This is a genomic window from Pseudomonas sp. AC355 (assembly GCF_979258205.1).
Window position 1 is genome coordinate 1015769 of record NZ_OZ409843.1, and the last position, 54930, is coordinate 1070698.

Consider the following 54930-nt stretch of genomic DNA (forward strand, 5'->3'; position numbering starts at 1 on the left):
CGAAACGTCGCCGTGAACTGCTTAACCACTTTGGTGGTCTGCAAGAGTTGTCCCGTGCCAGTGCTGAAGAGATCGCTAAAGCACCCGGCATTAGTAAAAAGCTGGCAGGGTTGATTTATGCTGCCCTGCACAGCGAGTAGAATGCTGCCTCACCTAACCGCCCAGTCGAGCCGATGAATATCCCCAACCTCCTAACGGTGCTCCGCGTTCTGCTGATCCCGATCTTCATTTTGTTGTTCTACATGCCATTCTCATGGAGCTACTGGGCTGCCAGCGCGGTATTCGCCTTTGCCGCCGTGACCGATTGGCTCGATGGCTACCTGGCGCGTCGCTGGGAGCAGAGCACGCCGTTCGGCGCCTTCCTCGACCCTGTTGCGGACAAGCTGATGGTTGCCACCGCCTTGGTGCTGCTGGTCGCCGAGCACGCCAACCTGTGGCTGACCGTGCCTGCGACCATCATCATTGGTCGTGAAATCGTCGTTTCGGCGTTACGCGAATGGATGGCCGAGCTGGGGGCAAGAGCGCATGTTGCGGTGTCCAACCTGGCCAAGTGGAAGACCGCCGCGCAAATGGTGGCGCTGGTAATCCTGCTCGGTAACCCGCCGCTGTTCGGTTTCTGGGTACTGGTCGGTTATATGCTGCTGATTATCGCGGCTGTGCTCACCTTGTGGTCGATGGTGCAATACCTGCTGGCCGCCTGGCCGCACCTCAGCGTGACCGCAGAAAAGAAATAACTTTTTTGAATCAAGAGCTTGACTGGGCGTTGCGAAGCTATAGAATGGCGCCCGTCGATAAGACAAGCGGGAATAGCTCAGTTGGTAGAGCACGACCTTGCCAAGGTCGGGGTCGCGAGTTCGAGTCTCGTTTCCCGCTCCAATTTAAACGGGCCGTCTAGTACGGCCTGTTCAGTTTAAAGGCTGAGTAGCAGAGTGGTTATGCACCGGATTGCAAATCCGTGAACGCCGGTTCGATTCCGACCTCAGCCTCCAAACAGAAAGCCCCGTAGTTAATAGCTACGGGGCTTTTTTGTGTCTGTTTGGATAGTTGTAGTAGTTCACGCACGCTGTACGTGATATCCAAACTGGTGACTTGTATATCCATCAAGGGGAGGCGCTACCCTGTTGGATACTACTGGGGTGGGGCGCTTGTCGGGGCGTGCCAATCAGCCATTCATCAGTTTGATCCACCGGTAGCAGCAGTACAGTAACGCTGGTGCTATGGAGAGGGAGAGGCTTACGCCAAGAGAGAGCCCGACCACAAAGTGGATCACGACGAAAACCACAACGGCGAACGCAAGCAGCGCCGTGGTGAGCCCATCCACCAAGGCAACATCTTCTGCGGCCTTGTTCCAGGTGTTTTCCGGGCGATTCTTCAGCGAGCGTTTTTTGCGCACGAGCCAGACGTCAGTGACGAAATCCATCACCCACTCGATCAGCCCGCCGATAAATACCAACATACTCACTCCCTGAAACTGTCTTCAATGATCCTGATCGTGAGATATAGCTGAGTCAATGGCGAAAGGCATCGGTATTTATGGGGCGCGTCGCAGAAAATGAAAGGCCAGTCTTTGGCGTAAGCGCGTCAAGCCGCAGCGTTTAATAGGGGCGATGCAATGAGAGCCATCGCATCGCGCCTACGACAGGCTCCTGCATTGATAGCCGATCATCATCAACCCTTAGCTCTTACGATCCGGCCAGCCTTTACCTCGCCAGCATATTTGTTGAGCCGATCCTCGCCGTTGATCAGCACGCCGACCATGCGAAGAATGGCCCAGGCATCTGCTTCGTTCTCTGTGCCTCTGAGGCGTTCTGCAATTTTGACCAGGTCGACGGATGCCCATTTCAGGTCTTCTGCGACTGCTTTGAGGTCTTGTTTCAATATCTGAGTTTGACGCTGTCCCATGTTGCCTCTTTCGTATTTGTTGATTCTTTAGTTGCCCATAATGATCCGGCACCACTTCTTATCCGGCATGAGGCAAGTTTGGAGCTGCTCAGCCTCGACCTATCCTGGATTGCCAAGTATTGTACTTATGGCCTGCGGTAACCGTTATGCCCCTGATCGCGACTCCCAATGCCTCCGAAACTGAAACATCCGCCAGCGATTACATGATGTTCGGCACGCCGATGGAGCGCCTGGATTTCTACCGCCGGGAAGTTCATCACGAGACGGGCCAGTTATCGAGCCGTACCAACGTCTGTAGGCACGGTCGTTTCTGATGATCGTCAGTTCGCTGAGCGCATGGCCTTGCATCAGGGCCTCTGCGGCGATCATCGGGCACTGGCAATTTAAGTAGGACACGCTGCTGCGCAGTGAGCCGCGGTTCGGGCATGTCTATGATGATTCGCCGCTATTCTGCGAAACCGAGGCGTGTGAAGAGCGTTATCGCAAGTCGCTGTTGTTCTCGCTGCGCTCGCCATGGATGTTCAGCAGGTTCTGGGGGATTCTGGGCGCGTTCTCGGTGGTGCAGTTCGCCACAGCCCACATCTGAAATGGCCGAATGATAGAGCGAGGCGGGCGCGTCGCATTCACTTCACCGGCTCGGGCCCCGCGTGGGCGGGGCCGCATCTCGTTAACCAGACAGGCTTAGCGTGTGCCTGTCTTGAGGCCATCGAGATAGTCGATATTGGGCTCCTGCGCCTTCTTGCCAGGCTTGGCAGTGGTCTGCAGTTCGCTTTTGAGCTTCGCTTGCAGTGCGTCGATCAGCAGAGACTGACGCGCTTGGCCTTCGAGATGGGCTTCGATGGCCTGGATTATCTCGGTGTTCATGCTGGTGTAATTCTCGTTGGCCAGGTCTTCAATACGCTTACGCATTCCGTCCGGCAAACGAACCACGAACTTATCAGCAGTACGAGCGTTGAATACTGGTTTGGTCACGGTAGGCTGCTCCATGTTGGGTGGTAATAGCTATTTGATGCCATGCAGCACAATAGTTCATATCCCTGGACGATCGGCTGTTTATTCATGTTGCTGTGGGACGTATCACGCCGGAAAAGCGAATGGCGTAACATCAGGGCAGTCATCAATGGTTGGAGGTAAGGATGTTCAGCGCAATTGACTGGATCTATCTTGTGGTACTGGCCGTGCTAGCCATCAGCGTGCTCTATGCCTACTTCAGGCCTGCCGCGAAAAAGCGCAAGGCCGAAAGCGACTCCAGCAGCTCCAGTGGCGGCTCTGGCGGTACCATGATTACCGACAACGATGTCTCGGCGGATTCTGGCGGCGGCGACGGCAACGGCGGCGGGGGCGGGGGCGGGGGCGATTGAGCAGGGTGCATTCGCTCTCGTGTTCTGCGGCAAATATTTCGCTCCGACGCTTGATGATCGAATGATTCGAATTACGGCATAGTGATATTGCATGCCAACCTGGCTGGGCGTCCGGTGCTTGTTCCAAGAATGACGCCCACCAACATACTTATCGTACTGGCCACGTGATCGGCAGGCGCTAGCCCTACGGCGAGATAGGGTCACTGGCCGGGAAGGTTTCCTTGAGCGCGTTATCCATCTTCGCCTTCCTACCTTGCGCCTGGCGGCTGATAGTCACTTCATCGTGGTCTGCGGCGGGGGCGTGTCGCTCTCATGGCGCTCCCTTTTTTCAGCGCAGCTCAGAAAGTCCTTGAGCTGACAATTACCGGTAATGCCACGCTGGGCGATCAGCGCCGCGATCTTGATCAGCCCGACGACTCCATCCTGCCTGATACCACTGAATGCACTCACCATGCCTACGGCTAGTGAGAGCAAGCGCTCGGTACCTTCAACATTCTTGTACGCGTGCATGTGACACCTCATCTGGATGTACCTCCGCATGGAGGTAACGCAACAGTGAAGAGTGTCGCAGGGGCAATGTCCCGGGTGGCTTACCAACGGTTGAATTGCGTGGCGCCGCGGGATTTCGATCGACCATGCCGACTAGCCGACAGGCGGGACAGAATGTCCTCCTGACAGTCTATTTGCGCGAACTAAACTTCGAGGGTCATCACAGTGAGGAAGGAGTTTCCAAGATGATGTCCATTCTCGAGCAGCGCCGCATCGTCGAATGCGCATTTCTACCATTGGTTTGTAGTTGCACCATCGATGCCAATGAGTCGGTGACTATCCAGATCCAGGATCCTGTCACCGCGCAGATTTATCTGAATGTCACCGGAATATCGCGTGCAGAGCTCTCGACATCACGGCAAATATCCCAATTGGTGATACAGCTGCGTCAGGATCTGCGCACGCTGAATTCAGGGAGTGATCGCAAGGAGGCCTGATGCCGTCAGCCGCGCTCCCGATCAGGCAGAGTGAACTGCCTCCACATCCCGCAGCCTCAGTTAGCAGTACTGACTATTGAAGAGGATGACGATATGGACGGTGGAAAATTCGATGGCCTCGATCTCGAGCGCTTCCATTCGCTGCTGGCGCAAGAGCTGGGGCTGACGGAGGATGAGCTGGAAACCTGGATGGTGGAAGAGCGCGAGCGGGTCGACGAGGACGGCCAGTTGATCGGCCACGCCGTCACCTTCAAGCACGATATGCCCTTCGATCTGCGTGCTCGCGTGCGCGGCATGGCCGGCGATCATGTCGCCCATACCGGGCTCATCGAGCTGGACTCCTGAGTGCTTGATAGTGCTGATCGGCAAAAAACCTGAACTCTGGCGACTGGCGGCGCCTCCAAAATAGCGTCAATCACTTTATGGAGTATTCGCTAATGGCTCGTAAAACTTCGCTGGAAAGCGGCCTGGATCAGTTTCAACAGGAAAGCGCCAAGGAATTGAAGAAACTTCTCGACCAGGCCAGCAAAGCGCTGGGCGATGCCGAGTCCTTTTCTGGTGACAAGGCACACGAAGCTCGTGAGAAAGTGATCGCGCTGCTCAATGAAGCCAAAGGTTCGATCACCGACAAAGGTCGTGAGGCCGTCGAGCTGGGTCGTGAAACCATCGATAACGCTCAGGATCGCATCGAAAGCAATCCATGGACTTCCGTTGCCGTCGCCTCGGGCTTCGGTCTGCTGATCGGCCTGCTGGTCGGACGTAGCAGCAAGTAAATCGGTGCCTGCGGGCGCGCAGTCTCAGGCTGCGACCCGCCAGAATCGAGTCGAGCGCAGCTGCATGGTCAGCCTGCGGTCGACTGATATAGCCTCGTAGATCACTGATTTACGGGGCTTTTTATTGCGCCGTTTAACCTTGCAGCGCCGCCTGGGGGTGTATATAGTCCAGCCCTCGCATATTTCGCCGCCCCGATGGTGAAATTGGTAAACACAGCAGACTTAAAATCTGCCGACCGCAAGGTCTTGCCGGTTCGATTCCGGCTCGGGGCACCATCTGCAGCGCAAGGCTGCGATCCCTTCATGCGATCCTCCCTATCTCCCAAATCATTCACGTCACGAGCCAATCAATTGAGCGTGCTTAGTCTTGCCGCCGTTTCAGGGGCAGCAAGACCGACAGTGAACTAGAAGTGAGCCTTGACCAGCAGGCTGATCGCGCTCTGGTTGGTGCCGCCCAAGACTTCGTCACCCAACGGGCTGTTGTTGTCGATGCCGTACTTGTGCTTCCAGTAGTCGTATTCGACGCCCACGTAGAACTTCTTGCCCCAGCCCATGGCCTTGGCCAGATCGTATTTGATCTGCGGGTTGATGTGCAGGTTGGCGTGGTAGCTGTCGTCGTTGTCGACCACCCAGTCGATGAAGCCATCGATCACCAGGTCTGAGTTACCGACCGGCACGGTGTAGCTCCATGCGGGCGTGATCTGCCAGACATTGCGACCGTCGCGCTTGCCGTCCGGGCGGCGCAGGTAGGTGTTGAGCTGAAAGTAGTCGAAACCGGGAATCGCCAAGTCGATGGCCGGGCCTAGCAGGTAGGCGTCGACATCGTCTTCACCGAACTCGTAGGTGGCGGACAGCAGCACATCCTTCACCGGGCCGAACGACAGGTCGCTACCGCTGATCTTGCCGAACGACAGGCGTGGGCTGATTTCGCCGTAGAAGGTGTGCCCGTCGCCCGCGCCATTGGTGGCCTCGGTGTTGTACTTGATGCCGTCGACGAACAGGAACAGGTCACCGAAGCTCCAGCCGCTGGCGTGCTCGAAAGTGAGCGTTTGCTGGCGAGGCGGGTCGATCTTGAAGTCGATGCCGTTGAGGTAGGTCAGGCTGTTGTCCTGCCACAGCAGGAGATCGGCCATGCTCTGGACAGGAGTCAGCAGGCTGCCCGCCAGCAGCAGGGAAGTCGCGGTGTGTTTCATCGGGCGTGTTCCGGAGTGTGTTGAGTGATCGGCCCGCCGGTTTCCAGCGAGCGGCAGCATAAGAGGGGCTAGGTGAGTTCAACGCACCTGCCTCAGAGGCAGGCGAGGGCTCTAAAATGCCTGTCCCAGCTCAGCGCGGCGCGCGAGTGTACAGCATTTGCGAGCGTGGATCGTGTCGATATGGGGAGGGTGGCAGAGACGAGAACGCCGTTTCCTCGTGATGAGAAAACGGCGCTTTTTGCAGCGCTCAATACAGTGCGATGACAGGCTGGGGCCGGATCACGCGTCGAGCTGTTTGGCCGTTTCGACGCCTGAAGCGCTGAGCTTGATGGGGTAGTTCAGGGACAGCTCACCAGCAGTGCCCGAGACGGCACCATCGTGAATCAGCCCGCTGTCCTGCAAGTGCTTGAGCGCATCGGCGACCGCGTGTTCGCCGCGGAAATTATCCAGCACCTCCTTGCCGAGGCCGGCAGGGTGAGCGTGCAGCAGGCGGGTGAGAACCTCTTTCTTCAAATCATTGTCAATGGACATGCGAACCTCGCGTTGCGGTGGGTTTCACAGTTTGTGACTGCCTGGCTGAGCAAACGTTTTAGGTGATTACCGTCCTGCCGTTGTAAGCCGCGGGCGTCCTGATAAACTGCTTCGGCGTCGATAACCCTCTCTCATTCAGGGACTTCCATGATCAAGAAATGCTTGTTTCCCGCCGCTGGCTACGGCACTCGTTTTCTCCCGGCAACCAAGGCCATGCCCAAGGAAATGCTGCCGATCGTGAACAAGCCGTTGATTCAGTACGGCGTGGAGGAAGCGCTGTCGGCTGGCCTCAACGAGATCGCCATGGTGACGGGCCGCGGCAAACGCGCCCTGGAAGACCACTTTGATATCAGCTACGAGCTGGAAGAGCAGATCCGCAATACCGACAAGGAAAAGTACTTGGTCGGTATTCGTCGTCTGATCGACAACTGCACCTTCTCCTACACCCGCCAGGTGGAAATGAAGGGCCTGGGCCACGCTATTCTCAGCGGTCGTCCGCTGATTGGTGATGAGCCGTTCGCCGTGGTACTGGCCGATGACCTGTGTCTGAACCTCGAAGGCGACAGCGTGCTGACCCAGATGGTCAAGCTGTACAACCAGTTCCGCTGCTCGATCGTGGCGGTGCAGGAAGTGCCGATGGAAGAGATCCACAAGTACGGTGTGATCGCCGGCGAGATGATCCGTGACGATATCTTCCGCGTGAACAGCATGGTCGAGAAGCCCAAGCCGGAAGACGCGCCGTCGAACCTGGCGATCATCGGACGTTACATCCTGACTCCGGACATCTTCGAACTGATCGAGAAGACCGAACCGGGCAAGGGCGGTGAAATTCAGATCACCGACGCACTGATGAAGCAGGCTCAGGACGGTTGCGTACTGGCCTATAAATTCAAGGGCCAGCGTTTCGACTGCGGCGGCGCGGAAGGCTATATCGACGCCACCAACTTCTGCTACGAGCACCTCTACAAGACTGGCAGGGGCTAATTGCTCGCTGGCTGACTCGCTGACAGAAAAACCGCCTTCGGGCGGTTTTTTCATGTTCAGCTTTCGTTGATCGGCTTGGCGCCTGGCCCCAGCGGCTGGCCGTAGCTGAACTCGATGTAATGGCCTGCGGGATCCTGCACGCCGCAGTAATAGCCAACCGGGTAGGGCTCGTCGCGTTGCGCCCAGATCAGGCAGCCAGCAGCCTGAGCCTTGGCAGCGATGGCGTCGACTTCCTCGCGGCTCTGCAGGGCGAAGCCGAAGTGGCTGTAATCGTTGGCCGCCAGGCGCCGTGGCTCGCCACCGGGCATGATCACGAAGATGACTTCGCTCTCGCGACCAGGCTCGGCCATCCACACGATCTGCGAACCCTTGCCGGGCCTGCGGTGGATGACGTGCATGCCGCAGAAGTCTTCGTAGAAATCGATACAGGCCTGCAGATCGGGGACGTGCAGGGCCAGGTGTGTGAGGATCGGGCGCATAAATAGCTCCTTGTTCTATCGAGACTAGACTGGCCGCCTTGAGGATAAGTTTGCGCCATGTGCCAGGCGGGCAGGGCGCTTCGTTTACGGTATGCTCTGCATCTGTTCAGGAGGCTGTGATGACCTACGATTTCGATCTCTTTGTAATCGGTGCCGGTTCCGGTGGTGTGCGTGCAGCGCGCTTCTCCGCGGGCTACGGCGCCCGTGTGGCGGTGGCGGAAAGCCGCTATCTGGGCGGCACCTGCGTCAACGTGGGTTGCGTACCGAAAAAGCTGCTGGTGTACGGCGCGCAGTTCGCCGATGACTTCGAGCACGCTCAGGGCTTCGGCTGGACGCCCGGCGAGGCCACGTTCAGCTGGCCGACGCTGATCGCCAACAAGAACCGCGAAATCGAGCGCCTCAATGGTATCTACCGCAAGCTGCTGGTGGGTAGTGGCGTGACCCTGCTCGAGGGCCATGCGCGGCTGCTCGACGAGCACCGCGTCGAAGTCGACGGCAAGACCTACAGCGCCGAACGCATCCTCATCGCCACCGGTGGCTGGCCGCATGTTCCTGATATTCCGGGGCATGAGCACGCGATCAACTCCAACCAGGCGTTCTTCCTGGAAGAGCTGCCCAAGCGCGTGCTGGTGGTCGGCGGTGGCTACATCGCTGTGGAATTCGCCTCGATCTTCAATGGCCTCGGTGCACAGACGTCGCTGTTGTATCGCGGTGAGCTGTTCCTGCGTGGCTTCGACAATTCCCTGCGTACGCACCTGCATGAAGAACTCGGCAAGCGCGGCCTGGATGTGCAGTTCAACACCGATATCGCGCGAATCGACAAGCAGGCCGACGGCAGCCTGCAAGCCACCTTGAAGGATGGCCGCACTCTGCAGGCCGATTGCATCTTCTACGCCACCGGGCGCCGGCCGATGCTCGAGAATCTGGGGCTGGAAAACACCGCCGTCAGCCTGGATGACAAGGGCTATATCGAGGTCGATGACGAGTACCAGACTACGGCGCCGTCGATCCTCGCCATCGGTGATGTGATCGGTCGCGTGCAGTTAACGCCCGTGGCCCTGGCCGAAGGGATGGCCGTTGCGCGTCGTCTGTTCAAGCCGGAGGAGTACCGCAAGGTCGATTATCAGAACATCCCGACTGCGGTGTTTAGCCTGCCGAACATCGGCACGGTGGGGCTGACGGAGGAACAGGCTCGCGAGGCCGGCCACCAGGTGAAGATCTTCGAAAGCCGCTTCCGGCCGATGAAACTGACCCTGACCGAAAGCGATGAGCGCACCTTGATGAAACTGGTGGTCGATGCCGATACCGATCGCGTGCTGGGCTGCCACATGGTCGGCCCGGATGCCGGCGAGATCGTCCAGGGCCTGGCGGTCGCCATCAAGTCTGGGGCGACCAAGCAGGTGTTCGACGAAACCATCGGCGTTCACCCGAGCGCTGCAGAGGAATTCGTCACCCTGCGTACGCCGGTGAACTGACTTGTCGATGAGCCAGCTGTTTTACCTTGCGGATTTGTTCGGGGTGGCGGTATTCGCCATCACCGGCGCGCTGATGGCGGGGCGCAAGTCCATGGATCTGTTCGGTGTGCTGGTGATCGCCATCATCACCGCACTTGGCGGCGGTACGCTGCGCGATGTGATCCTCGACAATCATCCGGTCAGCTGGATTCGCAACGACACCTACATTCTGGTCGCCTGCCTGGCTGCCGTCGGCACGGTGATCTGGGTGCGCCTGACCCGGCCGATCCACGAAAAGGGCCTGCTGATCGCCGATGCCTTCGGCCTGGCAGTGTTCACCGTGATCGGTACCGAAGTCGCCCTGCAGTACGCGATGCCGTCCAGCACGGCGGTGATCATGGGGGTGATGACCGGTGTCGCCGGCGGCGTGATGCGTGACGTGATCTGCAACGAGATCCCGCTGATCTTCAAAAAGGAGATCTACGCCACCGCCTGCCTGGCCGGCGCGGTGACCTTCGTGCTGCTGCGTATGCTGGAAACGCCGCACTGGCTGGATACCGGCATTGCCATGCTGGTGGTGCTGGTGATCCGTCTGGCAGCGATCCGCTGGCACTTCTCGCTACCTCGGTTTCACCTGCTCGACCGCGACTGATACGTTTGCGCGTCAGAGCGCGGCAGGCTTCTCGATAACGCTGTTACCCATTTGTATTCACCAAGGAAGGTCGATGCATCGTTTGCTCCTGTGTCTGTGCGTGCTGAGCCTGGGCGTCTGCGCTGAAGAGGTGGTCAATGACGTCACCGGCCTCAACCCGGTCGTCGTCGAGCAGGTCGTCGTGCCGCTTAGCGAGCAGGATGTCGTCAAGGCGCTGCGCAGTCATGCCGGGCCAGTCAGCATCGGCGGCGGTCGTTACAGCATGGGTGGTCAGACGGCCTCGGACGGCGCGCTGCAACTGGACATGCGCGGGCTCGATCAGGTGCTCGAGTTCTCCGCCGAGCGCCGGGAAATTCGCGTGCAAAGCGGTATCACCTGGCGCGCCATACTCGAATACGTCGACCCGTACGACCTCTCGCCGCAGATCATGCAGTCCTACGCCAACTTCACGGTGGGTGGTTCGCTGTCGGTCAATGTGCATGGCCGTTACGTGGGCGAGGGGCCGATCGCTGGTTCGGTGCGGGGTATCCGCGTGGTGCTCGCCGATGGCCGTGTGGTGGGCGCCAGTCCTAGCCACAACGCTGCGCTGTTCCATGGTGTAATTGGTGGCTATGGTGGCCTTGGGGTGATAGTCGAGGCCACGCTGGGCCTGGTGGAGAACACGCGCATCGCCCGGGAAAGCCAGGTCATGTCACTGCAGGACTATCGGCCCTGGTTCTATCGCGAGGTCGCGGCCCAGGCGGATCTGGTGATGCACAATGGCATTCTCTATCCCGATGACTTCTCCACGGTGCGGGCCGTTTCCTACCGGCGCACCGAGGCTGCCTTGACCGAAGCGCAGCGGCTGAGCCCCAGGCAGCAAGGGAGCCATATACAGCGCGCGGGGATTCGTCTTAGTGGATCATCCTCGGGCATCAAACTGCGTGAAGCGGCGCTCGATCCGCTGCTGTTCCGCAGCCCCAAGGTGCAGTGGCGCAACCATGAGGCCAGCCTCGATGTCAGCGAGTTGGAACCGATATCCGGCCCTGGCTTCAGTTATGTGCTGCAAGAGTATTTCGTACCGCCGGCGCAGCTGGAACGCTTCATCGGCGAGCTGGCGCGCCTGACCCATCAGCATCAGGCCACGCTGATCAACGTCTCCATTCGCCATGCCAAGGCTGACCCGGATACCGTGTTGAGCTGGGCGCCCGAGGAGGTCTTCGCTCTGGTGCTCTACTACCGGCAGGGCAGCTCAGATGGTGAACGGCAGAAAGCCGCAGCCTGGACTCGGGATCTGATCGCCGCCGCCCTGCGCTGCGGAGGGCGGCATTACCTGCCTTATCAGATTCACGCCAGCCGCGAGCAATTCCTCCAGGCGTACCCGCGGGCGCCGGAATACTTCGCGCTCAAACGCCAGCTGGATCCCACCTACCGGTTTCGCAACCGTCTGTGGGACGCCTATTACCCTAAGTAACTATCCAGAGCGAAGCCGCCAGATCACTTCAGCGCATCGCCGAGAAACTTGCTGAGAAACTGCTGGGTGCGTGCCTGTTTGGGCTTGCTGAGCAGTTCGCGGGCATCGCCCTGCTCGACGATTACGCCCTTGTCGATGAAGATGACGCGGTTGGCCACGTCGCGAGCAAACCCCATCTCATGGGTGACGATCACCAAGGTACGCTGCTCTTCGGCCAGGGCGCGGATGGTCGCCAGCACTTCACCGACCAGCTCCGGATCCAGCGCCGAGGTGGGTTCATCGAACAGGATCACGTCCGGTTCCATGGCCAGCGCACGGGCAATCGCCACGCGCTGCTGCTGGCCGCCTGACAAACGCTTCGGGAAGGCGTCTTCCTTACCCGTCAGACCGACCTTCGCCAACAGCTGCCGGCCGCGTTCAATGGCCACGTTGCGCGATTGTTTCTTCACCACCACCGGGCCTTCGATGATGTTTTCCAGCGCGGTGCGGTGCGGGAACAGATTGAAGTTTTGGAACACGAAACCCACGTGCTGACGCAGCTTGCGGATCAGCCCCTGCTGCTGGCTGATCGGCTTGCTGGCGTCGATCTCGATCTCACCCACACGAATGCTGCCACCATCCGGTGTTTCCAGCAGGTTGAGGCAGCGCAGCAGGGTGGTCTTGCCCGAGCCGCTGGGGCCGATAATGGCCACCACTTCGCCGGCTGCGATATTCAGGTCTATGCCGTTGAGAACGGTCTGGCCCTTGAACGCCTTGGTCAGGTTGCGAACGGTGATCATGCTGCTGCTCGTGTCCGGTAGAGCCATCAGTTTTCCGCCTCGTGGCGGTTGACCCGCGCTTCCAATCGGTTCTGCAGATGCGCCAATACGCTGGAGAGTATCCAGTAGATCAGGGTTGCCGCGAGGTACATGGTAAAGACCTCGTACGTGCGGGCAGTGATCAACTGTGCCTGACGGAACAGCTCCGGTACCTGAATGGTGGCCGCCAGCGCGGTGTCCTTGACCAGCGAGATAAAGCTGTTACCCAGCGGTGGCAGGGCAGTGCGTGCGGCCTGAGGCAGGATGGCGCGCAGCATCGTCTGAGTCTTGCTCATGCCAATGCTGGCCGCGGCCTCCCACTGGCCGCGATCGATCGAGGCGATGGCCGCACGCATGATCTCTGCAACGTAGGCCGCCATGTTCAGAGAAAAGCCAATCAGGGCGGCGGTCAGCGGCTCCAGTTGTAATCCCAGTTCAGGCAAGCCGAAGTAGATGATGAACAACTGCACGAGCAGCGGTGTACCCCGGAAGAACGAGATATACACCCTGGCCAACCAGCCCAGCGGCGCGATGGCGTAGAGCCTGAGCAGCGCGAGGCCGAAGCCCAGCAGCGTGCCGAAAAACATACCGCCAAGGCTCAGGACGATCGTCCAGACTGCTCCCTTGAGCAGGAAAGGTAAGGAATCCAGTACCAACTGGAGGCTGTCTTGCATCATTGAGTGACGTCAGCCTTGAACCATTTTTCAGAGAGTTGCTTCAAGGTGCCGTCAGCGCGCAGCTTTTCAATGGCCTTGTTGATGGCCGCGAGCAGCTCGGGATTACCTTTGCGCAGTGCGATCCCTGATTCCTGGCGGGAGAATGCGTCGCCAGCAACGGCCATGCGGTCACCCGTCTTGGCGACCATTTCGAATGCTGCCAGGCGATCAACCAGAACCACATCGATGCGACCAACATTGAGGTCCTGGAACTTGGTCGGATCATCATCGTAAGTGCGGATATCGGCCTGCGGGACGTTTTCCTTCAGCCACTGCTCATAGTTGGTGCCCAGGCCGACACCGACCTTCTTGCCTGCCAGATCCGCAGCGGTCTTCACACCGTCAGCGTCACTTTTCCGGGTCAGAGCCTGAATCCCCGAGACGGTATAAGGTGTGGAGAAATCGTACTTCTTCTTGCGCTCGTCCGAGATGGTGACCTGGTTGACCACGATGTCGATCCGACCCGATTCCAGAGACGCCAGAATGCCGTCCCACTTGGTCGGTTGAAAGCTGACCTTTACGCCTAGCTCTTTGGCCAGCGCTTCGGCGAAGTCCACCTCGAAACCAGCGAGCTTGCCGCTTTCGTCCTGGAAGTTGAAGGGCGGATAGGTACCTTCGAGACCCACCTTGATGCTGCCGTTGTCCTTGATCTTCTGGAGATCGTCGGCGGCGAATGCCTGGCTACCGAGGCCGGCGCAGAGGGCCAGACCAAAGCTGCCGATAAGGAACTGGCGACGCAATATTGCGAATGTCATAGCTGAGCCTCTGGTCTTGTTGTGTGTGGAAGTGCGGCACTCTAATCGTTCTAGGTATATTCGATAAAATAATAAAAAATTATTTGCATATGCCAATTACGGCGTCAGGGATTGATAGGCAAATAAAGCCGGAGCACCGCCGGTATGCAGGAACACAATCGGCTTACCTTCTGCGAATTCCCCTTTCTGTACGCCGTCCAGCAGCCCTGCAAACGCCTTGCCGGTATAAACCGGATCGAGCAGCAGCCCCTGGCTGCTGGCAAGCAGGCGAATTGCATCGAGTGTACCGGTATTCGGCTCGCCGTAGCGGGGGCCGTAGTACTCATCCCACAGCTCGATGGACAAATTATCCGGCACACTGATGCCCAGTAGTTCGGCGGTGCGCTGCACCAAACCCAGCACTTTGGGGCGCTGCAAGTCGGCAGGCCGCGAGACGGTAATACCAAGCACACGCCAATCCGGCAGAACGTGGGCTAACGCCAACGCCATGCCGGCATGAGTCGCACCACTGCCTGAAGCCAGTACTAAAGTGCCGCTATCGAGGCCCATCGTGTTGACTTGCTCGGCGAATTCCAGCCCGGCCTTGACATAGCCCAAGGTACCAAGCGCATTGGAGCCCCCAATGGGGATCACATAAGGGTGCTTGCCGGTGGCACGCAGGCGCTCGGCCTTGGCCATTAGCAGCATATCCGGCTCTTCCAGGTTGTCGACAAGCTCAACTCGTGTGCCAAACAGATCCAATAGCAGGCGATTACCGTTATGCAGGTAATTCTGTTCTTGAGTATCGATTGGGTTTTCCAGCAAGGCGACGCACGCGAGGCCCAGTTTGGCAGCCAGTGCCGCAGTCTGGCGTACGTGATTGGATTGGATCGCACCGGCGGTAATTAGCGTATCGGCTTGCTGCGCCATGGCATCGGCGCCGAGGTACTCCAGTTTGCGCGCTTTGTTGCCGCCGAGGGCAAACAGGGTCAGGTCATCACGTTTGACGTATATGTCCCGGCCGACGTGATGTGACAGGCGCACCAGGTGTTGCAGCGGAGTGACATGGGGAACCAGTTCGAGACGCTCGAATCGGCTCAGAGCTTCACTGATCATGGGATTCACTGCCGGAAGGGAGGATGAATAACACTTTAGAAGTGACAGCCTGAAACACAACAAGTGCGTTAGTCTCTGCTTATTCTTAAAATGAATATGAGAATGAATTAAAAGTATTTTCATCGTATATCCGCGCGCCGTATCTTCAGCGCGCCGTCCTACCCATACGGCTGACCACCCCTATGCCGCTGTCGATCCAGCGGCAACTACCGAGAACAATCATGAAAAAAACGCTTCTCTTGGCTGCATTGGCCTCCGTCCTGGTTACCCAGGCATTCGCCGCTGAAAAACTCACCGTCGCGGCAACGCCGGTTCCCCATGCCGAGATTCTCGAGCTGATCAAGCCGAAGCTGGCCGAGCAGGGCATCGACCTGCAGATCAAGGTGTTCACCGACTACGTGCAGCCCAACCTGCAGGTCGAGCAGAAGCAACTGGATGCCAACTACTTCCAGACCAAGCCGTATCTGGACAGCTTCAATGAAAGCCGCGGCACCCACCTGGTGATCGTCAAGGGTGTGCACGTCGAGCCTTTCGGCGGCTACTCCAGCAAGTACAAGAGCCTCAAGGAACTGCCGGACGGCGCCACCATCGCCATCCCCAACGAGGCCAGCAACAGTGGCCGTGCGCTGCAACTGCTGCAACACGCGGGTCTGCTGACCCTGAAAGATCCGGCCAACATCCAGGCAACGCCGAAGGATCTGGCCAGCAACCCGCACAACTTCAAATTCAAGCAGCTCGAAGCGGCCATGCTGCCGCGCGTGCTGGATCAGGTCGACCTGGCGCTGATCAATACCAACTATGCGCTGGAAGCCAAACTCGATCCTGCCAAAGATGCGCTGGTGCTCGAGAACAAGGATTCGCCGTACGTGAACTACCTGGTAGCACGTCCGGACAACCAGAACAGCGACGCCATCAAGAAACTGGCTGACGCCCTGACCAGCCCGGATGTGAAAGCCTTTATCGAGAAGAAGTACTCGGGCGCTGTAGTCCCGGCCTTCTAAAACGCCGCGAGCTCACCCAAGCAGCCCAACACGCCGACAGAGGCTTTGCCTCTGTCGGCGTTTTTGTTGGTGCTTACGCTTTGTTTACCAAGGCGAAAATAGCCATAAGCAAATGCTAAAAAGGTATTTAAATTAATTTTTTTATACCGATATAGTTTGTCCATGCGTACCCGCTGGCTAACCGGCGCGCCGCACGACTGAATACAGGTGCCGAACACCTGCTTCTGAGACGCGCCTTGCTGGCGCCCTTACGTGTGGAGTTGCGCGAATGTCTGCCGTGTCCTTGAGTTCTGCCAATCATCAGCCAACGCAGAATTTTGAAGTACGCCCCTTTTCCGCCGCAGTCGGTGCCGAGATCGTCGGCCTCGACCTCAGCCGCCCGCTGAACGAGGCCGATTTCGCCCGCGTTCACCGGGCTCACCTAGACCACAACGTCGTGGTGTTCCGCGACCAGCGCATTACCCCGCAGCAGCAGATCGATTTCAGCCGTCGCTTCGGCGTGTTGCAGATCCACGTGCTCAAGCAGTTCCTGCTGGCCAACCACCCGGAAATCTTCATCATTTCCAATATCGTCGAGAACGGTCAGCCGATCGGTCTGGGCGACGCCGGCAAGTTCTGGCACTCGGATCTGTCTTACAAGGAATTCCCCAGCCTGGGTTCCATGCTGCTCGCACAGGAGTTGCCGGAAGAGGGCGGCGATACGCTGTTCGCCAGCCAGCAACTGGCCTACGAGACACTGCCAGCCGAGCTGCGCCAGGCCATCGATGGCAAGCGTGCGGCGCATTCCTACACCGCCCGCTATGCCGATGAAGTGTTCAAGGGCATCCGCCGCCCGACACTGACCGAGGCGCAGTTGGCCGAGGTCAAGGCCGTGATCCATCCGGTGGTGCGTACCCATCCGGAAACCGGGCGCAAGGGCCTGTTCGTCAACGAGAACTTCACCACCCACATTCTCGACGTCCCCGAGGACGAGAGCCGGCAGATCCTTACCGAGCTCTACGCCCACAGCGCGAAGCCCGAATTCATCTACCGCCACCAGTGGCAGCCGAACGACATGGTGTTCTGGGACAACCGCGCGCTGATCCATCTGGCGACCGGCTGCCCGAGCCATCTGCGTCGGCGCATGCACCGCACCACGATCCAGGGCGATGTGCCGTTTTAAGCGGCCCGCCTGCTAGTCCCCATTTTCTGCACCTTTGACTGGAGCCTCGACATGTCGGCAGGTAAGCGCTTTCCCTCTGTTCCCCGTTTTGGCCGCCTCGCCAGCGGCATCGCCCTGAGTCTGAGCCTGCTGGCAGGCAGCCTCGCGGCGCCGCAAGTCGCTCATGCCGAGGGGCAGATCCGTATCGCCGAGCAGTTCGGTATCGTTTACCTGCTGCTCAACGTGGTGCGCGATCAGCAACTGATCGAGAAGCATGGCAAGGCCGAAGGCCTGGACATCAAGGTCGACTGGCAGCAGCTCTCCGGCGGCTCGGCGGTCAACGATGCGCTGTTGTCCGGCGCCATCGATATCGCCGGTGCCGGCATCGGCCCGCTGCTGACGGTCTGGGATCGCACCCACGGTCGCCAGAACGTCAAGGGCGTGGCCTCGCTGGGCAACTTCCCGTACTACCTGCTGAGCAACAACCCCAAGGTCAAGACCATCGCCGACTTCACCGAGAAGGATCGCATCGCCGTTCCTGCGGTGGGCGTGTCGGTGCAGTCGCGCTTCCTGCAGTACGCCGCCGCCAAGCAGTGGGGCGACAAGGAATTCAACCGTCTCGACAAGTACACCGTGGCGCTGCCGCACCCGGATGCCACGGCGTCCCTGAAAGCGGGCGGCACCGAGCTGACCGGGCACTTCTCCAATCCGCCGTTCCAGAACCAGGCGCTGGAAAATCCGGACGTGCACGTGGTGCTCGATACCTACGAGCTGCTTGGCCCGAACTCGCCGACGGTGCTGTATGCCACCGAGAAATTCCGCAGCGATAACCCCAAGACCTACAAAGCCTTTGTCGGTGCATTGGCCGAAGCGGCCGATTTCGCCCAGAAGGACAAGGGCGCGGCAGCGGACACCTACATCCGCGTTACCGGCGCCAAGATCAGCCGCGAGTATCTGCTGAAGATCATCGACAACGATCAGTTCCAGTTCACCGTCACCCCCACCAACACCTATCCGCTGGCCGACTTCCTGCACCGCGTTGGCGCCATCAAAAATAAACCGGCCACCTGGCAGGACTACTTCTTCGAAGACGCCGCCATCGGTCAGGGAAGCTGAAAACCATGAATGCCCCTCTGCAAGGCCACACGGCCAGCACACTGAATCCAGGCGCCTTCGACACCGTTCTACAGGTGGAGAAGGTCAGCCTCGAGTACCGCACCCCGCAGCGCGTCGTACGCGCCACCCACGAAGTCAGCTTCGAGGTGGATCGTGCCGATCGTTTCGTACTGCTCGGCCCATCCGGCTGCGGCAAATCCACGTTGCTCAAGGCGGTCGCCGGGTTCATCGAACCGGTGGGTGGCAGCATTCGCCTCGACGGTGCCCTGGTACGTGAGCCGGGCCCGGATCGCATCGTGGTGTTCCAGGAGTTCGATCAACTGCCGCCCTGGAAGACGGTGAAGCAGAACGTGATGTTCCCGCTGCTGGCCTCGCGCACCCTGGGCCGCAAGGACGCCGAGGAGCGCGCCCTGCATTACCTGGAGAAGGTCGGCCTGGCCGCCTTCGCCGACGCCTATCCGCACACCCTGTCCGGCGGCATGAAGGCCCGTGTGGCCATCGCTCGTGCGCTGGCCATGCAGCCGAAGATCCTGCTGATGGACGAACCCTTCGCCGCGCTCGATGCACTGACCCGTCGCAAGATGCAGGAGGAGTTGCTGGAGCTGTGGGAGGAGGTGCGCTTCACCTTGTTGTTCGTCACCCATTCCATCGAAGAGGCGCTGATCGTCGGTAACCGCATTCTGCTGCTGTCGCCGCATCCCGGCCGAGTGCGGGCGGAGATCAACAGCCATCAGTTCGACCTGCACAGCCTCGGTGGTGTGGGCTTCCAACAGACCGCGCAACGCATCCATCGCCTGCTGTTCGACGAGGAGGTCGACAGCGGCCAAGGCGTCGAGCTGGGCTTCCACGACATCCGCATCGCCTACTGAGGAGATTGAAACCATGAGTCTTTCCCCCGCACGGCGTGAGGAATACGAAATCCCCCTGCAACCGTTGCCTGGCCTCAAGGTCGAGCGCGAGCTGTCTCTGGGGCAGCGCCTCTGGCAACAGGGCTGGCTGCGCAAGTCGGTGATCCTGCTGGGATTGGCGCTGATCTGGGAACTCGCGGCCCGTTACCAGGGCAATGACCTGCTGCTGCCCAGCTTCCTGCAGACCGCACGCGCCTTTATCGAAGGTGTAGGCACCGGCGAGCTGGTAGAGAAAACCGCCATTTCCCTGTCGGTACTGATCAAGGGTTACCTGATCGGTATCGGCATGGCCTTCCTGCTCACCACCCTGGCGGTGTCGACGCAGCTGGGCCGTGATCTGCTTTCCACCCTGACCTCGATGTTCAACCCACTGCCTGCCATCGCGCTGCTGCCGCTGTCGCTGCTGTGGTTCGGCCTGGGTGAGAACAGCCTGATCTTCGTGCTGGTGCACTCGGTGCTGTGGGCGTTGGCGCTCAATACCTACGCGGGTTTTCTCGGTGTCTCGGAAACCCAGCGCATGGCCGGACGCAATTACGGCCTCAAGGGCCTGCGTTTCGTGCTGTTCATTCTGGTGCCCGCTGCGCTGCCGTCGATCCTTGCCGGCCTGAAGATCGGCTGGGCCTTCGCATGGCGCACGCTGATCGCTGCCGAGCTGGTGTTCGGTGCGTCCAGCGGCAAGGGCGGCCTGGGCTGGTACATCTTCCAGAACCGCAACGAGCTGTACACCGACAAGGTGTTCGCAGGGCTGGCCGCCGTGATCCTGATCGGCCTGCTGGTGGAGAACCTGGTGTTCGCCACGCTGGAGCGCGTCACCGTCAAGCGCTGGGGGATGCAGCGCTGATACGCAGGGGGCAAGTCACCGATCTACCTGTGCAGCATGGGTCGTAGGGTGGGCTTGAGCCCACCATTTGGAAGCACTGTTGGTGGGCTCAAGCCCACCCTTGCTACGTAAAACAGCATGCTGCTCGGCAACATTTTTGTCGGGCACACATAACGAGAAGAGATGATGACCAACACTTTCAAACTCGGCCGTCTGGCCACCGCCCTGGGCCTGCTCGGCGCTCTGGCAACTCCGCTTGCCGCTCACGCGGAAGGCAAGATCAGCATCGCCCAGCAGTTCGGCATCGGTTATCTGGTGCTGCACGTTGTCAAAGATCAGCAATTGATCGAGAAGCATGCCAAGGCCCAGGGCCTGGATGACATCGACGTCGAATGGCGAGCCATTTCCGGTGCCACTGCGATGAACGAGGCGTTGCTGGCCGGTGCCATCGACGTGGTATCGGCAGGCGTACCGCCGATGCTCACCGTCTGGGATCGCACCCACGGCAAGCAGAACGTCAAGGCCGTCGCGTCGCTGGGTTCGCTGCCCAACTACCTGCTGAGCAATCGCGCCGAGGTCAAGACGCTGGATGATCTGAGCGACAAGGATCGCATCGCCGTGCCGGCTGCCGGTGTTGGCTTCCAGTCGCGCACCCTGCAGATCGAAACCGCCAAACGCTACGGCAATGCCGACTTCCAGCGTTTCGACAAGATTTCCGTGAGCCTGCCGCACCCGGACGCCACCGTGGCGCTGACCAAGGGCGGCTCGGAAATCACCGCGCATTTCTCCAGCCCGCCATTCCAGTATCAGGCGCTGGAAAACCCGAACGTGCACAAGCTGATCAGCTCCTACGACATCCTTGGCGGCCAGGCCACGTTCAACGTGCTGTACGCCACCGAGAAATTCCACGACGAGAACCCGAAGACCTACAAGGCCTTCTACGACGCACTGGTCGAGGCATCGCAAATTATCAAGGCCGACAAGGCCGCGGCGGCAGAGACCTACATCAAGGTCGAGAACTCCAAGCTGCCTCTGGCGTTCGTGCAGAAGATCATCGAAGACCCGGAGAACGACTTCACCGTCTCGCCGCAACGCACCTTCATCTACGCCGAGAAGCTGCATGAGCTGGGCGTGCTGAAAAACAAGGCCAGCTCCTGGAAGGATTACCTCTTCGAGGAAGCCTACGCCAATCCGGGGAGCTGATTAGCGTTGAACTGGATACTGGGCGCTTCACTTCTGGCAGCGTAGCGACTCGAGGATGGCTGGGGGAACGACGAGCAAGGGCAGTTCCTGCTTGGCTTGCAGGCTCTCCATAGTTCACCAGGGGCGGCAAGTGGATCGACTGGCTCGCCTGCTGACCTCAGTTGCCATCAACAAAGCCCGCCTGGGAAATCAGACGGGCTTTGTTGCATCTGCGCGCAGAGCATCAGACCAACAGGGATTTGCGGCTATGGACGAGGTTCGGGAATAATTTTTCGTTTAGGATGGATTGCGCCACGCCGATGCCGTCCACGCAGTGCGCCATGGAATGCAGCATGAGCGCCGACGGCATGATGATGTGCCGCACCTGCTGATTCGACAGCAGTAGCTCGCGGCGAACAGAAGCCCGGCCTTGCGCCGGGCTTCCGCGTTTTTCAGTCCAGACGTTCCGGGTACTTCATCGCCAGATAGCACGGCGCTTCGCTGTCGGCCGGGTTGCGATAACGGTGTGTCTGGTCGGCGTAGAAAAGAATCGCGTCGCCGGTCGAAAGCAGATAGCGCCCCTCGTTGAAGCAGACCTCCTGCACACCCTGAATCACCAGATTTTCCTGGGCTCCGGGGCATGGCCTTCAGTTTGTTCTTCGCCCAGTGGCGCCAGGCGCGGTTCGTAGAGTTTCGATTGGCGCGTGATATCGAATGGGAACAGCGCTCTGCTGACGAACGCGCCACTGGCGTTGACCAGACGTTTGCTGATGCGCACCGGCATCAGTGCGACGCCTTCTAAGGCTCGACTTCGAGAAAGGCGGCCACCGAGACCTTGAGGTCTTTGGCGATCCTGCACAGTCAGTCCTTGCGATTGCGGCGCAACTCTTCCAGCAACTTGTTCTTGTCGCGCTCGCGCTTGGCAATCACGTCACGCTCGCTGCGGATCTGGGCATGGCTGAGCAGGGCAAAGATAAAGCTGCCGCCGATGATATTGCCGGCCAGGGTAGGCCCCGCAAACACCAGCCAGAAATCGCCCCAGCTCACTTCGCCGGCATACACCAGATAAGACACCTCTACCGAGCCGACCACGATATGGGTGAAGTCACCCAGCGCCATCAGGTAAGTGATCATCACGATAATGGCGATCTTGGCGCTTTCCATCGAGGCGATCATCCACACCATGGTGGCGATCATCCAGCCTGAGATGATGCCTTTGGCAAGCATCTGGGACACGTCGTTTTCCATCACCTTACGGCCGATTTCCAGAAACGCTAGGTCGGTCTGGGCATCGAAAATCGGCAGGCGCAGCATCACCCAAGCCACCAGCAGGGTGCCGGCTAGGTTTCCGCATAGCACCACGCCCCAAAGACGCAATAGTCGCCCGACATTGTTCAGGGTCAGCTTGCTCATCACCGGCAGCACGGCGGTCAGGGTGTTTTCCGTAAACAGTTGCTGACGGGCGAGGATCACCGCCAGAAAGCCTGCCGAATAACCGAGGCTGGCGATCACATGACTTTCATCGCTGGAGCCCAACCGAGAGCGGAACAAACCCATGGCCATCAGCGACAGGCCCATGGTCAGCCCGGCGGCCAGCGCCGACCACCATAATGCTGCGATGCTGCGTTCCAGCTCATGGTCGCCCTGGATCCTGATGGTTTCATGCAACACCGCCGCCCGCGGCGGCAGCTTCTCATCGATCTCGCGCTCTTCTTCGGCTGACAGGCCGGGGGTCTTGCCGTCTGCTTGTTCTTGCATACCAGTTACCTTCATGGGGGGAACAACGGAGGCCCGTCTGTCTGAGGATTCAGACCTGCGGCGCCCGGCTTCGTTCTGCCGTGATAAAGGCGTTCCTTGCCTCGCGGCAAAATGGGCTACGGCGCAGCCGTGCGTGAAACGTCAACAGACCCTAGTGCGTAGTGGAATATGGTTATGATAAAAGGGTTCTTTTAAGGCATAAGGCAATCAGGCAGGCTACCGCCCTTATCTGCCCCCTCGTAAGGAAACCCTGGATCATGCTGAAGAAACTCCTGCTGGCAACTGCCGTCACCACCTCGCTGCTCGGCAGCGCCGTTGCGCTGGCTGCGGACAAGCCGATTCTCAACGCTTCCTACGATGTCGCTCGGGAGCTGTTCGCCGAGATCAACCCCAAGTTCCAGGCTCACTGGAAGGCCGAGACCGGCAAGGATCTGAAGATCGACCAGTCGTTCGCCGGTACCTCGCGTCAGGCGCAGGACATCATTCAGGGCAAGAAGGTCGACACCGTGACCTTCAACCAGGTTACCGACGTGGACATCCTGGCCAAGCGTGGCCTGGTGCGTAAGGATTGGGCCGAGCAGTTCCCCAACCACAGCTCGCCGTACTACAGCACCACCGCGTTTCTGGTGCGCAAGGGTAACCCCAAGAACATCAAGAACTGGGACGATTTGGCCCGTTCCGACGTGAAGCTGGTATTCCCGAACCCGAAAACTTCCGGTAACGCTCGCTACAGCTACCTGGGCGCCTGGCTATACGCCAACGAAGCGTTCAAGGGTGACGAAGCCAAGATCAAGGAATTCGTTGGCAAGGTTCTGCGTAATGTCGAGAACTTCCCCACTGGTGGCCGTGGTGCGACCGTGGCCTTCGCCCAGAATGGTCAGGGTGACGTGCTGCTGAGCTTCGAATCGGAAGTGGTCAATATCGCCAAGGGTGACGAGTTCAAATCCGGCGAGTTCGAAGTGGTCGTGCCGCCGGTCAGCGTGCTGGCCGAATTCCCGGTTGCCGTGGTCGACAAGGTGGTCGACGAGAAAGGCACCCGTGACGTGGCCAAGGCCTATCTGGACTTCCAGTACAGCAAGGACATCCAGAAGCTGCTGACCACCTACCACTACCGCGTACAAGACAAGGAAGTGGCCGCCGAAACCGCGGGCCAGTTCCAGGATCTGCGCCTGATCAACCCGACCGAAGTCCTTGGTACCTGGGACGAGATCACTGCCAAGCACTTCGATGGCAATGCTATTCTTGACCAGCTTTTGGCCGAAGGCCGGTAATTGACTGCAGCGATCTGCTGCGCGTCGCCCCTGCGGCTTCCGAGATCATGATGATCACTGAGGGCTGAACCGCATCAGCTGTATTTCACAAACCGCCGACCTTCCGGCGGTTTGTGCATTGAAGGACTTTCGAGTGAGCAAGACCCCCGTTTTCTTTCTGCAGAATCCATTGCTGCCGGGCTTCGGCCTGAGCTTCGGTTTCAGCGTCTTCTACCTGTCGCTGGTCATCCTGTTTCCGCTGTCCGCTCTGTTGCTTTACGTCAGCGACATGAGCTGGGCGCAATACTGGCAAGCGATCAGTGACCCGCGTGTGGTGCAGAGCTACAAGGTCACCATCAGTGGTGCCTTCTATTCGACGGTGATAGCGCTGCTGGTTGGTCTGCTGATCGCCTGGATCATCACCCGCTACGAATTCCCTGGCCGCCGCCTGGTCGATGCGCTGGTTGACCTGCCGTTCGCGCTGCCGACTTCAGTCGCCGGGTTGACCCTTGCGACCTTGCTGGTGCCCGGTGGCTGGCTTGGCCAGTATTTCGACGCTGCCGGTATCAAGATCGCCTACGCCTACCCAGGCTTGCTGATCGCTATGGTATTCACCAGCCTGCCCTTTGTGGTGCGCACCGTACAGCCCGTGTTGCAGAGCCTGGGTACGGAGTACGAAGAAGCGGCCAGCACGCTGGGGGCCAACAAGGTGCAGAGTTTCACTCATGTGGTGCTGCCCAGCCTGGCGCCGGCATTGATTACCGGGGCTTCGCAATCGTTCGTGCGCAGCCTGGGTGAGTTCGGCGCGGTGATCATGATTGCCGGCAATATCCCATTCAAGACTGAAGTCTCGTCATTGATGATCTTCGTGCGGCTGCAGGAATTCAATTATCCGGCGGCGGCGGCGATCGCTTCGGTGATCCTCCTGGCATCACTGTTCCTGCTCTTCGCCTTGCAGGTAGTGCAGGGGCGCTTGTTCAAATGGCAGAGGCAAAGCCGATGAAAAAGCCTCAGCAGTGGCATCAATGGTTACTCATCATCCTTGGCCTCGGTGCAGTCGCGCTGTTGCTACTGGTTCCTCTGGCGCTGATTTTCACCAAGGCGCTCAGCGGCGGCTGGAGCGCGCTGGTCGACAATCTGTCCCAGGACTACATGCAGCACGCCATCGGCCTGACCCTGCTGGTCGCCGCGCTCACCGTGCCGCTGAACCTGTGCTTCGGCATCCTGCTGGCCTGGTGCGTGACCCATTACGACTTCCGCGGCCGCAAGCTGCTGACCACCCTGGTGGACATTCCCTATGCCGTGTCACCGGTTGTCGCAGGGCTTTGCTACCTGGTCGTCTACGGGCTGGAGACCGCGCTGGGACAATGGTTCTACGATAACGACATGCAATTGATGTTCGCCTGGCCCGGCATCGTCATGGTTACGGTGTTCGTCACCGCGCCTTACGTGGCGCGCATCTTGATTCCAGTCATGCAGTCTCAGGGCAATGACGAGGAAACCTCGGCGCTGTGCCTGGGTGCCAATGGCTGGCAGATCTTCCGCCATATCACGCTGCCCAACATCAAATGGGCGCTGCTCTACGGCGTGGTGGTCACCAATGCGCGGGCAGTGGGCGAGTTCGGTGCGGTGTCGGTGGTGTCCGGCACCATCCTCAACCAGACCCTGACCTTGCCGCTGCTGGTGGATCAGCTGAACAACGACTACAAGCCGGTGGCGGCCTTCACCGCCGCAGCGCTGCTGGCCTGCATGGCGTTGTTCACGCTGTTCCTCAAGACGTACATGGAGTGGCGTCAGCGGGTCAACATGCAGCGCGCCGTCGACAGCTGATTCAGCCCGACACTTGCGTCAGGTGCCGAACCAGTGCCGCCTTGAGCGGCGGCAGGTTCTGCGCCAGGCGTAGCCCGGCATTGCGCAACAGGCGCGTGGGCATTCGATCGTCGGTGTACAGCCGCACCAGCAGGCTGGTGGCCTGATAAAGCGGCCAGCTGGCACGCTGCTGGGCACGGGCGTATTGCTGCAAAACGGCGGGGTCGCCGATGTCGCGATCCTCGCGCGATGCATCGAGCAACACCTGCGCCAGCCGCCTCTGGCTCTGCAAACCGAAGTTGAAGCCATGGGCCGTCACCGGGTGCATGCCCACCGCGGCGTCACCGATCAACGCACAGCGCAGCCCGGCGAAGCGTTGCGCATAGACACCCACCAATGGATAGGCATGGCGCTCGCCGATCAGTTCCATGCGCCCCAGGCGTCGCTCGAAACGGCGCTCCATATCACGGGCGAAGGCGTCCGGCGCCAGCTTCATCACCTCGTTGATTTCCTCCGGTGGCAGGGTCAGCACCGCTGAGGCACAGTTGCCGTTAAGCGGGAGCAGGGCGAGCGTCTGCCCGTAACCGAACCACTCCCAGGCCACCTGTTCATGGCTGCGTTCGTGGCTCATACGGCAAACCAGCATGCTCTTGCCGAAGTCCTCCATGCGCGCACCGATTCCCAGGCGTCGCCGGGTCTCCGAGAGGCGGCTGTCGGCAGCGACCAGCAGGCGCGCATGCAGGAGCTGGCCATCGTTCAGGCGCAGCGTTACTGATTGCCTGGAGCAGTGCAGATCCTCGATTGTGCAGCCGGTCAGCAATTCGACGTCAGGACAGTCGTTTACCGCAGCGAAAGCTGCGCGGCGGATCGCCTGATTGGGCACCAGGCAGCCCAGGCGCTCCTCGCCAGCGGCTGCGGCGAGGATACGCAGTGCATAAAGAGACGGGCCATTGAGTACCTGGGCGTCACGCAAGGGCGAGATTTCGTCGGCCTGCAGGTGCTGCCATATGTTCAGTGACTGCAGCGCCTGTCGTGAGGCATGGGTGAGGGCGATTTCGCGCCCATCCAGCGGCGGATTCGCCACTGCATCGAGGGGCTGGCGTTCGATCAGCCGAATAGAAAGTCCGTGGCCGGACAGGGAACGGGCCAGGCATAGACCCGCTGGCCCGGCTCCGACGATGACGACATCCACTTGCATGGCGATTCCCGTACTTGCTGACAGATCGCTACTGTAGGTCAGCGAGTACCGGGGAACATTGCCCGGGATCAGGCAAACGCTGCGATCACCAGAAACCGATGGGGTGACGCTCGTTGATGTAATCGAGTGGCAGGGCGAAACCCTTGCGGAAGAAGTTGGCCAGACGGGTGTCGATGACCTTTTCGTTGACCGATGCCAGCAACGATTCCTGGCGGTGGATATCGCCGCTGTCGGCGTAGTACTCCTCATGCAGCATGCGTTGCGCAGCGAGGTTGGCGACCAGGCTGTAGCTGCTCACCAGACCTTCATCGGGGCGGCTGACCGCCAGGATCAGGCGCGGATTGTCGTTTTCCAGCACAAGATCGACCACCACGTCGAGATCGTGATTGCGGGCATAACTGGCTGCTTCTTCGAACAGAGGGCGCGCTTTCTCGCTCAATGCCTGGATGAATGCAGTGCGGATCGAGCTATCGCTCACGTCCTGCAGTTCATGGGTGTCTTGCAGCTTGCGCAGAGTATTCACTTCATTGCCCCTTTAGTTCGGCCTGCTGTCTAGCGTGGGAAAAACAGGCGGTGCAAAGAGTTCAGGCTGCTCGATAAATGGTCTCTGTTAATTGTCCGGAACTTGTGTGCCCCATGCACTGCCATAGACACACAGTAACGATTGGCTCGGAGAATTTCGCCAGCATGCAAAACATCGAGCAGGCGGTTCATTTCCTGGAAAAGTACAACCTGGTGCTGAGCACCGCGGAGTCGGCCACGGCCGGGCTGCTGGCTGCCACCGTCGCAGCGGTGCCGGGCTGTGACGGCGTGCTCGAAAGCGGTTTCGTCGCCTATTCCAAGCGCGCGATGCAAGCCAGTCTCGGCGTTAAGCTGGAGACCATCGAGACCTTCGGCATGAACAGCGAGGAAGTCGCCCGGGAAATGGCCATCGGCGTGCTGAAGGTCAGCAGTGCCGACATCATTCTGGCCATCACCGGCGCCCCGACCGCTGACGACAAGAGCGGCCAGCAAGTGATCGACGGCGCCATGTGCTTCGCCTGCGCCACGCGCCTCGCCGAACATGAGGGGGTGACCAGCGAGACCGTCACCTTCCCCGGAGACAATAACGAAAGGCGCGCTGCCGCAGCTCGCCATGCCTTGCTTCGACTGCCCTATTACTACGAACGGTTGCGTCAGACCTCCTGACGGCAGCGGTTCAGCGACTTGTGCAACATCGACCACTCAAGGAAAACACATGATCAAGAAATGCCTGTTCCCAGCCGCCGGTTATGGCACCCGCTTTCTCCCGGCGACCAAGGCCATGCCCAAGGAAATGCTGCCCGTGGTCAACACCCCGCTGATCCAGTACGGCGTGGAGGAAGCCCTCAACGCAGGCCTGACCGAGATCGCCATGGTGACCGGTCGTGGCAAGCGCTCCCTGGAAGACCATTTCGACATCAGCTATGAGCTGGAGCACCAGATCCGCGACACCGAAAAGGAAAAATACCTGGTCGGTATTCGTCGCCTGATCGACAACTGCACCTTCTCCTACACCCGTCAGGTGGAAATGAAGGGCCTCGGCCACGCCATTCTCAGCGGCCGTCCGCTGATCGGTGACGAGCCGTTCGCCGTGGTACTGGCCGATGACCTGTGCCTGAACATCGAAGGCGATGGCGTGCTGACCCAGATGGTCAAGCTGTACAACCAGTTCCGCTGCTCGATCGTCGCGGTGCAGGAAGTACCGATGGAAGAGATCCACAAGTATGGTGTGATCGCTGGCGAGATGATCCGTGACGACATCTTCCGCGTCAGCCACATGGTCGAAAAACCGAAGGCCGAAGATGCGCCGTCGAACCTGGCGATCATCGGTCGCTATATCCTCACTCCGGATATCTTCGACCTGATCAAGGACACCCAGCCGGGCAAGGGCGGTGAAATTCAGATCACCGACGCGTTGATGAAACAGGCTCAGGAAGGCTGCGTACTGGCATACAAATTCAAGGGCCGCCGTTTCGACTGCGGTGGTGCCGAGGGTTACATCGAAGCGACCAACTTCTGCTTCGAGAACCTCTACCGCGAAGGCCGCGGTTAACCGCTGTGAGTGTTAAAGAAACCGGGCTTCGTGCCCGGTTTTTTTGGCTATAGATGGTGTTAACTGCTAGGTACTCGCATAGCCCGATACCTGCTTGAAGTGTTGAACTAAAAGACTTTTGATAAGACGACATGGGGTGGCTGAGTTCAGATGTCCGCTGGTTAGCCATGTGGCGTTTGCTGGAGCGGCGCTTCGCGCCCAGGTCTTGTAGGATGGTGACTTCTCTCATGACTGCAGATAATGATGCACTGCGGATGTTATGCACGGTGCAGCCAAACATTACGAATGCAGCAGGGATCCTGATCAACCATCATCGTCAGAGGGATTACAGCGTGTCACTTACCCACTTCAGCCGCTTTGCGCTTGCCACTTTCAGCTTGCGAGCGCCAGTCGCCCGATGATCGTCAACACTATGGTTTTTCTCGCCACGTTGATTGCGATGGAAGGTGTCGCCTATTACGCGCACAAGTACGTGATGCACGGTTGGGGCTGGGGTTGGCATCGCTCGCACCATGAGCCGCGTGAAGGCTGGTTCGAAAAGAACGATCTGTATGCGGCGGTATTCGCCGGGCTGGCAATTGTGTTGATTGCCTCGGGCACCCAGGGTCTGCACCCACTGGAATGGATTGGTGCGGGAATGACCGCCTATGGCCTGTTGTACTTCGTCGTCCATGACGGGCTGGTGCATCACCGCTGGCCGTTTCGCTTCGTGCCTCGCAGTGGTTACCTCAAGCGCCTGTATCAGGCGCATCTGATGCACCATGCGGTGGAGGGCAAGGAGCGCTGCGTCTCCTTCGGTTTTCTTTACGCACCGACTACGGCGCGTCTGAAGGCACAGTTGCGGGCGATGCATGACGGTCCGCTGCGCAAGACGGATGTGGACGTTGCCACAGGTGAGCGGGGCGAGCCGGCCAGCGAGCGCCACGACTCTTAAGCGCACGCCACAACCCGATAAGCACTGCGCCGACTTTCTCCGCTTTGGAGGTGGAGATGCGTTCGTCCCAGGCGTAGTCGCCAGCGTCCAGAACTTTCATGCCGATCTGCCGGTACACCGCCGCTGCGGTTGCCACCGCCCAGGCAGAGCGCCAGGGCAGGGCGCTAAGGCCGGCCTGAGCGCTGGCATAGTAGGGCTCGGCTAACTCGACCAGGCGCTTGCCAAGCACCGCCACGGCTGGACGATAACGAATATCGGCGACCTGATCGCGCGGTACGCCTAGTTCTTCCAGCCATTGTTCGGGTAAGTAGCAGCGCCCCACGGCGGCGTCTTCGGTGATATCCCGGGCGATATTGGTCAGTTGAAATGCCAGGCCCAAGTCACAGGCGCGATCCAGGGTCGGCTCATCTCGAGTGCCCATCACCCGGGCCATCATCAGACCCACCACGCCGGCCACGTGGTAGCAGTACTGCAGGGTATCGTCGATGCTCCGATAGCGGTGTTCCAGTACATCCATTTCGAAACCTGCTAGGTGCTCCAGGGCATGCTGCTCGGGAATGTCGTGTGCGATCACAACTTGACGAAAGGCTGCGAAAGCGGGGTCGTTCAGCTCGCCACCGGCATATACCGTATGGGTTTGTGCCTGCAGATGAGCCAGGCGTTGCTCGGCTTGTTCGCGGCTGATCGATACGGCGTTGTGCCCGGCTTCCTGGCCGTCGATCACGTCGTCGCAGTGGCGACACCATGCGTAAAGCATCACGGCGCTGCGTCGGGTCGGCTCGTCGAACAGTTTCGAGGCCGCTGCGAAGCTCTTCGAACCTACCGCAATGCTCTGGTTAGCGTGCTCGATCAGCGCCTGATCGTCCGGCGTGGCGGCGCTCATGGCTGTAAGTCTTCGATCATCAGGCCCGCCGTGGCCTTGGCCGAGCCGATCACGCCCGGAACGCCAGCGCCAGGGTGGGTGCCAGCACCAACCAGATAAACATTGCTCAGTTGCGCATCCCGGTTATGCGGGCGGAACCAGGCACTCTGCTGCAGCACGGGTTCCAGCGAAAACGCCGAGCCCTGATAGGCATAGAGCTCATCGCGAAAATCGTTGGGTGTGAAGATTCGGCAGGTCACCAGGTCTTCGCGCAGCCCCGGGATGTAGTGCTCCTCGAGGTAGGCGAGAATGCGATCACGGTAGCGCGGGCCCTCGACCTCCCAGTCGATCGGCGCGTTGCCCAGATGCGGCACTGGCGACAGCACGTAGTGGCTCGAACAGCCGGGCGGCGCCAGGCTGGGGTCGGTCACGCATGGCGCGTGCAGGTAAAGGGAGAAGTCCTCGGCCAGGGTTTGACCGCTGAATATTTCCTCGATCAGCTCGCGATAACGTGGCCCGAAACACACCGTGTGGTGTTGCAACTGTGGCTGCGGGCGCTTGAGGCCGAAGTGGATCACGAACAGCGAGTTGCTGAAGCGTTTGCCTTTCAGGCGACGACCTTCCTGCCGCCCACGCGGGTGCTTGGCGAGCAGGTTGGCGTAGGTGTGTACCACGTCGGCGTTGGAGGCCACGCTGTCGGCCGCGAACTGACGACCGTCCTGCAGCCGCACGGCGGTGGCGCGATTGCCCTCGGTTTCGATGGCGGCCACGTCAGCATTCAGCTCCAGCGTACCGCCGAGATCTTCGAACAACGTGACCATGCCCTGCACCAGTGCACCCGTGCCGCCCTTGGGAAACCATACGCCCCACTCGCGCTCCAAGGCATGGATCAGGGTGTAGATCGATGACGTGGCGAAGGGGTTACCGCCGACCAGCAAGGAGTGGAACGAGAAGGCCTGGCGTAATTTGTCGTGTTCGACGAAATTCGAGACCATTGAGTAGACGCTGCGCCAAGCCTGCAGCCGCGCCAGTTGCGGGCCAACCTGGAGCATGTCGCGGAACGACAGGAAAGGCACCGCACCAAGCTTCAGGTACCCCTCTTTGAACACCGCACGGGAGTAAGCCAGGAAGCGCTGGTAACCCTCCACGTCGCCGGGGTTGAGGGCCTGGATCTGGCGATCCAGCTCGGCCTGATCGTTGGCGTAGTCGAACTGCGTGCCATCCTCCCAGCACAGGCGGTAGAAGGGTTTGACCGCAAGCAACTCAACATAGTCGGCAACCTTCCTGCCGCTGAGGGCGAACAGTTCTTCGATGGCGCTGGGGTCGGTAATCACCGTCTGGACCGGCGTCGAAGGTAAAGCCCTGGTCACGGTAGACGTAGGCGCGGCCGCCTGGTTGGTCACGTTTTTCCAGCAACGTGGTCTGGATGCCTGCGCTCTGCAGGCGAATGGCCAGAGCCAGCCCGCCAAAACCCGCGCCGATGACGATGGCTGTTTTCGCTTGGTTCATGAACGAGTCTCGAAATGCCGAGGGGAATGGCGCACGGCCGCCCGCATGGCTTGATCAACGGGCACCGGCGGCTTGCCGACAAGAATTCGTGCACGGTCGTACCAGGGGTTGCTGCCAGCGTAGAAACGCTCGATCAGCCCTGCGGGCAGTCCGTAGAAACGCTGCATGACCTGCCAGCGATCTTGCGGGCGCCCGGCCAGGAACAGCATGCGGTTGAGCAGACGGTAGAAGTTCTGGTTGCGCCATTCGCTTCGGGCGTGGGCGCGCAGGTCGCGTGCCAACGTGGCTGCGTCTTGCAATGCATAGTCCGCGAGCCAGTCTGCCAGGCGCACCGCATGGGGCAGTGAATAACCGGTGGTGCAGTGGAACAGCCCGGCGCGTAGACCGGACAGCGGCTGGCCGGCGGCTTCGTCCCAGAAAGCGTCGAAGTCGCCGGCCAGGGTGATTGGCAGGATGCCCTGTTCCTCACGCAGGCACTCGGCGACCTGCCAGCCATGCTGACGGGTATAGGCCGCGATGTGTTCGCGCAACTGTTCGGTGGAGGCGCGGTGATTGTCGACGTAGTGGGTGTCTTCGATCAGCAACGTGTCCGCCGAAAAGGGCAGCACGTAGACGAAGCGATAACCGTCGCCCTGTGGCACTCGCGCATCCATGATGATCGGCGTCGTCAGGCCGTGGGGTTGCTCGAGGCGCAGCAGCTGGCCGACGAAGGCCTGCTGGCCAAGTATCAGATTACTGCTCGGTTTGGCGCCGCGGCCGTCGATCACTGCCAGGGCGTTGAGCCGCTCGCCACTCTCCAGTGTCACGTGGGTAGGGCTGATTTCGCTGATGGCGCTGCCCAGGCGAAGCGTCGAACCCAGCGCTGGGGTGATGACCTCGGCGAAACGCTCACTCGTGATGCTCGCGTAGCCACTGTTCATGGCACGCGACAGATAGGGGAAGTGCACCTGATAGCCCGGCCAGCGCTTCACCACCAGAGGCTCCAGCCAGCGATGCTGAGCTTCGCTCAGATCACCGTCGTGAAACGACCAGGTGTGGTTGCCGCCCAGGCTCAGTTGCTCTTCGATGCACAGTACCTTGAGATCCGCCCGCTGCTGCATACGCCAGGCGATCAGGCCATTGGCGAGGCCGCCGCCAGCCAGAATCAGGTCGTAGGTCATTGCTGGGCCGCCTCTGCCGGGGCGTGCTGCACCATGGCTGCTTCGACGATATCGGCGGCCTTCGGTGCGCCGCCTGCCTGCTGCAATTCCAGGTTCAGCGCCTCGAAACCAGGCAACGGCTCTGCCAGCAAGGTACGCAGCGCCGCGGCGATACGTGAGGCGCTGGCCCGACGGCTCAATTGCGTACCCACGCCTCGGTAGGCGACGCGCGCCGCCACGCCAGGCTGGTCGAAAGCAATCGGCATTACCAGCATCGGAGTGCGTGCGGCGATTGCATCCATCACGGTGTTCAGGCCGCCATGGGTGATCACCGCGTCGGCCTGCTCCAGTGCCCATTGCTGCGGTGCGAAGTCGGTGACCCAGGTAGCGCCGCGCTCGATAAGACGTTGTTCCTGCGCCGCATTGAGTTTGCCGCAATGGGCGATCAGCAATTGGCTGTCGATACTGCGGCAAGCCGTAGCAATCCGTTCGAACAGGCCGAGGCGATCACCCTGTAGCGTGCCGAGGCTGGCAAAACAAAATGGCCTCTGCTTATCGATTGGCCATTCGCCCTGCAGCTCGGTCGCCGGGCTACGCAACGGGCCGACCGCGTGAAAGTGCTCGGGCAACTGACTGCGCGGGAAGTCGAACCCGGGCAGCGTCTGGCTGATTTGCGCCAACGGCGACAGGCATTCGTGTAACGCCGTGCGCGGTGCGATATCCAGGCGTTTGGCGGCATCCTGGATGACCTTGCCCAACGGCTTCATCAACCAGTCGTACACCTGGCTGCTACCCCGGTACATGTGCAGGCTGCGCTCGTCGGTGGCGTAGGCGAACGGCATCACCGGCAGTGGCAACCCCGGCTCGCGGTTGACCGGCAGCGCGCAGGCAACGGAAACAAATGGCAGTCCCAGGCTTTCGGCAACCAATCCGCCTGCGGGCTCCATCTGATCGCAGAGCAGGGCGTCCACGTGATTGTCAGCCAGTGCGCTCGGCAGCTCGGCGCAGAGCATGGCTGTGGTAGCCGCCATCTGTTTGATGATGCGGCGTAGCCCCCACGGGGTGTCTGGTCGCGCCGCCTGGCGCAAGGTGTGCTCCAGGCTGCCTGGCGGGTGGCTGTTGGCACCCACTGAGCGAAAGCCGACGCGCGGGTCGCTGAGCCAATGGGCGGCGTCCGACTGATGAAAGAAGGTCACCCGGTGCCCACGGTCTAGTAGCTCGACCGCCAACGCCTGCAATGCCTGAAAGTGGCTGTAATAGGGTGGGGCGATAACGGCGAAATGACTCATGCTTGAACCAGTTGCTGTGTGCCTTGGGGCAGCAATCGGGCCTTGCGCAGCGCGACAAGGTTGGAAGAGCCGGTGCAGAAGCACGCCGTGCGTAGTTGGCGAATAACGATCTGAAAATGCTCGATTACGGCCTCGGTCGAGAGTGTCGCCCCGGGCAGCACGCCAGCGGCCTGGCCAACGATATCGGCGCCCAGGCGAATGGCCTTGGCAGCATCCACGCCGTCACGAACACCGCCGGAGGCGATCAGCGTGACGTCAGGCAAGGCTTCCCGTATCCCCTGCAGCGCCGTGGCGGTCGGAATGCCCCAGCCAGCGAAGGCCATTGCCACGGCTCGATCTGCTTCATTCGCGGCGCGTTCACCTTCCACCGCAGCCCAACTAGTGCCGCCAGCACCTGCCACGTCGATGACCTGGACGCCAGCCTCGACCAACGAGCGAGCCACCGAGGCCGATAGCCCGGCGCCCACTTCCTTGACGATCACCGGCACATGCAGGCTATTCACAACCCGCGCAATCTGCGTGAGCACACCGCGCCAGTCGCGGTCACCTTCAGGCTGAACGGCTTCCTGCAGCGGGTTGAGATGAATGATCAGGCCGTTGGCTTCCAGCGCATCGACGGCACGGCGGGCCAGATCCAGCCCCTGAGGTTCGAGCAGTTGCGCGGCGCCGATATTGGACAGCAGCGGGATACCTGGCGCGCAGCGGCGTAGTTCACGGGTCAGGCCCTGGTCGTTACCTGTCTGCAGGCTGACGCGCTGGGAGCCAACGCCCATGGCAATGCCCAGCTCCTGGGCGGCTTCGGCGAGGTGGCGGTTGATGGCTTCGGAGCGGTTGGCACCGCCGGTCATGGAGCTGATCAGCAGCGGTGCCTGCAGAGCGATACCGAGCAGCGAGCTGCGCAGGTCGATCTGCCCATGATCGAGCTCAGGCAATGCACAATGTTCGAACTGCACGGCCGACCAGCCTGCGCTGACACGTGTAGCCGCCTTGTGTCGATCCAGAACGATATCCAGGTGGTCATCCTTACGCCGACTCAGGTCGTTATTATTCATGCAGGCTCCATTGCGCAGGAATCATTTTGCGGTGCACGCGGTCTGTGCAGAACGGAATGATCGAATAGCATATCGACATCCGCTAGGCTTGAATTGGCCACATTATCAGGCAACTGCACGCACTAGACGTTCCAACATTACAAACCCGCTTCAGTTGTGATCATTTCGGTGTCAGGATCCTTCGTTGCAGTGGCCTGGCAGTACTTGAAAGCGTGTCCAAGTGTTGCGGGAATACAGAAGAAGAGAGGGAACGATGACAGCCTATGCGACTGCAACGATCGACAGCGGATTCACCGAGCACCTGCTGCAATTGCGCGGTGCCATCGAGGGGCGGCTGGATGAACTGCTACCCGCCGTCAGCAATGAACGAGATCTGGTAGCCGCTGCCGTTCGTGACGGTGCGCTGGCCCCTGGCAAACGCATGCGGCCACTGCTGTTGCTACTTGCCGCCAATGGCCTGGGCGCCAATCAGCGTCAGGCACTGGATCTGGCCTGCGCCATCGAGATGGTGCACGCCGCCTCGCTGATTCTCGATGACATGCCGTGCATGGACGACGCCCAGATCCGTCGCGGGCGGCCCACCGTGCACCTGGCGTTCGGCGAAGACATCGCCATTCTCGCCGCCGTCGCCTTGCTGGCACGAGCCTTTGGCGTGGTCGCCGGTATCGAGGGGTTGAAGCCGCTGGTGCGCACTCAACTGGTGGAAATCGTCGCCAATACAGTCGGCTCACAGGGTCTGGTGCAGGGGCAGTTGCAGGATCTGCGCGATGGCAAGAATGCCCGCTCCGAAGAAGAGATCGCCGAAACCAACAAGCTCAAGACCGGGGTGCTGTTCAGCGCGATCATGGACATGGCCTACCTGATCAGCGACGCGCCCAAACCGGTGCGCAGCGTGCTGCAGCGCTTCGCTGTCGAACTCGGCCATGCCGTGCAGCTCTACGATGACCTGCAAGACGCCAACCCCAACAACGCTAAAGATCAGGGCAAGGACGACGGCAAGTCGACCCTGCTGGCACTGCATGGAGAGGAGAGGGTGCGCGAACGCCTCGATGGTCACCTGGCACGTGCGCAGATTTGCCTGGACGAGGCCTATCGAGGTGACGTGTATATAGGCCGCTTCCTCGGCATGCTCTTCGCGTGAGCGTCAGGGACTATTGAGGGAGCGCCTCTAGCGCACTCTGCAGTTCGGCTGCATCGCTGAAACGCTGTTCGCGAATCACGCTGCCGCCTTCCAGCTCCAGCCATTGCACGGTTTCCCGGTCGCCTTCATAGCGGCCTGCGACCCTGCCGGTCTGATCGAGCATGATGCGGTATTTGGCCGAGCGCATGGCCGGCACCGCGACCATCTTCGCCAGTGATGGCATCTTCTCGATATCCGCTACGTAGACCACGTGGCGCGCCTCCAGAAAACCTTCCGGCTTCTCCTCCAGTGCGCCATTGACCAGGCGTGCGGTCGACATGCTGCGTGCCACCAGCACCACGCGGGCGCTGTCATTGAGGGTGTAGGCCTTTTCGAACTGATCCAGCAGCGTCCAGGGCGTGGAAGGGGCGGGCGCATCGGTGGCCCAGGCGCTGGAACACATAACACTGAAAAGCAGGATGGAAATAGACTTCATGGCAGGCCGCTCTGTCGAAAACTCGCAGCACAATAGAGCGCAGTGGCGGTCATTGCCAAATGTTTTGCTGCTCTCTGAGCTTAAATATTCAGCCGGATTTTCGCCTTGTACCGGTCTGATGGCAGCCTTCCAATACGCGCATCATCAGTCTGATGAACAGCAACGGGAGAAGGTAGTAGGCGACGAAATCCATCAGCAAGGCTACCGCTTGGTTCCGTTGTTAATTAGAATCGATCTCGTTATTGACTCTTACAACAGGTGCCCGGCATGTCCGGTTCGGCAGTATCCACTGCACAGGCTTTTCACGATCTCTACCGCGACCACCGCAGTTGGTTGGAGCAGTGGCTGAGTCGCCGTATGGGTAACGGCTGGGATGCGGCAGACCTCAGTCAGGATGCTTTTATCCGCGTTTTAGGCGGCTCCCAGGTTATTGCCGAACTGCAGGAGCCACGCGCGTACCTGAAAACCATTGGCAAGCGCCTGCTGATCAATCTGCACAAACGCCGCAGCCTTGAACAGGCGTATCTCGATGCACTGCTGCAACTACCCGAAACCTGCGCGCCCTCGCCAGAGCAACGCTGGCTACTGTTGGAAACCCTGCAGGCCCTGGACGAATTGCTCGATGGCTTACCACCAGTGGTGCGCCGTGCCTTTCTACTTAGCCAGCTTGAAGGGCTCGGCTACCGGGAAATTGCCGAGCGCTTGGAGGTTTCCGAGCGCAGCATCAAACGCTACATGGCTCAAGCCTACGAACACTGTTTGCTGGTCGAACTGTGTTGAACCCTGAGGTCAGTGACGATACCCGCCGTGTTGCGCGTTCCGCCGCCCGCTGGTTGGCGCTGATCGAATCTGGTGAGGCTGGTGAGCAGGACCACGCCGCATTGCAGCGTTGGCGCGACCACAGCGCCGCCCACGAACATGCCTGGCAACGGATTCAAGCGCTGCGCTCGCGTTTCGACGGGCTGCCCCCCGAACTGGCCATGGCCAGCCTGAACCGCCCCGACCAGGGCCGTCGGCGCATGCTCAAGGGCATGCTTGGCCTTGCCACTGTGGCACCGGCCGCCTGGCTGGTCAGCCGCGAACTGCCGATCGAGGCCTGGCGGGCAGATCTCTCCACCGGCACCGGGGAGCGCCGCAGCCTGACCCTGGCCGATGGCAGCGTGCTGGATCTGAATACCGCTTCAGCAGTGAATATCGACGCCGGCAAGCGGCAGCTAACCCTGGTACGCGGTGAAATCGCCTTGCGGGTTGCCGGTGCGTTCCCCTTCATCATTGACACCGAGCAGGGCATGGCGACGGTCAGTGCAGGGGAGATTTGTGTGCGTCAGCAGGACGATGCCTGCGAATTTTCAGTGTTCGGCGGTACCGCGCAGCTACGGCCAACGGGGTACGAGACGCTTGCCCTGCGGCCAGGTCAGCGGGTGCGCCTGCGTGAAGGCCGCATCGAGTCCACCGTGGCCTTCGATACCGAAGTACCCGGCTGGCGTGACGGTGTGCTGATGGCCAACGATCAGCCGTTGGGCGACTTCCTACGTGAGTTGGATCGCTATCGTCCCGGCATCCTGCGCTGGTCGCCAGCCCTCGAATCACTACGCGTCACCGGCAGCTTCCGCCTCGCCGACACCGACCAGATACTCGATCTGCTTGCTGCAAGCCTGCCGCTGCAGGTTCAGGCCCGTACGCGCTACTGGGTCACTCTGGTACCTCGCGAACGAGCGGCCTGACCTGTAGGAGCCCGCTTGCGGGAGATGCGATTGCGGCCATTCCAGTAATTCGTGCCATGCCCACGATTCGCCCGCAAGCGGGCTCCTACGGTATGAATGTATCTGCAAGAGGAGTGTCTGGCGCAGTCGGGACGGCGCGGCGCGAATGTGGTGGTGCCGTTCCGAAGATCCATGGCGTTGACCACCATTCGCCGCGGGGTCGCGGCTCCTACAGATGGGTTGTGAAATTTTTTCTCGCGCTCTGTCCCTTTTTCTTCACTGGCCTGTCATGGGTAGTAAGTGAATTAAAAAGAGAATGCTTCCCATGCCACTATTGACACGTCATCGGCCTCGTCTGGTGTCATCCATCTCCTACTCGACGGTATGCCTGAGCCTGTTGCTCGGTTTCGGGGCGGTCGCACCGTTCGCCACTCATGCCCAGACTCAGGAGCGCAGCTACAACGTGCCGGGTAGCGACCTGGGCGCCGCGTTGAGCCGTTTCGCCAGTCAGGCTGGGGTGAGCCTCTCCGTCGATCCGGCGCTGGTCAGTGGCCAAAGCACTCAGGGGCTTTCCGGTAGCTACAGCGTCGATGAAGGCTTCGCGCGGCTGCTGCAGGGCAGTGGTTTGCGTCTGCAGCCGGTAGGCACTGGAGCCTACACGCTGGTGCCGGCCAGCGAAGGGGCCTCTGCCATGGTAATCGCCCCGACGGCGATTACCGGTGTCACCGTGCCCTCAGAGAGCCTTGAGGGCGAGCGCTACGCTGGCGGCCAGGTGGCACGCCGCAGTTCCCAAGGACTGCTGGGCTCGCGGGACTTCATGGAGTCGCCGCTGAGCATGACCACCTACACCAGCGAGGCGGTGAAGAACAATCAGTCGCGCACCCTGGCAGACCTGACCGCCAGCGACCCGGCGGTACGCTCCACCAACCCGGCTGGCGGCCGTTTCGAGCAGTTCACCATCCGTGGTTTCAGCCTGTTCAACAGCGACGTTTCCTACGGCGGGCTGTACGGCATCATGCCGACGTACTCCATCGACATGGAAATGGCCGATCGCGTCGACATCCTTCGCGGCCCGACCCAGCTGGTCAACGGCATTTCGCCACGGGGCAGCGTCGGCGGCGGTATCAATATCGTGCCCAAGCGTGCCACCGACAAACCGATCACTGAGTTCACCGGCAGCTATGCCTCCGACAGCCAGGTAGGCGGCGCGGTCGATGTCGGTCGCCGCTTCGGCGAGGACAACCGCTTCGGTATCCGTTTCAACGGCGTGAAACAGTCCGGCGATACCGAGTGGGATGACCAGAAGGTCAATCGCGAAATGGCCGTGGTCGGTCTGGACTTCCGCGATGAGCGCCTGCGCCTGTCGATGGATGTAGGGCATACCGAGCGCGACACAGACGCACCGCAGGAGCGGGTGTTGGTTCCTGGGACAGTACCTGTTCCAAAGGCGGATGACGTACGCCACAACTATGCCCAGGCCTGGAGCAAGGCCGAAACCAGCGACACCTTCGGTGCCCTGCGCGGCGAATACGATATCGACGACTCGCTGATGGTCTACGGCGCCGTGGGCGCGCGCAAGAGCCGCCATGACTTCCTGCGCCACAACGTATCAATCACCAACGCCGCCGGTGATTTCACCGTTTCGCCGCGTGATTTCACCCGTGACGAAGATGTACGCACCGTGAATGCGGGCGTGCGCAAGTGGTTCCAGACCGGCTCTGTCAGCCATGAGGTGAATCTGGCTGCCGACTACTTCGAGCTGGATTTCGAGAATGGCGGTGGGCGTTACGCCACCGGCCAGAGCAATCTCTACAATCCGGTGGCCACGCCGACCCCAAGCGTCCGAACCCGCGATGACGCCAAGGTCTACACCGAGAACCGTTTCAGCGGTGTCGCGCTCTCCGACACCTTGGGCTTTCTGGAAGATCGCGTACTGCTGACCCTCGGCGCGCGCTGGCAGCGAGTGAAGGTCGATGACTGGACAGACGGCGTGAAAGGCGACACCTCCTACGATGAGGAAAAACTGTCGCCCTCGGTCGGCGTACTGTTCAAGGCTACCGATCAGCTGTCGCTGTACGCCAACTACATGGAAGGCCTTAGCCAAGGCAAGATTGCGCCGTCAACCTCCGAGAATGAGGACGAGATATTCGCGCCGTTCATCAGTCGTCAAATCGAGGCGGGCGCCAAGTACGATATGGGCAAGTTCGCCATCACTGCGGCAGTGTTCCGTATCAAACAGCCGGCTTATGAGACTGCTGCGCCAGTGGGTAGCCAGGTTGAGGGCACCTTCGGTCCCAACGGCAAACGCGTCAACGACGGTGTGGAAGTCAGCGTCTTCGGCGAGCCTGTCGAAGGTTTCCGTCTGCTGGGTGGTGTGATGTACATAGACAGCGAGCTGACCGATACCAACAACGGCGGCGCCACTGACGGTAACCGCGCCCCGGCCACGCCTAAATACAACGCCAACCTCGGCGCCGAATGGGACGTGCCTACCCTGCAGGGTCTGACCCTGACCACGCGTGGGATGTACAGCAGTTCGCAATACCTGGATCAGGCCAATACCAAGGAAATCGACTCCTGGACGCGCTATGACGTCGGCGCGCGCTACGCCTTCAAGGCCGATGGCACGGATATCACCCTGCGCGGCACCGTCGAGAACGTGCTCAACAGCCGGGACTGGATCTCGGCGGGCGCTTCGGATGACAGCGAAGCTGGCCTGACCATTTCCACCCCACGCACCTTCATTCTGTCGGCAACCGTTGGGTTCTGACCTTCCGTAGTACCTCTGCGGCGAACACCCATGCATCGGGCGCTCGCCGCACACAATAAAACCAACCATTCAGGGATGAAGCGGGAAGCCTCGCAGAAGGCTGCCCCGTGCTTTGCGTGACCTGCCATTGACTGATGAGTGCAGTGCTGACGACTTTCAACGGCTCCAACCGGAGCCTCGAACAGATAGAGGCGAGCACCATGTTGAGTGAACGAGCAATACCACTGGACCGATTCCAGCGCGATTCGGCCCATAGCAACAACGCGGATTACCTGGAACGCCAGGAGCGATTCGAATCCAATGTGCGCAGTTACCCGCGCAAGCTGCCCCTGGCCATTGCCAAGGCGCAGGGCGTATGGGTGACCGATGTCGAGGGGCGTCGTTATCTCGATTGCCTGGCCGGCGCAGGAACCCTGGCGCTGGGCCACAACCATCCAGCCATCGTCGACAGCCTGTCGAGCTTTCTGGCTTCCGGGGTGCCCATGCACACCCTGGACCTCACCACGCCGCTGAAGGATGCCTTCAGCGAGACTCTGCTCGGCGTGCTGCCGAGCCAGGGCTATTGCCTGCAGTTTTGCGGCCCCTCGGGTGCCGATGCCGTGGAGGCCGCGCTCAAACTGGCCAAGACCGTTACCCGGCGCAGCAACGTGATCGCCTTTTCCGGCGGTTACCACGGCATGACCCATGGTGCCCTGGCAGTGACCGGCAATACCGGCCCGAAAGATGCCGTGGCCTCGCTGATGCCCGGCGTGCAGTTCATGCCGTTCCCCCACGAATACCGTTGCCCGCTGGGCATCGGCGGCGAGGCGGGTGCTCGTACGCTGTCCTACTACTTCACCCAGTTCATCGAGGATGTCGAGAGCGGCGTCTGCCTGCCGGCTGCGGTGATCGTCGAAGCGGTGCAAGGCGAGGGCGGTGCCAACCCGGCCCCCAATCAATGGCTGCGAACCCTGCGCGAGGTCACCCGGCGCCACGGCATCCTGCTGATCCTCGACGAGGTACAGGCCGGTTTTGGTCGCACCGGGCGGATGTTCGCCTTCGAGCATGCCGATATCGAGCCCGACATCATCGTCATGTCCAAGGCGGTCGGCGGCGGCCTGCCACTGGCGGTACTGGCCATCAAGCGCGAGTTCGACGCCTGGCAGCCAGGCGCCCATACCGGCACTTTCCGCGGCAACCAGATGGCCATGGCCAGCGGCATGACCACCCTGCAGATCATTCAGAACGATGCCCTGGCCGAGCAGGCTCAGGTGCGCGGTGACTGGTTGAAGGAGCGCTTCAATGCGCTGCGTGAGCGCTACCCGGTGATTGGTCAGGTGCGCGGTCGCGGGCTGATGCTAGGCCTGGAAATCGTCGACGAGCGTCAGCCTGCCGACGCGCTGGGCGCCCACCCCATGGATGCTGCGCTGTCAGCTGCCATTCAGAGCCACTGCTTCAAGCAGGGCCTGCTGCTTGAACGAGGCGGGCGCAATGGCAGCGTCATCCGCCTGCTGCCGCCTTTGATCATCGACGAGGCGCAGTGCAGTGAAGTGGTCGTCCGTTTCGAGCGCGCGCTGGACGCTGCACTAGCCGACGCGCGGGGAGGTGCCCGTGGCTGATCTGTCCGCAAGCGCCGTGCACGCCTACCCAGACCTCAATGTCCAGCCGATCGACGTCACTCGCATCGCTTCCGTACGTGCCAGCCTGGCGCGGGTGGTCAGTGAAATGGCTGCCTCCCACGCGCTGCTCAACTGCCTGATCAAGGAGTTCGCGCTGCCGGAGAATTGCGCACGTTATGCCTGGCCGTCCCATGTCCGGGGCATCGCACCCGCTAGCTACCTGCGCGCCATTCAGGGCAACGGCATGCCGCTGGTGATCGATCTGCCGCAAAGGCGCCAGTTTCTGGTGCTAGTGGATCGCCGCGATCCGCTCGGCAGCCAGCGTTACCTGAGCGACGTGTACACGCGCCAGGGCGATGCCGACTGGCGTTGCCCGCCGTTCGCCGAATTCGCCGCGCAACTGCTGGAGGCCTGCCAGCAACTGACCGGCTCGCGCAACGACGAGTTGCTCGAACAAGTCATGCAGAGCCAGGGCGTTACCGCGGCCATCGTCGACAGCGCGCTGCAGGCGCGAGACCAGCACCCGCTGCGCGACTATCTGGCCAGCGAGCAGGGGCTCTGGTTCGGCCACCCCAACCACCCGGCGCCCAAGGCCCGACTGTGGCCCGAGCATCTGGGGCAGAAGACCTATGCTCCAGAGTTTCGCGCCCGAGTCGCGCTGCATGTTCTCGAAGTCCCCCGTGATGGCCTGCAGGTGCGCGGCAACGACCTGAGCGATGAGCAGGTGCTCGAAGGTTTCGCCAGCCAGGGTCTGGCACGCAGCGGGCGTGCGGCTATCTGTCTGCACCCGGTGCAGGCGCAACTGTTCCTCGCCGACCCGCGGGTCAAGGCGCTGATCGCCCGTGGCGAGATCGTCGATCTCGGCCAGAAGGGCCCGCTGGCCAGCCCCACTGCTTCGATGCGCACCTGGTACGGCGAAGGCCGTGGCTATTTCCTCAAGGGCTCGCTCAACGTGCGCATCACCAACTGCGTGCGCAAGAACGCCTGGTACGAGCTGGACAGCGCCATGCTCATCGACCGCCTGTTCACGCGCCTGCAGCGCGAGCACAAGGCCAGCATCGGCGGCGCCACCCTGGTCAGCGAGCCGGGTTCACTGAGCTGGGCCCCGGCGCAGAGCAGCGCCGATGACAGTCACTGGTTCCGTGAGCAGACCGGCGCCATCCTGCGCGAGAACTTCTGCCGCTACGCACCGCCCGAATCCTGCCTGATGGCGGGCACGCTGTTCGCCAGGGATCTGCAACTGCGGCCGCTGATCCATGGTTTCCTGCAGCAGGGATCGAAAAAACCCAGCGACGACCATCTGCTGAGCTGGTTCGAGGCCTACCAGGCGCTGTTGCTGCGGCCGGTGCTGTCGCTGTTCTTCAATCATGGTGTGGTGCTCGAGCCGCACCTGCAGAACGCGGTGCTGATCCACGATAACGGCTGGCCGGCGCAATTGCTGCTGCGCGACTTCGAAGGCGTGAAGCTCACCGACGATCTGGGGGTGAGCTACATCGAAGAGGGCGTGCAAGAGCGCGTTCGCCAGTCGCTGACTTACTCGCGGCAGCAGGGCTGGAAGCGCATCAGCTACTGCCTGTTCGTCAACAACCTGTCCGAAGCGATTCTGGCACTGAGCTGGGATCGTCCGCACCTGGCGACCAGCATGTGGCAACGGGTCGAGCGCCAGTTGTTCGCGCTGCGTGGTGAACTGGCACGGCCAGCACCGGAGCTGGACGCGCTGCTTGCCGGGGAACCGATAGCCTGCAAGACCAACCTCAAGGTGCGTCTCTCGGCCCAGGCCGACCGCCATGCCGGTTACGTACAGCTGGTGTGCCCGTGGGGCGAGGGGGCAGCCCATGGATAAGCTGCCCACGACCGTGCTCGACGCCATCGAGCAGGCCCGCAGCCGCGCGGCGGATCCCCTGGCGGTGTTCGTTTACGACCTCGATGCACTGGCGCAGCATGTTCGCGAGGTGATGGCTGAGCTGCCAGCAGGCGTGGAGCTTTACTACGCGATCAAGGCCAACAGCGAGGCGCCGATCCTGCAGACGCTGTTGCCTCTGGTCGACGGCTTCGAGATCTCCTCCGGTGGCGAGATCGAGCGGCTGCAGGCGGCTGCCAGCGACAAACCCTTCGTGTTTTCCGGCCCCGGCAAGCTGGACTCCGATCTGCGTGCCGCGCTAAGCCATGGCGTGGCGGCCATCCACGTCGAGAGTCTGAGCGAGATAGAACGCCTGCAACGCATCGGCGCAGAACTGGGCCGTGTGCAGGCGGTGTTCATACGCATCAACCCGGAACTGCCGGCCACGCTCTCCAGCCGCCTGGCCATGGCCGGCACCGCGACGCCTTTCGGGTTGGACGAGGCCGACGTGCCTGAGGCGATCAGGCGGGTGGAAGCCTGCAGCCATCTGCGGCTGGAGGGCTTCCATGTGCATGCGATGTCCCATCAGCAGCAGGTGGAGCGCCACGAGCAGTTGCTCGATCTCTATCTGGAGCGCTGGGGGCAATGGAAGGCCCTGGCCACGCGGCCTGCGACGATCACTCACCTGAACGTCGGCGGTGGCATCGGGGTGGACTACCTGAGCGACGAGCGGTTCGACTGGGCGCGCCTGTGCCGCCACCTGGAGCAACGCCTTGGGGCATTGCGCGACGCGCCGGTGGTGCGCTTCGAGCCGGGGCGCTTCATCAGTGCGTTCTGCGGCTACTACGCCATCGAGGTGCTGGACGCCAAATCCAGCCACGGCCAGCACTTTCTGGTCTGCCGCGGCGGCACCCACCAGTTCCGCCTGCCGGTCGCCCAAGGCCACGATCACCCGGTGACCCATCTGCCAGCGGCGGGGCGTACACCGAGCGGTACGCCTCGGCCATGAACCATAGTCGGCCAGCTGTGTACGCCCAAGGACGTGCTCAGCCGTGGTCGTCACCTGGTCGATGCCGCCGTGGGCGATCTGCTGGTGCTGCCGCTGGCCGGTGCCTACGGCTACAACATCTCGCATGCCGACTTCCTTTGTCATCCGCGGCCTGAACAGCTGTTCATCGGGGCCGAGGGCCGCCGCGGAGGTGCTGGATGATGGCGCCGGCACGGGCTCCAGTCGTGGCGTCGCGCCGGCTGGTGGTGGCTGCCGTGATTCTCGGTACCACTACCGTGAGCCTCAACAACACCTCGCTGAATCCGGCATTGCCGGCCTTCATCGATGCGTTCGAGCTAGGCCCGGTGATGGCTACGTGGATCGTGGCGGCCTTTATGGTGAGCATGGGCATGACCATGCCGCTGACCGGCTACCTGGCGCAGCGCGTGGGCCGCAAACTCATGTACCTGGCCGGCCTGGCGCTGTTCGTGGCGGGCTCGCTGTTGGGCGCCATGGCCGACTCCATCGCCTGGGTGATCACCGCGCGGGTGGTGCAGGGCATCGCCAGCGGGCTGATGATTCCGCTGTCCCTGGCGATCATCTTTTCGGTCTATCCGAAAGGCGAGCGGGGTGCGGTCACCGGCCTCTGGGGCGCTGCCGTGATGCTCGCGCCTGCGGTCGGGCCGCTGTGCGGCAGCCTGGTGCTGCAGTGGTACGACTGGCGTGCGCTGTTCCTGGTCAACGTCCCCATCGGTCTGCTGGCCTTCGGCCTGGGCGTCAATGTGCTACCAAGAAACGAGGTGGGGGCGGGCAAGCCGTTCGATCTGACCGGCTACCTGCTGGTCGCGGTCGGTATCGGCGTGCTGATGCTCACCGTGGGGCAACTGCGCCACCTGCAGGCCCTGCAGGATCCGCTCAATCTGCTCGGTCTGCTGCTGGCGGCGGCTTGCCTGCTGGCGTTCGTCAGGCATCAGTTGCGCCACACGGCGCCCCTGCTGGAGCTGCGTATCTTCGCCCTGAAAGGCTACCGGTCGAGCGTGATCATCGCCGTGGTGCAATCCATCGGCATGTTCGAGTGTCTGGTGCTGGTGCCGCTGCTGGTACAGATGGTGATGGGCCACAGTGCCATCTGGACCGGTATCGCGCTGCTCTGTACCGCCTTGTCGGCCAGCTTGTTCGGCCACTACGGCGGCAGGCTGCTCGATCGCCATGGGCCGCGGGGCATCGTCTCGCTCGGTTTGCTACTGACCGGCCTGGCGACCTTCGCCCTCGGCACCATCGACCACGATATCGGGATGTTGGGCATCTGCCTGCTGATGGTGGTGCGCGGTGCCGGCCTGGGGCTGTCCTACATGCCGGTGACCACAGCCGGGCTGGACGTGCTGCCCGAGGCGCTGATCACACAGGGCGCGGCGATGAACAACATCTCGCGCCGCCTGCTGTCGTCCCTGGCCATCGTGCTGGCTTCGCTGTGGCTGCAGATCCGCCTCGGAGATGACTGGGGCGTAGCCCATGTCGGTACTGCCAGCGCCATCGGCGAAGTGTTCATCGCCACTGCGGTTCTGATCCTGCTCGCGCTGCCGTTCGCCTGGCGCTTTCCGCATTCCCCTTCCAACGACCCGGTCGAGCAAGGCTCGGCCCTGTCCGAACACCGTTCATGAGGTGTCTATCCATGTCTTCCTTTTCTCCACTTCGTTTGCCCGAACTCATCGCCCATGCCCACGGCTGGCTGACTCCAGCGAACCCTCAGCGCTACCGCCAGGTGTCGCAACGGGTGATCGGGCAACTGCTGCAAACCCTGCTCTTCGAAGATGTCCTGAGCTATCGCTGCGAGCCACTCGCAGACGGCCGCCAGCGCTTCATCGTCGAAGGGCGCGATGAGCAGGCCCAGGCCGTGGTCGAGTACCGCTGCCTGGGCCTGCTCAGCGACAGCTTCGCCATCATCCGCCTGGATCCGGCCACCCTGCAGCGTGTCGATGCCCAGGGCCAGACCAGCCAGCCGGATCTGCACCAGGCGCTGGCGGAATTGCTTGGCGCCCTGGCCGACGGCCCGCACATGCCACGCTTCATTCAGGAACTGGAGCAGACGCTGCTCAAGGATCTGCAGTCGCGCACCCAGAGCTACTGGCCCGCCGCAGCGCCGCACACCCTGGATGCCGATACCCTGGAACGGCATTTCATGGATGCCCACAGCTACCACCCTTGCTACAAGTCGCGCATCGGCTTTTCCCTGGACGACAACCGTCGTTACGGTCCCGAGTTCGGCCAGCCGCTGGCCGTGGTCTGGCTGGGCATCGCCCGGCAGTTGGGCTCCGCCAATGGCTCGCGGGATGTGGATCTGCAGGCGTTCCTGACGGCTGCATTCGGTCAGCAGCGCTGGGCCGAGATCGACCGCGCATTGGCCGAGCAGGGCCGTTCTCTGGACGATTACTGGCCGATCCCCGTGCACCCCTGGCAGTGGGAGCAGGTCATCGTGCCGACCTTCCAGGCCGAGCTGACGAGTGGCGAGCTGCTTTACCTCGGCACCTCGGGAGCCGATTACCGGGCTCAGCAGTCGATCCGCACGCTGGCCAACGTCGAGGAGCCCACCAAACCCTACGTGAAGCTCGCGCTGAGCATGACCAACACCTCCAGCACGCGCATTCTGGCGCGGCACACGGTGATGAACGGGCCGATCATCAACGACTGGCTGCAACAGCTGATCGCCACCGACGCCACGGCCCGGGAACTGGGTTTCGTGGTGCTTGGCGAGGTCGCCGGGGTGAGTTTCGACTACGCCCAACTGCCGACCATCCGGCAAAGCCAGGCCTACGGCACCCTCGGTGCGATCTGGCGGGAGAACCTCAATACGTACCTGAAACCGGGCGAGCAGGGCGTACCGTTCAATGGCCTCAGCCATGTCGAGAACCGCTACACCGAGGGTGATCAGCAGCCCTTCATCGATGCCTGGATCGTTCGCCATGGCCTGCACGCCTGGGTGCAGCAATTGCTGCGGGTCAGCGTGGCGCCCATCGTGCACATGCTCTATGCCGAAGGCATCGGCATGGAGTCCCACGGCCAGAACATCGTGTTGATCCACCGTGACGGCTGGCCAGAGCGTATCGCCCTCAAGGACTTCCATGACGGCGTGCGCTACTCGCCTGCGCACCTGGCCCGCCCGCACTTGGCGCCGCACCTGGTGCCGCTGCCCGAGAGTCACGCGCGGCTGAACCGCAACTCGTTCATCCTCACCGAGGATGTCGATGCGGTGCGGGACTTTTCCTGCGATGCGTTCTTCTTCATCTGCCTGGCCGAGCTGGCGATCTTCCTGCGTCAGCACTATGGGCTGGAAGAGGGCGAGTTCTGGCGCATGACCGCCGCCGTGCTGCTCGACTACCAGCGCGAGCACCCGCAACACGCAGCGCGTTTCGCGGTGTTCGACGTGTTCGCCGCCGAGTACGAAGTGGAGGAACTGACCAAGCGCCGGCTGCTCGGTGACGGTGAGCGACGCTTCAAGCGAGTGCCCAATCCACTGCACATCCATGGGCCACGCACATGCTGAGAACCAATCGACTCAAGGCGCAACTGGCCGCGGGCGAGGGAACCCGTGGCCTGATCGCGTCGATTCCCTCGCCGGCCTCCATCGAGCTGATCGCCGAAGCCGGCTACGATTTCGTGATCATCGATCTGGAACATGTGCTGATCAACCCGGAGACCGTCGAGCACATGATTCGCACCGCCGAGAGCTACGGGCTCACACCCCTGGTGCGGGTGCCGGACTTCGACCCCAAGCGCATGCTGCGGCTGCTCGACGGCGGCGCCCAGGGTATCGTCCTGCCCCAGGTGGAACGGCCGCAAGACCTGAGCGCGGCGATCCGCGCCTGCAAGTACCACCCGCTGGGCGAGCGCAGCCTGAATGCCGGTCGTCCCGGTGCCTTCGGCAAGGCCAGCCTGGTTGAGTACGTCACCCAGGCCAACGGCCAGATCATGGTCGTGGCCATGATCGAGAGCGTCGAGGGCGTGCGCCGTGCCGCCGAGCTGGCCGCAGTGCCGGGGCTGGACATGATCCTCGAAGGCGCTGCCGATCTTTCCCAGTCGTTCGGCACGCCTTGGCGTATCGACCAGCCCGCGGTGCAGGAAGCGCTGATCGATACCTGGCGTGCCGCACAGGCTGCCGGCATCCCCTACTGCGCCATTCCACGCCAGCCCGATGACCACCTGCGGTGGCTCGAACGCGGCGTCAATACCTTCGTGCTGGGCGACGAACGCGGCATTGCGTTCCGCGCACTCCAGGCCAGACTGGCCGCCACCTCGACGAGAGGAAACTGATCTCATGACGACCACCAAGCAATCCATCGCCAACGATCTGGTGATGCAGGACCTGATCGACTGCCTGCTCGCCGAAGACTTCTTCGGTACCCTCGACGCCAACCTTATCGAGCCTGCCGCCTGGCGTGTCGCTCAGCCCGACTCGCCATTCGCCAGCCTGGAGGCGCCGCACACGATCTGGCACTGGGACTACGACCCGGCCGAGCAGCGCCGCCTGGCGGTCGCCCTGCGGGCCGGCATCACCCAGGCCTGGGAGAAGGTGCCGGGAACCCCGGTGCTCGACGTGCAGGGCGGCAGCACTCGGCTGCTGAGCCCCGATGCGTTCATGGCTCTGGCCCTGAAGGGCGTGAAAGTCGATGCGGTCGACAACGACAAGGGTATCGAGCTGTTCATGGACGTGCTGCGCACCAGCGTCCGGCAGACCGCGCTGTCACTCGATCATCAGGTGCCTACGGGCGGCCTGCTGGAAAAGGACGGTGCCGCATTCTTCCTGGCCATGGAGCAGTGGGGCTCGCTGCGCGACCGACCGTTCCACCCCCTGGCCAAGGCCAAGCAAGGCCTGGACGATGCCCAGTACCGGCAGTATCAGGCAGAGTTCGACCAACCACTGGCTCTCAATTGGGTGGCCGTGGCCAAGAGCAGTCTGACCTTTGGCGACGGCGTCGACGGCCTGGACAGTTGCCAGCCAGCCCACTACATCCTCGACGCCGAGCAGCGCGCGGGCCTGGACGCCGAGTTGCGTGCCCTCGGCATCGCTGACAGCCATGTCGCCCTGCCTGTGCACCCCTGGCAACTGGAGCAGGTGCTGCCTGCGCAGCTCTGTGGCGCATTCGAGCGTGGTGATTGTCACCGTCTGATCTTCCAGGAGGGCAGCTTCAACCCCACGTCGTCCCTGCGTTCACTGGCTTGCGCGGCAGCGCCGGCCGATCACATCAAGCTGCCGATGGCCGTGTATTCCCTGGGCGCCTCCCGTTATCTGCCCGCCGTGAAGATGATCAACGGCGGGCTGAGCGAAGCGTTGCTACGCCAGGGCCGGGAGCGTGACGAGGTGCTGCGAGAAACCCTGCACATCTGCGACGAAAGCAAATGGTGGGGCTACATGCCTGACGGCGGTACATTGTTCGACGAGGCGCCCCGGCACCTCTCGGCCATGGTTCGTGGCTATCCGCCGAAACTGCTCGCAGACCCCGCCAAGCGCCTGCTGCCCATGGCCGCGCTGGGCACACCGCTGCAGGGCAGTGACCGACATTTCTTCGACGACTGCACCCGTCAGCGCGGTCTGCCTGCGGGCCCGTCCTCGGTGCTGCAGTTGTTCGGCGAGTTGTGCGAGCTGTTCTTCGACGTCAACCTGCGCATGTTCCGCCTCGGCATGCTGGGCGAGGTACACGGCCAGAACGCGGTGCTGGTGTATGAAGCGGGCAAGGTCAGCGGCCTGCTGCTGCGTGACCATGACTCGCTGCGCCTGTACGTGCCCTGGCTGGAGCGCAATGGCATGCTTGACCCGCAGTACCGGATCAAGAAGGGCCACGCCCAGACCCTCTACCACGAGCGCCCCGAGGATCTGCTGTTCTGGCTGCAGACGCTGGGCATCCAGGTCAATCTGCGCGGTATCATCGACACCCTGGAGCGGGTCTACGACGTGCCGGCCGTGCAAGCCTGGCGCGTGTTGCGTGACGCGCTGAACGAGCGAATCGCCGACGTGCCATTCGACGACGGAGCCCGCGCGGTGTTGCGTGGCCAGTTGTTCGAGGCCGAGACCTGGCCGCAGAAACTCCTGCTGCGCCCGATGATCGAACGAGCCGGTGGGCCTGGCAGCATGCCGTTCGGCAAGGGGCTGGTTGTTAATCCATTGCAAAGGATCGAGTTTGGAAGGTAATAAGGGGTCGTTGTCCAGGCGCACGTTGATGCGCCTGTCCCTGGGAGCTCTCGCTGCAGGTGCAATCCCCATGGCCAAGGCCGGGCCTGCACCGCAGCGCGTCATCAGCTTGTTTCAGGGCGCCACCGATACCGCGGTGGCGCTCGGCATTCGGCCGGCTGGCGTAGTCGATTCGTGGAGCGAGAAACCCATGTATCGCTACCTGCGCCCAGCCCTGGCAGGCGTGCCCCATGTCGGCCTGGAAACTCAGCCGAGCCTGGAGGACATCGCCTTGCTCGCGCCGGATCTGATCGTCGCCTCGCGGTTTCGCCACGAGCGGATTCAGAGGTTGCTCGAACAGCTGTGCCCGGTGGTGATGCTGGAAGAGGTTTTCGAATTTCAGCAGACCCTGCGCGTGATGGGTGTCGCCACCCGGCGCAAGGTCGAGGCGGATGCCTTGCAGGCGAGCTGGGACGCGCGCATCGCAATGCTCAGGGCTCGTTTGCAACGGCATTTCGGCGAGCGCTGGCCGCTCAGCGTGTCGGTGCTGGATGTTCGCGAGGATCACCTGCGCAGCTACCTGCCCGACAGCTTCGCCGGCAGCGTGCTCGGCCAACTCGGTTTCGTCTGGAACGAGCAGGGCCGCAGTGCCCAGGGCGTGTCCATCAAGCTCAGCAGCCGGGAAAGCCTGCCGGTGGTGGATGCCGACGTGTTCTTCGTCTTTGGCCGTGCCGACAGCCCGGGCGTCCAGCGCCATTACCAGAGCCTGACTGCCCATCCGCTGTGGCAGCGCATGGCGGCGCCACAGGCAGGGCGGGTCTGGTGGGTGGATGGGGTGGCGTGGATCTTCTCTGGCGGCATCCTCGGTGCCAACCGCATGCTCGACGATATCGAACGCACGATTCTGCAGGGCGACCAGTCATGAGCGCCGCCGTCAAACTGGGCATCTCGCTGCTGATGCTGCTGGCCTGCTGTGCGCTGAGCCTGTCCATCGGCGCCAGCTGGATCGCGCCACGCACGGTGTTCGCCGCACTGCTGCATGCCGACCCGCTGAACATCGAGCAACTGCTGGTCAGCACCACACGGCTGTCGCGCACGCTGATGGCGGTGGTGGTCGGGGCCAGCCTGGCGGTGGCCGGCGCACTGATGCAGGCCATGACCCGCAACCCGCTGGCGTCGCCAGGGCTATTTGGTATTAATGCCGGGGCGACGTTTTCGCTGATTCTCTGCCTGTCGCTGTTTTCCATCAGTTCTCCCGAGCAATGGCTGTGGAGCGCCTTCATCGGTTCTGCGGTGGCCGGGGCGCTGGTGTGGCTGGTGGGCAATAGCGGGCAGGGCGCACTCAACCCCTTGCGCATGGTGCTCGCCGGTGCGGCGATCACCGCGCTGTTCACCGCCTTCAGCCAGGCGCTGTTGGTGATCGATCAGCAGGGCCTGGACACGGTGCTGTTCTGGCTGGCCGGCTCGCTCAGCGAGCGCAGCCTGGAAACCGCTCAGCCGTTATTGATCTGCGCGCTGCTGGCCTTGCTGGTCGCCTGCCTGCTCGGTGCCCAGGTCAACGTGCTCAACGCCGGTGTACAGATCGCCATCGGCCTGGGCCAGCGTACCGGGCTGATTCGCCTGCAACTGGGCGTGCTGGTGGTGATGCTGGCCGGTAGCGCGGTGGCGCTGGCCGGTAGCATCGGTTTCATCGGCCTGATCGTGCCGCACCTGGTGCGCCGCCTGATCGGCATCGACCACCGGGTGATGCTGCCCGGCTGCGCGCTGCTCGGTGCCACGCTGCTGCTGGTGGCCGACATCCTCGCCCGGGTGGTGATTCTCCCGCAGGAAGTCCCGGTAGGCGTGATGACAGCGCTGTTTGGTGCGCCGTTCTTCATTGCACTGGCCAGGCGCGGAGGTCGTCATGGTTAAGCGAACGGTTCTACGCTGGCGAGGGTTTTCCCGACGCATCGAGCACAAGGGCTCGTTGCGTCTGCTGCTGGCCGTGCTGTTCAGCGCGGCGGTGATACTGCTGAGCCTGTGCCTGGGCAAGGTCGTGCTGTCGCCGCAGAGCGTTTTGCAGGTGTTGGTGGGCGAGGG

At 61.5% G+C, this 54930-nt stretch carries 54 protein-coding genes, 3 tRNA genes and 4 pseudogenes (2 of these 61 only partly in view); 40 read left to right on the plus strand and 21 right to left on the minus strand.

Annotation, left to right across the window (positions count from 1 at the left end):
• The 4 genes from uvrC to ACZ0AI_RS04860 form a co-directional block, all read left to right on the plus strand.
• Nucleotides 1-140: the 3' end of an excinuclease ABC subunit UvrC gene (gene uvrC, locus ACZ0AI_RS04845; RefSeq protein WP_463564802.1), read on the plus strand. 1699 nt of this gene lie to the left of the window's left edge; 140 of the gene's 1839 nt are visible here — the last part of the coding sequence; its start codon lies off the left edge, out of view; it ends in the stop codon at nt 138-140.
• Nucleotides 141-173: 33 nt separating this feature from the next.
• On the plus strand, nt 174-734 hold the full coding sequence (pgsA, locus tag ACZ0AI_RS04850) for a CDP-diacylglycerol--glycerol-3-phosphate 3-phosphatidyltransferase (protein ID WP_463564803.1): 561 nt from the start codon (nt 174-176) through the stop codon (nt 732-734).
• Between the two features lie 66 nt (nt 735-800).
• A tRNA-Gly gene (locus ACZ0AI_RS04855) sits at nt 801-876 on the plus strand.
• A 39-nt stretch (nt 877-915) separates the two neighbouring features.
• A tRNA-Cys gene (locus ACZ0AI_RS04860) sits at nt 916-989 on the plus strand.
• Nucleotides 990-1162: 173 nt separating this feature from the next.
• Here ACZ0AI_RS04860 and ACZ0AI_RS04865 read toward each other — a convergent pair.
• Together ACZ0AI_RS04865 and ACZ0AI_RS04870 are read right to left on the minus strand one after the other, a co-directional pair.
• Complete coding sequence (locus ACZ0AI_RS04865; protein WP_463564804.1) at nt 1163-1456, minus strand: hypothetical protein; 294 nt, start codon at nt 1454-1456, stop codon at nt 1163-1165.
• 212 nt (nt 1457-1668) lie between these two features.
• Nucleotides 1669-1902 carry a hypothetical protein gene (locus ACZ0AI_RS04870; RefSeq protein WP_225832446.1) on the minus strand — a complete coding sequence of 78 codons (234 nt, stop codon included), beginning with the start codon at nt 1900-1902 and terminating at the stop codon, nt 1669-1671.
• A gap of 146 nt (nt 1903-2048) precedes the next feature.
• Between ACZ0AI_RS04870 and ACZ0AI_RS04875 the strand changes: the two are divergent.
• Nucleotides 2049-2488 (plus strand): annotated as a pseudogene (locus ACZ0AI_RS04875) (hypothetical protein).
• Nucleotides 2489-2583: 95 nt separating this feature from the next.
• Here ACZ0AI_RS04875 and ACZ0AI_RS04880 read toward each other — a convergent pair.
• The gene (locus ACZ0AI_RS04880) at nt 2584-2874 is read right to left on the minus strand and encodes an Arc family DNA-binding protein (RefSeq protein ID WP_463564805.1); all 291 of its coding nucleotides are present in this window, start codon (nt 2872-2874) and stop codon (nt 2584-2586) included.
• Nucleotides 2875-3038: 164 nt separating this feature from the next.
• Here ACZ0AI_RS04880 and ACZ0AI_RS04885 point away from each other — a divergent pair, with 164 nt between their 5' ends.
• Nucleotides 3039-3263, plus strand: a complete 225-nt coding sequence (locus tag ACZ0AI_RS04885) for a hypothetical protein (protein ID WP_463564806.1) — start codon at nt 3039-3041, stop codon at nt 3261-3263.
• 273 nt (nt 3264-3536) lie between these two features.
• Here ACZ0AI_RS04885 and ACZ0AI_RS04890 read toward each other — a convergent pair whose 3' ends face one another.
• A complete protein-coding gene (locus ACZ0AI_RS04890; RefSeq protein ID WP_463564807.1) occupies nt 3537-3773 on the minus strand; it encodes a YgaP family membrane protein in 237 nt (78 codons plus the stop codon).
• A 224-nt stretch (nt 3774-3997) separates the two neighbouring features.
• Here ACZ0AI_RS04890 and ACZ0AI_RS04895 point away from each other — a divergent pair, with 224 nt between their 5' ends.
• From ACZ0AI_RS04895 to ACZ0AI_RS04910, 4 genes are all read left to right on the plus strand, one after another.
• Nucleotides 3998-4249, plus strand: coding sequence for a DUF1652 domain-containing protein (locus ACZ0AI_RS04895; RefSeq protein WP_463564808.1), 252 nt, complete (start codon nt 3998-4000; stop codon nt 4247-4249).
• 93 nt (nt 4250-4342) lie between these two features.
• Nucleotides 4343-4594 (plus strand): hypothetical protein, encoded by a 252-nt coding sequence (locus tag ACZ0AI_RS04900; protein WP_463564809.1) that lies wholly within the window; start codon nt 4343-4345, stop codon nt 4592-4594.
• A gap of 92 nt (nt 4595-4686) precedes the next feature.
• Entirely contained in the window at nt 4687-5022 is a 336-nt protein-coding gene (locus ACZ0AI_RS04905) for an ElaB/YgaM/YqjD family protein (protein WP_463564810.1), read from the plus strand.
• Nucleotides 5023-5211: 189 nt separating this feature from the next.
• A tRNA-Leu gene (locus ACZ0AI_RS04910) sits at nt 5212-5298 on the plus strand.
• A gap of 128 nt (nt 5299-5426) precedes the next feature.
• On the opposite strand, the gene ACZ0AI_RS04915 is transcribed toward ACZ0AI_RS04910, so the two are convergent.
• Together ACZ0AI_RS04915 and ACZ0AI_RS04920 are read right to left on the minus strand one after the other, a co-directional pair.
• Entirely contained in the window at nt 5427-6215 is a 789-nt protein-coding gene (locus ACZ0AI_RS04915; RefSeq protein ID WP_463564811.1) for an outer membrane protein OmpK, read from the minus strand.
• A gap of 279 nt (nt 6216-6494) precedes the next feature.
• Nucleotides 6495-6746 carry a hypothetical protein gene (locus ACZ0AI_RS04920; protein WP_463564812.1) on the minus strand — a complete coding sequence of 84 codons (252 nt, stop codon included), beginning with the start codon at nt 6744-6746 and terminating at the stop codon, nt 6495-6497.
• A 147-nt stretch (nt 6747-6893) separates the two neighbouring features.
• Between ACZ0AI_RS04920 and galU (ACZ0AI_RS04925) the strand changes: the two genes are divergently transcribed.
• Nucleotides 6894-7730, plus strand: coding sequence for a UTP--glucose-1-phosphate uridylyltransferase GalU (gene galU, locus ACZ0AI_RS04925; RefSeq protein ID WP_463564813.1), 837 nt, complete (start codon nt 6894-6896; stop codon nt 7728-7730).
• Between the two features lie 56 nt (nt 7731-7786).
• On the opposite strand, the gene ACZ0AI_RS04930 is transcribed toward galU (ACZ0AI_RS04925), so the two are convergent.
• Nucleotides 7787-8209, minus strand: coding sequence for a VOC family protein (locus tag ACZ0AI_RS04930; protein ID WP_463564814.1), 423 nt, complete (start codon nt 8207-8209; stop codon nt 7787-7789).
• A 119-nt stretch (nt 8210-8328) separates the two neighbouring features.
• On the opposite strand from ACZ0AI_RS04930, the gene gorA reads away from it, so the two are divergent.
• From gorA to ACZ0AI_RS04945, 3 genes are all read left to right on the plus strand, one after another.
• Nucleotides 8329-9684 carry a glutathione-disulfide reductase gene (gene gorA, locus ACZ0AI_RS04935; RefSeq protein WP_463564815.1) on the plus strand — a complete coding sequence of 452 codons (1356 nt, stop codon included), beginning with the start codon at nt 8329-8331 and terminating at the stop codon, nt 9682-9684.
• Between the two features lie 7 nt (nt 9685-9691).
• Complete coding sequence (locus ACZ0AI_RS04940) at nt 9692-10315, plus strand: trimeric intracellular cation channel family protein (protein ID WP_463564816.1); 624 nt, start codon at nt 9692-9694, stop codon at nt 10313-10315.
• Between the two features lie 73 nt (nt 10316-10388).
• Nucleotides 10389-11768 (plus strand): FAD-binding oxidoreductase, encoded by a 1380-nt coding sequence (locus ACZ0AI_RS04945; RefSeq protein WP_463564817.1) that lies wholly within the window; start codon nt 10389-10391, stop codon nt 11766-11768.
• A gap of 23 nt (nt 11769-11791) precedes the next feature.
• Here the strand turns inward: ACZ0AI_RS04945 and tcyN are convergent, their stop codons facing one another.
• The 4 genes from tcyN to ACZ0AI_RS04965 all read right to left on the minus strand — a co-directional run bounded on the left by tcyN (nt 11792) and on the right by ACZ0AI_RS04965 (nt 15131).
• Complete coding sequence (tcyN, locus tag ACZ0AI_RS04950) at nt 11792-12547, minus strand: L-cystine ABC transporter ATP-binding protein TcyN (protein WP_463564818.1); 756 nt, start codon at nt 12545-12547, stop codon at nt 11792-11794.
• A gap of 26 nt (nt 12548-12573) precedes the next feature.
• The gene (gene tcyL / locus ACZ0AI_RS04955; protein WP_463564819.1) at nt 12574-13242 is read right to left on the minus strand and encodes a cystine ABC transporter permease; all 669 of its coding nucleotides are present in this window, start codon (nt 13240-13242) and stop codon (nt 12574-12576) included.
• Nucleotides 13239-14036: a cystine ABC transporter substrate-binding protein gene (gene tcyJ, locus ACZ0AI_RS04960; RefSeq protein ID WP_463564820.1), complete on the minus strand. Its 798-nt coding sequence runs from the start codon at nt 14034-14036 to the stop codon at nt 13239-13241. Before tcyJ ends, tcyL begins: the two co-directional genes overlap by 4 nt.
• Nucleotides 14037-14132: 96 nt before the next feature.
• On the minus strand, nt 14133-15131 hold the full coding sequence (locus tag ACZ0AI_RS04965; protein WP_463564821.1) for a D-cysteine desulfhydrase: 999 nt from the start codon (nt 15129-15131) through the stop codon (nt 14133-14135).
• A 221-nt stretch (nt 15132-15352) separates the two neighbouring features.
• Here ACZ0AI_RS04965 and ACZ0AI_RS04970 point away from each other — a divergent pair, with 221 nt between their 5' ends.
• The 6 genes from ACZ0AI_RS04970 (at nt 15353) to ACZ0AI_RS04995 (ending at nt 21320) form a co-directional block, all read left to right on the plus strand.
• Nucleotides 15353-16132, plus strand: a complete 780-nt coding sequence (locus tag ACZ0AI_RS04970; RefSeq protein ID WP_463564822.1) for a MetQ/NlpA family ABC transporter substrate-binding protein — start codon at nt 15353-15355, stop codon at nt 16130-16132.
• Between the two features lie 268 nt (nt 16133-16400).
• Nucleotides 16401-17294, plus strand: a complete 894-nt coding sequence (locus ACZ0AI_RS04975) for a TauD/TfdA dioxygenase family protein (protein ID WP_463564823.1) — start codon at nt 16401-16403, stop codon at nt 17292-17294.
• 51 nt (nt 17295-17345) lie between these two features.
• Nucleotides 17346-18389 carry an ABC transporter substrate-binding protein gene (locus ACZ0AI_RS04980; protein ID WP_463564824.1) on the plus strand — a complete coding sequence of 348 codons (1044 nt, stop codon included), beginning with the start codon at nt 17346-17348 and terminating at the stop codon, nt 18387-18389.
• Nucleotides 18390-18394: 5 nt separating this feature from the next.
• The gene (locus tag ACZ0AI_RS04985; RefSeq protein ID WP_463564825.1) at nt 18395-19258 is read left to right on the plus strand and encodes an ABC transporter ATP-binding protein; all 864 of its coding nucleotides are present in this window, start codon (nt 18395-18397) and stop codon (nt 19256-19258) included.
• A gap of 13 nt (nt 19259-19271) precedes the next feature.
• Nucleotides 19272-20138 (plus strand): ABC transporter permease, encoded by an 867-nt coding sequence (locus ACZ0AI_RS04990; protein WP_073266963.1) that lies wholly within the window; start codon nt 19272-19274, stop codon nt 20136-20138.
• Nucleotides 20139-20303: 165 nt separating this feature from the next.
• On the plus strand, nt 20304-21320 hold the full coding sequence (locus ACZ0AI_RS04995; protein ID WP_463566280.1) for an ABC transporter substrate-binding protein: 1017 nt from the start codon (nt 20304-20306) through the stop codon (nt 21318-21320).
• A 431-nt stretch (nt 21321-21751) separates the two neighbouring features.
• On the opposite strand, the pseudogene ACZ0AI_RS05000 reads toward ACZ0AI_RS04995, so the two are convergent.
• Together ACZ0AI_RS05000 and ACZ0AI_RS05005 are read right to left on the minus strand one after the other, a co-directional pair.
• A pseudogene (locus ACZ0AI_RS05000) lies at nt 21752-22160 on the minus strand (cupin domain-containing protein); the annotation flags it as partial.
• Nucleotides 22161-23057, minus strand: a complete 897-nt coding sequence (locus tag ACZ0AI_RS05005) for a formate/nitrite transporter family protein (RefSeq protein WP_463564826.1) — start codon at nt 23055-23057, stop codon at nt 22161-22163. It lies immediately after the preceding pseudogene.
• Between the two features lie 257 nt (nt 23058-23314).
• On the opposite strand from ACZ0AI_RS05005, the gene cysP reads away from it, so the two are divergent.
• From cysP to cysW, 3 genes are all read left to right on the plus strand, one after another.
• Nucleotides 23315-24328 carry a thiosulfate ABC transporter substrate-binding protein CysP gene (cysP, locus tag ACZ0AI_RS05010; protein ID WP_463564827.1) on the plus strand — a complete coding sequence of 338 codons (1014 nt, stop codon included), beginning with the start codon at nt 23315-23317 and terminating at the stop codon, nt 24326-24328.
• A 133-nt stretch (nt 24329-24461) separates the two neighbouring features.
• Nucleotides 24462-25310 carry a sulfate ABC transporter permease subunit CysT gene (cysT, locus tag ACZ0AI_RS05015; RefSeq protein ID WP_463564828.1) on the plus strand — a complete coding sequence of 283 codons (849 nt, stop codon included), beginning with the start codon at nt 24462-24464 and terminating at the stop codon, nt 25308-25310.
• Nucleotides 25307-26137 carry a sulfate ABC transporter permease subunit CysW gene (cysW, locus tag ACZ0AI_RS05020; RefSeq protein WP_463564829.1) on the plus strand — a complete coding sequence of 277 codons (831 nt, stop codon included), beginning with the start codon at nt 25307-25309 and terminating at the stop codon, nt 26135-26137. The genes cysT and cysW overlap by 4 nt, the downstream gene beginning before the upstream one ends.
• A 1-nt stretch (nt 26138) precedes the next feature.
• Here the strand turns inward: cysW and ubiM are convergent, their stop codons facing one another.
• A complete protein-coding gene (ubiM, locus tag ACZ0AI_RS05025) occupies nt 26139-27314 on the minus strand; it encodes a 5-demethoxyubiquinol-8 5-hydroxylase UbiM (RefSeq protein WP_463564830.1) in 1176 nt (391 codons plus the stop codon).
• A gap of 85 nt (nt 27315-27399) precedes the next feature.
• Nucleotides 27400-27837 carry a hypothetical protein gene (locus ACZ0AI_RS05030; RefSeq protein ID WP_463564831.1) on the minus strand — a complete coding sequence of 146 codons (438 nt, stop codon included), beginning with the start codon at nt 27835-27837 and terminating at the stop codon, nt 27400-27402.
• Nucleotides 27838-28001: 164 nt separating this feature from the next.
• On the opposite strand from ACZ0AI_RS05030, the gene ACZ0AI_RS05035 reads away from it, so the two are divergent.
• The 3 genes from ACZ0AI_RS05035 (at nt 28002) to ACZ0AI_RS05045 (ending at nt 30322) form a co-directional block, all read left to right on the plus strand.
• Nucleotides 28002-28502: a CinA family protein gene (locus ACZ0AI_RS05035; protein ID WP_463564832.1), complete on the plus strand. Its 501-nt coding sequence runs from the start codon at nt 28002-28004 to the stop codon at nt 28500-28502.
• 49 nt (nt 28503-28551) lie between these two features.
• Nucleotides 28552-29388: a UTP--glucose-1-phosphate uridylyltransferase GalU gene (gene galU, locus ACZ0AI_RS05040; RefSeq protein WP_042554636.1), complete on the plus strand. Its 837-nt coding sequence runs from the start codon at nt 28552-28554 to the stop codon at nt 29386-29388.
• Between the two features lie 397 nt (nt 29389-29785).
• Complete coding sequence (locus tag ACZ0AI_RS05045) at nt 29786-30322, plus strand: sterol desaturase family protein (protein WP_463564833.1); 537 nt, start codon at nt 29786-29788, stop codon at nt 30320-30322.
• On the opposite strand, the gene crtB is transcribed toward ACZ0AI_RS05045, so the two are convergent.
• From crtB to fni, 5 genes and pseudogenes are all read right to left on the minus strand, one after another.
• A complete protein-coding gene (gene crtB, locus ACZ0AI_RS05050) occupies nt 30204-31205 on the minus strand; it encodes a 15-cis-phytoene synthase CrtB (protein WP_463564834.1) in 1002 nt (333 codons plus the stop codon). The two genes, ACZ0AI_RS05045 and crtB, sit on opposite strands and share 119 nt — an antisense overlap.
• Nucleotides 31202-32693, minus strand: a pseudogene (locus ACZ0AI_RS05055) (phytoene desaturase). The gene crtB and the pseudogene ACZ0AI_RS05055 overlap by 4 nt, the downstream one beginning before the upstream one ends.
• Nucleotides 32690-33853, minus strand: coding sequence for a lycopene beta-cyclase CrtY (gene crtY, locus ACZ0AI_RS05060; RefSeq protein ID WP_463564836.1), 1164 nt, complete (start codon nt 33851-33853; stop codon nt 32690-32692). Before crtY ends, ACZ0AI_RS05055 begins: the two are co-directional and overlap by 4 nt.
• The gene (locus ACZ0AI_RS05065; RefSeq protein ID WP_463564837.1) at nt 33850-35121 is read right to left on the minus strand and encodes a glycosyltransferase; all 1272 of its coding nucleotides are present in this window, start codon (nt 35119-35121) and stop codon (nt 33850-33852) included. The genes crtY and ACZ0AI_RS05065 overlap by 4 nt, the downstream gene beginning before the upstream one ends.
• Nucleotides 35118-36173, minus strand: a complete 1056-nt coding sequence (gene fni, locus ACZ0AI_RS05070) for a type 2 isopentenyl-diphosphate Delta-isomerase (protein ID WP_463564838.1) — start codon at nt 36171-36173, stop codon at nt 35118-35120. The genes ACZ0AI_RS05065 and fni overlap by 4 nt, the downstream gene beginning before the upstream one ends.
• 253 nt (nt 36174-36426) lie before the next feature.
• Here fni and ACZ0AI_RS05075 point away from each other — a divergent pair, with 253 nt between their 5' ends.
• Nucleotides 36427-37314 (plus strand): polyprenyl synthetase family protein, encoded by an 888-nt coding sequence (locus tag ACZ0AI_RS05075; protein ID WP_463564839.1) that lies wholly within the window; start codon nt 36427-36429, stop codon nt 37312-37314.
• Nucleotides 37315-37324: 10 nt separating this feature from the next.
• Here the strand turns inward: ACZ0AI_RS05075 and ACZ0AI_RS05080 are convergent, their stop codons facing one another.
• The gene (locus ACZ0AI_RS05080; RefSeq protein ID WP_463564840.1) at nt 37325-37789 is read right to left on the minus strand and encodes a hypothetical protein; all 465 of its coding nucleotides are present in this window, start codon (nt 37787-37789) and stop codon (nt 37325-37327) included.
• 258 nt (nt 37790-38047) lie between these two features.
• On the opposite strand from ACZ0AI_RS05080, the gene ACZ0AI_RS05085 reads away from it, so the two are divergent.
• The 13 genes and pseudogenes from ACZ0AI_RS05085 to ACZ0AI_RS05145 all read left to right on the plus strand — a co-directional run.
• A complete protein-coding gene (locus ACZ0AI_RS05085) occupies nt 38048-38569 on the plus strand; it encodes a sigma-70 family RNA polymerase sigma factor (protein ID WP_463564841.1) in 522 nt (173 codons plus the stop codon).
• The gene (locus ACZ0AI_RS05090) at nt 38563-39513 is read left to right on the plus strand and encodes a FecR domain-containing protein (protein ID WP_463564842.1); all 951 of its coding nucleotides are present in this window, start codon (nt 38563-38565) and stop codon (nt 39511-39513) included. The genes ACZ0AI_RS05085 and ACZ0AI_RS05090 overlap by 7 nt, the downstream gene beginning before the upstream one ends.
• Nucleotides 39514-39817: 304 nt before the next feature.
• Nucleotides 39818-42262, plus strand: coding sequence for a TonB-dependent siderophore receptor (locus ACZ0AI_RS05095; RefSeq protein ID WP_463564843.1), 2445 nt, complete (start codon nt 39818-39820; stop codon nt 42260-42262).
• A 200-nt stretch (nt 42263-42462) separates the two neighbouring features.
• A complete protein-coding gene (locus tag ACZ0AI_RS05100; RefSeq protein WP_463564844.1) occupies nt 42463-43860 on the plus strand; it encodes a diaminobutyrate--2-oxoglutarate transaminase in 1398 nt (465 codons plus the stop codon).
• Nucleotides 43861-43966: 106 nt separating this feature from the next.
• The gene (locus ACZ0AI_RS05105) at nt 43967-45703 is read left to right on the plus strand and encodes an IucA/IucC family protein (protein ID WP_463566054.1); all 1737 of its coding nucleotides are present in this window, start codon (nt 43967-43969) and stop codon (nt 45701-45703) included.
• Nucleotides 45696-46910 (plus strand): annotated as a pseudogene (locus ACZ0AI_RS05110) (type III PLP-dependent enzyme). The gene ACZ0AI_RS05105 and the pseudogene ACZ0AI_RS05110 overlap by 8 nt, the downstream one beginning before the upstream one ends.
• Nucleotides 46907-48349 carry a DHA2 family efflux MFS transporter permease subunit gene (locus tag ACZ0AI_RS05115; RefSeq protein ID WP_463564845.1) on the plus strand — a complete coding sequence of 481 codons (1443 nt, stop codon included), beginning with the start codon at nt 46907-46909 and terminating at the stop codon, nt 48347-48349. The pseudogene ACZ0AI_RS05110 and the gene ACZ0AI_RS05115 overlap by 4 nt, the downstream one beginning before the upstream one ends.
• Before the next feature lie 11 nt (nt 48350-48360).
• A complete protein-coding gene (locus ACZ0AI_RS05120; RefSeq protein ID WP_463564846.1) occupies nt 48361-50229 on the plus strand; it encodes an IucA/IucC family protein in 1869 nt (622 codons plus the stop codon).
• Complete coding sequence (locus ACZ0AI_RS05125; RefSeq protein WP_463564847.1) at nt 50223-50996, plus strand: HpcH/HpaI aldolase family protein; 774 nt, start codon at nt 50223-50225, stop codon at nt 50994-50996. Before ACZ0AI_RS05120 ends, ACZ0AI_RS05125 begins: the two co-directional genes overlap by 7 nt.
• A 4-nt stretch (nt 50997-51000) precedes the next feature.
• Entirely contained in the window at nt 51001-52872 is a 1872-nt protein-coding gene (locus ACZ0AI_RS05130) for an IucA/IucC family protein (RefSeq protein ID WP_463564848.1), read from the plus strand.
• 28 nt (nt 52873-52900) lie between these two features.
• Entirely contained in the window at nt 52901-53776 is an 876-nt protein-coding gene (locus tag ACZ0AI_RS05135; RefSeq protein ID WP_463564849.1) for an ABC transporter substrate-binding protein, read from the plus strand.
• The gene (locus tag ACZ0AI_RS05140; protein WP_463564850.1) at nt 53773-54762 is read left to right on the plus strand and encodes a FecCD family ABC transporter permease; all 990 of its coding nucleotides are present in this window, start codon (nt 53773-53775) and stop codon (nt 54760-54762) included. Before ACZ0AI_RS05135 ends, ACZ0AI_RS05140 begins: the two co-directional genes overlap by 4 nt.
• Nucleotides 54755-54930, plus strand: the start of a protein-coding gene (locus ACZ0AI_RS05145; protein WP_463564851.1) for a FecCD family ABC transporter permease. Its footprint extends 856 nt past the window's final position; 176 of the gene's 1032 nt are visible here — the first part of the coding sequence; it begins with the start codon at nt 54755-54757; the stop codon falls past the right edge of the window. The genes ACZ0AI_RS05140 and ACZ0AI_RS05145 overlap by 8 nt, the downstream gene beginning before the upstream one ends.

Excerpts from the sequence above, each read along its gene's own strand:
- ACZ0AI_RS04965 (WP_463564821.1), bottom strand. The coding sequence starts at position 15,131 with ATGATCAGTGAAGCTCTGAGCCGATTCGAGCGTCTCGAACTGGTTCCC.
- ACZ0AI_RS05120 (WP_463564846.1), top strand. The coding sequence starts at position 48,361 with ATGTCTTCCTTTTCTCCACTTCGTTTGCCCGAACTCATCGCCCATGCC.
- ACZ0AI_RS04975 (WP_463564823.1), top strand. The coding sequence starts at position 16,401 with ATGTCTGCCGTGTCCTTGAGTTCTGCCAATCATCAGCCAACGCAGAAT.
- tcyL (WP_463564819.1), bottom strand. The coding sequence starts at position 13,242 with ATGATGCAAGACAGCCTCCAGTTGGTACTGGATTCCTTACCTTTCCTG.
- cysP (WP_463564827.1), top strand. The coding sequence starts at position 23,315 with ATGCTGAAGAAACTCCTGCTGGCAACTGCCGTCACCACCTCGCTGCTC.
- ACZ0AI_RS05105 (WP_463566054.1), top strand. The coding sequence starts at position 43,967 with ATGGCTGCCTCCCACGCGCTGCTCAACTGCCTGATCAAGGAGTTCGCG.
- ACZ0AI_RS04995 (WP_463566280.1), top strand. The coding sequence starts at position 20,304 with ATGACCAACACTTTCAAACTCGGCCGTCTGGCCACCGCCCTGGGCCTG.
- ACZ0AI_RS04920 (WP_463564812.1), bottom strand. The coding sequence starts at position 6,746 with ATGTCCATTGACAATGATTTGAAGAAAGAGGTTCTCACCCGCCTGCTG.
- crtY (WP_463564836.1), bottom strand. The coding sequence starts at position 33,853 with ATGACCTACGACCTGATTCTGGCTGGCGGCGGCCTCGCCAATGGCCTG.
- tcyN (WP_463564818.1), bottom strand. The coding sequence starts at position 12,547 with ATGATCACCGTTCGCAACCTGACCAAGGCGTTCAAGGGCCAGACCGTT.
- ACZ0AI_RS04870 (WP_225832446.1), bottom strand. The coding sequence starts at position 1,902 with ATGGGACAGCGTCAAACTCAGATATTGAAACAAGACCTCAAAGCAGTC.
- ACZ0AI_RS04895 (WP_463564808.1), top strand. The coding sequence starts at position 3,998 with ATGATGTCCATTCTCGAGCAGCGCCGCATCGTCGAATGCGCATTTCTA.
- ACZ0AI_RS05095 (WP_463564843.1), top strand. The coding sequence starts at position 39,818 with ATGCCACTATTGACACGTCATCGGCCTCGTCTGGTGTCATCCATCTCC.
- ACZ0AI_RS04980 (WP_463564824.1), top strand. The coding sequence starts at position 17,346 with ATGTCGGCAGGTAAGCGCTTTCCCTCTGTTCCCCGTTTTGGCCGCCTC.
- ACZ0AI_RS04985 (WP_463564825.1), top strand. The coding sequence starts at position 18,395 with ATGAATGCCCCTCTGCAAGGCCACACGGCCAGCACACTGAATCCAGGC.
- cysW (WP_463564829.1), top strand. The coding sequence starts at position 25,307 with ATGAAAAAGCCTCAGCAGTGGCATCAATGGTTACTCATCATCCTTGGC.
- ACZ0AI_RS05125 (WP_463564847.1), top strand. The coding sequence starts at position 50,223 with ATGCTGAGAACCAATCGACTCAAGGCGCAACTGGCCGCGGGCGAGGGA.
- ACZ0AI_RS05075 (WP_463564839.1), top strand. The coding sequence starts at position 36,427 with ATGACAGCCTATGCGACTGCAACGATCGACAGCGGATTCACCGAGCAC.
- ACZ0AI_RS05135 (WP_463564849.1), top strand. The coding sequence starts at position 52,901 with ATGCGCCTGTCCCTGGGAGCTCTCGCTGCAGGTGCAATCCCCATGGCC.
- ACZ0AI_RS04940 (WP_463564816.1), top strand. The coding sequence starts at position 9,692 with ATGAGCCAGCTGTTTTACCTTGCGGATTTGTTCGGGGTGGCGGTATTC.
- ACZ0AI_RS05130 (WP_463564848.1), top strand. The coding sequence starts at position 51,001 with ATGACGACCACCAAGCAATCCATCGCCAACGATCTGGTGATGCAGGAC.
- ACZ0AI_RS05115 (WP_463564845.1), top strand. The coding sequence starts at position 46,907 with ATGATGGCGCCGGCACGGGCTCCAGTCGTGGCGTCGCGCCGGCTGGTG.
- ACZ0AI_RS04865 (WP_463564804.1), bottom strand. The coding sequence starts at position 1,456 with ATGTTGGTATTTATCGGCGGGCTGATCGAGTGGGTGATGGATTTCGTC.
- ACZ0AI_RS05100 (WP_463564844.1), top strand. The coding sequence starts at position 42,463 with ATGTTGAGTGAACGAGCAATACCACTGGACCGATTCCAGCGCGATTCG.
- ACZ0AI_RS05140 (WP_463564850.1), top strand. The coding sequence starts at position 53,773 with ATGAGCGCCGCCGTCAAACTGGGCATCTCGCTGCTGATGCTGCTGGCC.
- ACZ0AI_RS04970 (WP_463564822.1), top strand. The coding sequence starts at position 15,353 with ATGAAAAAAACGCTTCTCTTGGCTGCATTGGCCTCCGTCCTGGTTACC.
- ACZ0AI_RS05045 (WP_463564833.1), top strand. The coding sequence starts at position 29,786 with ATGATCGTCAACACTATGGTTTTTCTCGCCACGTTGATTGCGATGGAA.
- ubiM (WP_463564830.1), bottom strand. The coding sequence starts at position 27,314 with ATGCAAGTGGATGTCGTCATCGTCGGAGCCGGGCCAGCGGGTCTATGC.
- galU (WP_463564813.1), top strand. The coding sequence starts at position 6,894 with ATGATCAAGAAATGCTTGTTTCCCGCCGCTGGCTACGGCACTCGTTTT.
- tcyJ (WP_463564820.1), bottom strand. The coding sequence starts at position 14,036 with ATGACATTCGCAATATTGCGTCGCCAGTTCCTTATCGGCAGCTTTGGT.
- pgsA (WP_463564803.1), top strand. The coding sequence starts at position 174 with ATGAATATCCCCAACCTCCTAACGGTGCTCCGCGTTCTGCTGATCCCG.
- ACZ0AI_RS04915 (WP_463564811.1), bottom strand. The coding sequence starts at position 6,215 with ATGAAACACACCGCGACTTCCCTGCTGCTGGCGGGCAGCCTGCTGACT.
- ACZ0AI_RS05035 (WP_463564832.1), top strand. The coding sequence starts at position 28,002 with ATGCAAAACATCGAGCAGGCGGTTCATTTCCTGGAAAAGTACAACCTG.
- gorA (WP_463564815.1), top strand. The coding sequence starts at position 8,329 with ATGACCTACGATTTCGATCTCTTTGTAATCGGTGCCGGTTCCGGTGGT.
- ACZ0AI_RS04930 (WP_463564814.1), bottom strand. The coding sequence starts at position 8,209 with ATGCGCCCGATCCTCACACACCTGGCCCTGCACGTCCCCGATCTGCAG.
- ACZ0AI_RS05065 (WP_463564837.1), bottom strand. The coding sequence starts at position 35,121 with ATGAGTCATTTCGCCGTTATCGCCCCACCCTATTACAGCCACTTTCAG.
- ACZ0AI_RS04905 (WP_463564810.1), top strand. The coding sequence starts at position 4,687 with ATGGCTCGTAAAACTTCGCTGGAAAGCGGCCTGGATCAGTTTCAACAG.
- ACZ0AI_RS04890 (WP_463564807.1), bottom strand. The coding sequence starts at position 3,773 with ATGCACGCGTACAAGAATGTTGAAGGTACCGAGCGCTTGCTCTCACTA.
- galU (WP_042554636.1), top strand. The coding sequence starts at position 28,552 with ATGATCAAGAAATGCCTGTTCCCAGCCGCCGGTTATGGCACCCGCTTT.
- fni (WP_463564838.1), bottom strand. The coding sequence starts at position 36,173 with ATGAATAATAACGACCTGAGTCGGCGTAAGGATGACCACCTGGATATC.
- ACZ0AI_RS04945 (WP_463564817.1), top strand. The coding sequence starts at position 10,389 with ATGCATCGTTTGCTCCTGTGTCTGTGCGTGCTGAGCCTGGGCGTCTGC.
- ACZ0AI_RS05080 (WP_463564840.1), bottom strand. The coding sequence starts at position 37,789 with ATGAAGTCTATTTCCATCCTGCTTTTCAGTGTTATGTGTTCCAGCGCC.
- ACZ0AI_RS05005 (WP_463564826.1), bottom strand. The coding sequence starts at position 23,057 with ATGCAAGAACAAGCAGACGGCAAGACCCCCGGCCTGTCAGCCGAAGAA.
- crtB (WP_463564834.1), bottom strand. The coding sequence starts at position 31,205 with ATGAGCGCCGCCACGCCGGACGATCAGGCGCTGATCGAGCACGCTAAC.
- ACZ0AI_RS04990 (WP_073266963.1), top strand. The coding sequence starts at position 19,272 with ATGAGTCTTTCCCCCGCACGGCGTGAGGAATACGAAATCCCCCTGCAA.
- ACZ0AI_RS04900 (WP_463564809.1), top strand. The coding sequence starts at position 4,343 with ATGGACGGTGGAAAATTCGATGGCCTCGATCTCGAGCGCTTCCATTCG.
- ACZ0AI_RS04885 (WP_463564806.1), top strand. The coding sequence starts at position 3,039 with ATGTTCAGCGCAATTGACTGGATCTATCTTGTGGTACTGGCCGTGCTA.